This window comes from Nonomuraea sp. NPDC049625 (assembly GCF_040675285.1).
In the GTDB taxonomy this organism is placed as follows: Bacteria; Actinomycetota; Actinomycetes; order Streptosporangiales; family Streptosporangiaceae; genus Nonomuraea; species Nonomuraea angiospora_A.
In genome coordinates, this window is sequence record NZ_JBFAOQ010000025.1 from 57672 (window position 1) to 114351 (window position 56680).

57 protein-coding genes and 1 pseudogene (2 of these 58 only partly in view) are annotated in these 56680 nt (G+C 69.2%); 26 read left to right on the forward strand and 32 right to left on the reverse strand.

Annotated features, from left to right (window positions below; all coding sequences use genetic code 11):
- On the reverse strand, positions 1–123 hold the start of the coding sequence (locus AB0J87_RS57480) for an XRE family transcriptional regulator (RefSeq protein ID WP_363983387.1). 453 nt of this gene lie to the left of the window's left edge; the window shows 123 of its 576 coding nt (coding positions 1–123); it begins with the start codon at positions 121–123; its stop codon lies beyond the left edge, outside the window.
- 114 nt (positions 124–237) lie between these two features.
- On the opposite strand from AB0J87_RS57480, the gene AB0J87_RS57485 reads away from it, so the two are divergent.
- Positions 238–903 (forward strand): class I SAM-dependent methyltransferase, encoded by a 666-nt coding sequence (locus AB0J87_RS57485; protein ID WP_363983390.1) that lies wholly within the window; start codon positions 238–240, stop codon positions 901–903.
- A 47-nt stretch (positions 904–950) separates the two neighbouring features.
- Complete coding sequence (locus AB0J87_RS57490) at positions 951–1448, forward strand: DinB family protein (protein ID WP_363983393.1); 498 nt, start codon at positions 951–953, stop codon at positions 1446–1448.
- Between the two features lie 45 nt (positions 1449–1493).
- Here the strand turns inward: AB0J87_RS57490 and AB0J87_RS57495 are convergent, their stop codons facing one another.
- The 3 genes from AB0J87_RS57495 to AB0J87_RS57505 form a co-directional block, all read right to left on the reverse strand.
- Positions 1494–2339 carry a hypothetical protein gene (locus AB0J87_RS57495; RefSeq protein WP_363983396.1) on the reverse strand — a complete coding sequence of 282 codons (846 nt, stop codon included), beginning with the start codon at positions 2337–2339 and terminating at the stop codon, positions 1494–1496.
- A 71-nt stretch (positions 2340–2410) separates the two neighbouring features.
- Positions 2411–2860, reverse strand: a complete 450-nt coding sequence (locus AB0J87_RS57500) for a cupin domain-containing protein (protein ID WP_363983399.1) — start codon at positions 2858–2860, stop codon at positions 2411–2413.
- The gene (locus AB0J87_RS57505; RefSeq protein WP_363983402.1) at positions 2857–3249 is read right to left on the reverse strand and encodes a VOC family protein; all 393 of its coding nucleotides are present in this window, start codon (positions 3247–3249) and stop codon (positions 2857–2859) included. The genes AB0J87_RS57500 and AB0J87_RS57505 overlap by 4 nt, the downstream gene beginning before the upstream one ends.
- A gap of 59 nt (positions 3250–3308) precedes the next feature.
- Between AB0J87_RS57505 and AB0J87_RS57510 the strand changes: the two genes are divergently transcribed.
- Complete coding sequence (locus tag AB0J87_RS57510) at positions 3309–3932, forward strand: TetR/AcrR family transcriptional regulator (protein ID WP_363983405.1); 624 nt, start codon at positions 3309–3311, stop codon at positions 3930–3932.
- 32 nt (positions 3933–3964) lie between these two features.
- On the opposite strand, the gene AB0J87_RS57515 is transcribed toward AB0J87_RS57510, so the two are convergent.
- Positions 3965–5749: a DUF87 domain-containing protein gene (locus AB0J87_RS57515; RefSeq protein ID WP_363983408.1), complete on the reverse strand. Its 1785-nt coding sequence runs from the start codon at positions 5747–5749 to the stop codon at positions 3965–3967.
- Here AB0J87_RS57515 and AB0J87_RS57520 point away from each other — a divergent pair.
- From AB0J87_RS57520 to AB0J87_RS57535, 4 genes are all read left to right on the forward strand, one after another.
- A complete protein-coding gene (locus AB0J87_RS57520) occupies positions 5709–5858 on the forward strand; it encodes a hypothetical protein (RefSeq protein WP_363983411.1) in 150 nt (49 codons plus the stop codon). The genes AB0J87_RS57515 and AB0J87_RS57520 overlap by 41 nt on opposite strands.
- Positions 5859–6203: 345 nt before the next feature.
- Positions 6204–6773: a hypothetical protein gene (locus tag AB0J87_RS57525; RefSeq protein ID WP_363983414.1), complete on the forward strand. Its 570-nt coding sequence runs from the start codon at positions 6204–6206 to the stop codon at positions 6771–6773.
- Positions 6774–7076: 303 nt separating this feature from the next.
- Positions 7077–8555, forward strand: coding sequence for a protein kinase (locus AB0J87_RS57530; RefSeq protein ID WP_363983417.1), 1479 nt, complete (start codon positions 7077–7079; stop codon positions 8553–8555).
- Positions 8556–8674: 119 nt separating this feature from the next.
- Complete coding sequence (locus AB0J87_RS57535) at positions 8675–9571, forward strand: CAP domain-containing protein (RefSeq protein WP_363983420.1); 897 nt, start codon at positions 8675–8677, stop codon at positions 9569–9571.
- A gap of 11 nt (positions 9572–9582) precedes the next feature.
- On the opposite strand, the gene AB0J87_RS57540 is transcribed toward AB0J87_RS57535, so the two are convergent.
- The 10 genes from AB0J87_RS57540 to AB0J87_RS57585 are packed head-to-tail and all read right to left on the reverse strand — an operon-like array spanning position 9583 to position 21280.
- Positions 9583–9849 (reverse strand): hypothetical protein, encoded by a 267-nt coding sequence (locus tag AB0J87_RS57540; RefSeq protein ID WP_363983423.1) that lies wholly within the window; start codon positions 9847–9849, stop codon positions 9583–9585.
- A gap of 44 nt (positions 9850–9893) precedes the next feature.
- Positions 9894–11429, reverse strand: coding sequence for a glycogen debranching protein (locus AB0J87_RS57545; protein WP_363983426.1), 1536 nt, complete (start codon positions 11427–11429; stop codon positions 9894–9896).
- On the reverse strand, positions 11429–12250 hold the full coding sequence (locus tag AB0J87_RS57550) for a carbohydrate ABC transporter permease (RefSeq protein ID WP_363983429.1): 822 nt from the start codon (positions 12248–12250) through the stop codon (positions 11429–11431). Before AB0J87_RS57550 ends, AB0J87_RS57545 begins: the two co-directional genes overlap by 1 nt.
- Before the next feature lie 10 nt (positions 12251–12260).
- Positions 12261–13187 (reverse strand): sugar ABC transporter permease, encoded by a 927-nt coding sequence (locus tag AB0J87_RS57555; RefSeq protein WP_363983432.1) that lies wholly within the window; start codon positions 13185–13187, stop codon positions 12261–12263.
- A 2-nt stretch (positions 13188–13189) separates the two neighbouring features.
- On the reverse strand, positions 13190–14476 hold the full coding sequence (locus AB0J87_RS57560; protein WP_363983435.1) for a sugar ABC transporter substrate-binding protein: 1287 nt from the start codon (positions 14474–14476) through the stop codon (positions 13190–13192).
- Between the two features lie 37 nt (positions 14477–14513).
- Positions 14514–15269 (reverse strand): SDR family NAD(P)-dependent oxidoreductase, encoded by a 756-nt coding sequence (locus tag AB0J87_RS57565; protein ID WP_363983438.1) that lies wholly within the window; start codon positions 15267–15269, stop codon positions 14514–14516.
- Positions 15266–16438, reverse strand: a complete 1173-nt coding sequence (locus tag AB0J87_RS57570) for an NAD(+)/NADH kinase (protein ID WP_363983441.1) — start codon at positions 16436–16438, stop codon at positions 15266–15268. The genes AB0J87_RS57565 and AB0J87_RS57570 overlap by 4 nt, the downstream gene beginning before the upstream one ends.
- Positions 16435–17976, reverse strand: coding sequence for an aminomethyl-transferring glycine dehydrogenase subunit GcvPB (gene gcvPB / locus AB0J87_RS57575; RefSeq protein ID WP_363983444.1), 1542 nt, complete (start codon positions 17974–17976; stop codon positions 16435–16437). The genes AB0J87_RS57570 and gcvPB overlap by 4 nt, the downstream gene beginning before the upstream one ends.
- Positions 17973–19298, reverse strand: a complete 1326-nt coding sequence (gene gcvPA, locus AB0J87_RS57580) for an aminomethyl-transferring glycine dehydrogenase subunit GcvPA (RefSeq protein WP_363983447.1) — start codon at positions 19296–19298, stop codon at positions 17973–17975. Before gcvPA ends, gcvPB begins: the two co-directional genes overlap by 4 nt.
- A complete protein-coding gene (locus AB0J87_RS57585) occupies positions 19295–21280 on the reverse strand; it encodes a beta-galactosidase (RefSeq protein ID WP_363983449.1) in 1986 nt (661 codons plus the stop codon). Before AB0J87_RS57585 ends, gcvPA begins: the two co-directional genes overlap by 4 nt.
- Before the next feature lie 103 nt (positions 21281–21383).
- On the opposite strand from AB0J87_RS57585, the gene AB0J87_RS57590 reads away from it, so the two are divergent.
- From AB0J87_RS57590 to AB0J87_RS57600, 3 genes are all read left to right on the forward strand, one after another.
- On the forward strand, positions 21384–22031 hold the full coding sequence (locus tag AB0J87_RS57590; RefSeq protein WP_363983452.1) for a GntR family transcriptional regulator: 648 nt from the start codon (positions 21384–21386) through the stop codon (positions 22029–22031).
- A gap of 466 nt (positions 22032–22497) precedes the next feature.
- Positions 22498–22761, forward strand: coding sequence for a DUF2809 domain-containing protein (locus AB0J87_RS57595; RefSeq protein WP_363983455.1), 264 nt, complete (start codon positions 22498–22500; stop codon positions 22759–22761).
- Between the two features lie 20 nt (positions 22762–22781).
- Entirely contained in the window at positions 22782–23372 is a 591-nt protein-coding gene (locus AB0J87_RS57600; protein ID WP_363983458.1) for a Pr6Pr family membrane protein, read from the forward strand.
- A gap of 254 nt (positions 23373–23626) precedes the next feature.
- Here the strand turns inward: AB0J87_RS57600 and AB0J87_RS57605 are convergent, their stop codons facing one another.
- The 4 genes from AB0J87_RS57605 to AB0J87_RS57620 form a co-directional block, all read right to left on the reverse strand.
- Positions 23627–24142: an SMI1/KNR4 family protein gene (locus tag AB0J87_RS57605; protein ID WP_363983461.1), complete on the reverse strand. Its 516-nt coding sequence runs from the start codon at positions 24140–24142 to the stop codon at positions 23627–23629.
- A 683-nt stretch (positions 24143–24825) separates the two neighbouring features.
- A complete protein-coding gene (locus AB0J87_RS57610; protein WP_363983464.1) occupies positions 24826–25851 on the reverse strand; it encodes a hypothetical protein in 1026 nt (341 codons plus the stop codon).
- Positions 25852–25864: 13 nt separating this feature from the next.
- Positions 25865–26215, reverse strand: a complete 351-nt coding sequence (locus AB0J87_RS57615) for a hypothetical protein (protein WP_363983467.1) — start codon at positions 26213–26215, stop codon at positions 25865–25867.
- 13 nt (positions 26216–26228) lie between these two features.
- A complete protein-coding gene (locus AB0J87_RS57620) occupies positions 26229–26729 on the reverse strand; it encodes a helix-turn-helix domain-containing protein (protein WP_363983470.1) in 501 nt (166 codons plus the stop codon).
- A 179-nt stretch (positions 26730–26908) separates the two neighbouring features.
- On the opposite strand from AB0J87_RS57620, the gene AB0J87_RS57625 reads away from it, so the two are divergent.
- Both AB0J87_RS57625 and AB0J87_RS57630 read left to right on the forward strand, forming a co-directional pair.
- Positions 26909–27475, forward strand: coding sequence for a helix-turn-helix domain-containing protein (locus AB0J87_RS57625; protein ID WP_363983473.1), 567 nt, complete (start codon positions 26909–26911; stop codon positions 27473–27475).
- Positions 27476–27717: 242 nt separating this feature from the next.
- A complete protein-coding gene (locus AB0J87_RS57630) occupies positions 27718–28011 on the forward strand; it encodes a hypothetical protein (RefSeq protein ID WP_363983476.1) in 294 nt (97 codons plus the stop codon).
- Between the two features lie 284 nt (positions 28012–28295).
- Here the strand turns inward: AB0J87_RS57630 and AB0J87_RS57635 are convergent, their stop codons facing one another.
- From AB0J87_RS57635 to AB0J87_RS57650, 4 genes are read right to left on the reverse strand one after another with little or no spacing between them, the layout of a single operon-like run.
- On the reverse strand, positions 28296–30407 hold the full coding sequence (locus AB0J87_RS57635; protein WP_363983479.1) for an FtsX-like permease family protein: 2112 nt from the start codon (positions 30405–30407) through the stop codon (positions 28296–28298).
- Positions 30404–33574, reverse strand: coding sequence for an FtsX-like permease family protein (locus tag AB0J87_RS57640; protein WP_363983482.1), 3171 nt, complete (start codon positions 33572–33574; stop codon positions 30404–30406). Before AB0J87_RS57640 ends, AB0J87_RS57635 begins: the two co-directional genes overlap by 4 nt.
- Positions 33575–33590: 16 nt before the next feature.
- Positions 33591–34331, reverse strand: a complete 741-nt coding sequence (locus tag AB0J87_RS57645; RefSeq protein ID WP_363983485.1) for an ABC transporter ATP-binding protein — start codon at positions 34329–34331, stop codon at positions 33591–33593.
- The gene (locus tag AB0J87_RS57650; protein WP_319709680.1) at positions 34328–35260 is read right to left on the reverse strand and encodes an ABC transporter ATP-binding protein; all 933 of its coding nucleotides are present in this window, start codon (positions 35258–35260) and stop codon (positions 34328–34330) included. The genes AB0J87_RS57645 and AB0J87_RS57650 overlap by 4 nt, the downstream gene beginning before the upstream one ends.
- A 236-nt stretch (positions 35261–35496) precedes the next feature.
- Between AB0J87_RS57650 and AB0J87_RS57655 the strand changes: the two genes are divergently transcribed.
- Both AB0J87_RS57655 and AB0J87_RS57660 read left to right on the forward strand, forming a co-directional pair.
- A complete protein-coding gene (locus tag AB0J87_RS57655; RefSeq protein ID WP_363983488.1) occupies positions 35497–35655 on the forward strand; it encodes a hypothetical protein in 159 nt (52 codons plus the stop codon).
- A 101-nt stretch (positions 35656–35756) separates the two neighbouring features.
- The gene (locus AB0J87_RS57660; protein ID WP_363983491.1) at positions 35757–35924 is read left to right on the forward strand and encodes a hypothetical protein; all 168 of its coding nucleotides are present in this window, start codon (positions 35757–35759) and stop codon (positions 35922–35924) included.
- Between the two features lie 543 nt (positions 35925–36467).
- On the opposite strand, the gene AB0J87_RS57665 is transcribed toward AB0J87_RS57660, so the two are convergent.
- A complete protein-coding gene (locus AB0J87_RS57665; RefSeq protein ID WP_349449740.1) occupies positions 36468–36938 on the reverse strand; it encodes a MarR family transcriptional regulator in 471 nt (156 codons plus the stop codon).
- A 245-nt stretch (positions 36939–37183) separates the two neighbouring features.
- On the opposite strand from AB0J87_RS57665, the gene AB0J87_RS57670 reads away from it, so the two are divergent.
- Entirely contained in the window at positions 37184–39037 is a 1854-nt protein-coding gene (locus AB0J87_RS57670) for a PHB depolymerase family esterase (protein WP_363983495.1), read from the forward strand.
- Positions 39038–39040: 3 nt separating this feature from the next.
- Here the strand turns inward: AB0J87_RS57670 and AB0J87_RS57675 are convergent, their stop codons facing one another.
- Positions 39041–40018: a hypothetical protein gene (locus tag AB0J87_RS57675; protein ID WP_363983498.1), complete on the reverse strand. Its 978-nt coding sequence runs from the start codon at positions 40016–40018 to the stop codon at positions 39041–39043.
- Positions 40019–40261: 243 nt separating this feature from the next.
- Here AB0J87_RS57675 and AB0J87_RS57680 point away from each other — a divergent pair, with 243 nt between their 5' ends.
- Together AB0J87_RS57680 and AB0J87_RS57685 are read left to right on the forward strand one after the other, a co-directional pair.
- Positions 40262–42337 carry a LamG domain-containing protein gene (locus AB0J87_RS57680; RefSeq protein WP_363983501.1) on the forward strand — a complete coding sequence of 692 codons (2076 nt, stop codon included), beginning with the start codon at positions 40262–40264 and terminating at the stop codon, positions 42335–42337.
- A 25-nt stretch (positions 42338–42362) separates the two neighbouring features.
- Entirely contained in the window at positions 42363–43013 is a 651-nt protein-coding gene (locus AB0J87_RS57685; RefSeq protein WP_363983504.1) for a hypothetical protein, read from the forward strand.
- A gap of 171 nt (positions 43014–43184) precedes the next feature.
- Here AB0J87_RS57685 and AB0J87_RS57690 read toward each other — a convergent pair whose 3' ends face one another.
- Complete coding sequence (locus AB0J87_RS57690) at positions 43185–43433, reverse strand: hypothetical protein (RefSeq protein ID WP_363983507.1); 249 nt, start codon at positions 43431–43433, stop codon at positions 43185–43187.
- A 199-nt stretch (positions 43434–43632) separates the two neighbouring features.
- Here AB0J87_RS57690 and AB0J87_RS57695 point away from each other — a divergent pair, with 199 nt between their 5' ends.
- The 4 genes from AB0J87_RS57695 to AB0J87_RS57710 all read left to right on the forward strand — a co-directional run bounded on the left by AB0J87_RS57695 (position 43633) and on the right by AB0J87_RS57710 (position 45578).
- Positions 43633–44022 carry a hypothetical protein gene (locus tag AB0J87_RS57695; RefSeq protein WP_363983510.1) on the forward strand — a complete coding sequence of 130 codons (390 nt, stop codon included), beginning with the start codon at positions 43633–43635 and terminating at the stop codon, positions 44020–44022.
- Positions 44019–44495, forward strand: coding sequence for a hypothetical protein (locus AB0J87_RS57700; RefSeq protein WP_363983513.1), 477 nt, complete (start codon positions 44019–44021; stop codon positions 44493–44495). The genes AB0J87_RS57695 and AB0J87_RS57700 overlap by 4 nt, the downstream gene beginning before the upstream one ends.
- Positions 44496–44762: 267 nt before the next feature.
- Positions 44763–45023, forward strand: a complete 261-nt coding sequence (locus AB0J87_RS57705) for a hypothetical protein (RefSeq protein WP_363983516.1) — start codon at positions 44763–44765, stop codon at positions 45021–45023.
- A gap of 354 nt (positions 45024–45377) precedes the next feature.
- The gene (locus AB0J87_RS57710; protein WP_363983588.1) at positions 45378–45578 is read left to right on the forward strand and encodes a tetratricopeptide repeat protein; all 201 of its coding nucleotides are present in this window, start codon (positions 45378–45380) and stop codon (positions 45576–45578) included.
- A 17-nt stretch (positions 45579–45595) separates the two neighbouring features.
- Here AB0J87_RS57710 and AB0J87_RS57715 read toward each other — a convergent pair whose 3' ends face one another.
- Together AB0J87_RS57715 and AB0J87_RS57720 are read right to left on the reverse strand one after the other, a co-directional pair.
- Positions 45596–45802, reverse strand: a complete 207-nt coding sequence (locus AB0J87_RS57715) for a hypothetical protein (RefSeq protein ID WP_363983519.1) — start codon at positions 45800–45802, stop codon at positions 45596–45598.
- Positions 45803–45883: 81 nt separating this feature from the next.
- Positions 45884–47869, reverse strand: a complete 1986-nt coding sequence (locus tag AB0J87_RS57720) for a WD40 repeat domain-containing protein (RefSeq protein WP_363983522.1) — start codon at positions 47867–47869, stop codon at positions 45884–45886.
- 1170 nt (positions 47870–49039) lie between these two features.
- Here AB0J87_RS57720 and AB0J87_RS57725 point away from each other — a divergent pair.
- Positions 49040–49876 carry a hypothetical protein gene (locus AB0J87_RS57725; protein WP_363983525.1) on the forward strand — a complete coding sequence of 279 codons (837 nt, stop codon included), beginning with the start codon at positions 49040–49042 and terminating at the stop codon, positions 49874–49876.
- 37 nt (positions 49877–49913) lie between these two features.
- Here AB0J87_RS57725 and AB0J87_RS57730 read toward each other — a convergent pair whose 3' ends face one another.
- Positions 49914–50063 carry a hypothetical protein gene (locus tag AB0J87_RS57730; protein WP_363983528.1) on the reverse strand — a complete coding sequence of 50 codons (150 nt, stop codon included), beginning with the start codon at positions 50061–50063 and terminating at the stop codon, positions 49914–49916.
- A gap of 544 nt (positions 50064–50607) precedes the next feature.
- Between AB0J87_RS57730 and AB0J87_RS57735 the strand changes: the two genes are divergently transcribed.
- Together AB0J87_RS57735 and AB0J87_RS57740 are read left to right on the forward strand one after the other, a co-directional pair.
- Positions 50608–51849: an IS256 family transposase gene (locus AB0J87_RS57735; protein ID WP_363983531.1), complete on the forward strand. Its 1242-nt coding sequence runs from the start codon at positions 50608–50610 to the stop codon at positions 51847–51849.
- Positions 51850–52282: 433 nt separating this feature from the next.
- Positions 52283–53446 carry a cupin domain-containing protein gene (locus AB0J87_RS57740; RefSeq protein WP_363983590.1) on the forward strand — a complete coding sequence of 388 codons (1164 nt, stop codon included), beginning with the start codon at positions 52283–52285 and terminating at the stop codon, positions 53444–53446.
- Here the strand turns inward: AB0J87_RS57740 and AB0J87_RS57745 are convergent.
- Genes AB0J87_RS57745 through AB0J87_RS57755 form a run of 3 tightly spaced genes read right to left on the reverse strand, consistent with a single transcriptional unit; the run spans position 53382 to position 55148 of the window.
- On the reverse strand, positions 53382–54020 hold the full coding sequence (locus tag AB0J87_RS57745; RefSeq protein ID WP_363983534.1) for a class I SAM-dependent methyltransferase: 639 nt from the start codon (positions 54018–54020) through the stop codon (positions 53382–53384). The two genes, AB0J87_RS57740 and AB0J87_RS57745, sit on opposite strands and share 65 nt — an antisense overlap.
- An 8-nt stretch (positions 54021–54028) precedes the next feature.
- On the reverse strand, positions 54029–54691 hold the full coding sequence (locus AB0J87_RS57750) for a hypothetical protein (protein WP_363983537.1): 663 nt from the start codon (positions 54689–54691) through the stop codon (positions 54029–54031).
- 10 nt (positions 54692–54701) lie between these two features.
- Positions 54702–55148, reverse strand: a complete 447-nt coding sequence (locus AB0J87_RS57755) for a hypothetical protein (RefSeq protein WP_363983539.1) — start codon at positions 55146–55148, stop codon at positions 54702–54704.
- 532 nt (positions 55149–55680) lie between these two features.
- Between AB0J87_RS57755 and AB0J87_RS57760 the strand changes: the two are divergent.
- Both AB0J87_RS57760 and AB0J87_RS57765 read left to right on the forward strand, forming a co-directional pair.
- Positions 55681–56073: pseudogene (locus tag AB0J87_RS57760) on the forward strand (hypothetical protein); the annotation flags it as partial.
- 349 nt (positions 56074–56422) lie between these two features.
- Positions 56423–56680, forward strand: partial view of a site-specific integrase gene (locus AB0J87_RS57765; RefSeq protein ID WP_363983592.1) — the beginning only. The gene runs 279 nt beyond the window's last position; only the first 258 of its 537 coding nucleotides appear in the window; the start codon lies at positions 56423–56425; its stop codon lies beyond the right edge, outside the window.

The window sequence follows — 56680 nt, forward strand, 5'->3', positions numbered from 1 at the left end:
GGACAGCGTGCTCGCGGTGAGGCCGGTCTCGTTCGCCAGCGCCGCCAGCGTGGTGCCCCGCGCCCGGCGCAGAGCACGCAGGCGCGGCCCGACTCCGGCCAGAACGTCTTCGGAGGTGTCCATGCCGTCGATGATGCGGATCCGCAACTTTTCTTGCAAGTCCGCGATGACGGCGGCGATGCTGCCGGTACACCACCGGCGCTTCCGGATCACGCCGGCCGACGAAGGGCGACTCACGTGGACACCACCAGACACCGCCACCCCACCACCGACGTCTCGAGCGACCAGGACGCCGAGCTGTTCTGGGAGCGGCACTACCGCGCCCGCCGTACCTGGGACGCGCGCGTCAACCCGCTGCTGGCCGAGACCGCCGCGCCGCTGCGCCCCGGCGCCGCCCTGGATCTGGGCTGCGGCGCCGGCGGCGACGCCATCTGGCTCGCCCGGCAGAGCTGGCACGTCACCGCCGTGGACATCTCCATCACCGCCGTCGAACGGGTCCGGGAACGCGCCCGCGAACTCGGCATCGCCGACCGGGTCGCCACCGAACAGCACGATCTGGCCCGAAGCTTCCCGGCCGGTCGGTTCGACCTCGTCTCCGCCCAGTACTTCCACACCCCGTTCCCGCTGCTCCGAAGCCAGGTCCTGCGCACCGCCGCGCAAGCCCTGCGCACTGGCGGGCTGCTGCTGATCGTCGACCACGGCTCCACCGCGCCCTGGTCGTGGAACCAGGACCCTGACCTCCACCACCCCACACCCACCGAGATCGCCGCCGAACTCGATCTCGACCCCGCGCACTGGACCGTCCTGCGCGCCGACATGCCCCACCGCCGGGCGACCGGACCCGCCGGCCAGACGGCCACCGTCATCGACCACATCCTGCTCATCCAGCGAACCGCCGGATGACCGCCCGAACCACACCACACGACGTCACGTCGGAACGGAGCGACTCGATGCCGGCAAACCGCGCGCAGCGATCCAAGGACACCACGCCTCCGCGGACCGGTGCCGACGAGAAGGCCACCCTGCGGGGCTTCCTCGACTACCTGCGCGACGCGGTCGCGGACAAGGTCGCCGGCGCACCCGAACCGCAGGTCCGAACCGGCGGAGTACCCTCGGGCACCAACCTTCTCGGGCTGCTCAGGCATCTGGCGTTCGTCGAACGGTTCTACTTCCTCGGCGAGGACGTCGGCGACTGGCGCGCCACCATGCGACCGTCCACAGAAGACACCGTCGACGGCGTGCTCGCCGACTACCGCAAGACCGTCGAGCGAGCGAACCAGGTCATCGACGCCTGCCCGGACCTGGCCCTTCCCGCCCCGCGAGCCCCACGTCCGGGGCCGGCGCCATCGATGCGATGGGTCCTGGTGCACCTGATCGAGGAGACCGGCCGGCACGCCGGCCACGCCGACATCCTCCGCGAGCAGATCGACGGATCCACCGGCCGCTGACGGATGCGTGGCAGGTGCCTCGGTTCGGGGGTCGAAACCCGCGTGTCACTTGGTCCAGATGGCGGCGTAGCGGCCCAGCTCGGCGTTGATGTTGATCGGGTAGAAGCCCTTGGCCTTGAGTTCTTCGAACCGGCTCTGGTAGCCGGCGGCGGTCATACCGGTGTAGGAGTACCAGGCGCCGGGCTTGTCGTTGCGCCAGACGGTGGTGTAGTGGCCGGTGGCGCTCACCGCGATGGCGGTGGGGCGGTAGCCCTTCGCCACATGGCGCTTGAACTCGAAATCGTGGTCTTCCTGGGTCAGGTCGGTTCTGACCAGCCAGCGCACGTGGCCCGGGTTGGCCACCCAGACCGCGACATAGCGCGGGGCGTCGGCGGTGCCGTACACGTCGACCGAGGCAAGCAGCAGGCCGTCCTCGCGGGCGGTGCCGGTCATTTGGAGAAGCTGGGCGGGGCTGATGTCGTGCTTGGCGACGAACCGGGAGCCGGGGTTCTTGACGAAGATAGCGGCGAAGCGCGCGCGGGCGCCGGAGCCGGTGGCGCTGACCGCGGCGGGCTGGTAGCCCTGGGCGGCGAGTTGGTCGAAACGCTTCTGGTAACCGTCTGCGGACATGTCCTGGTACATGGCCCAGGGAAGGTCACCGCCCATGGCACGGCCGGAGGTCGACCACATCCCGGCGTACCGGATGCGGCCCGAGAAGTCGGTGGAGATGCTGACCGTGATGGGCCGGTAGCCCTGGGCGCGCAGGGTGTTGAAGCGCTCGGTCTGCTGGGCGGAGGTGAGGTCGTGGTAGGCGACGAACGGCGGCGCCGCCTGCGCGTGCGCCGCGGGCGCGATGGCGGTGGTCAGCGTGAGTGCGCCCATGGCCGCTAAGATCTTGCGGTTCTTCTGCATGGAACGTTCCCTTCGGTGGAAAGCCGAGGTCGGGTCAGCGCGGCTCCGCGCGAGCCGGGGCCGCGGGCAGATCACGGGGTGGTGTCCGGTGGTGGACCGATGATCTGGTAGCCATGGCGGGCGGCCACCTCGGCCAGCAGGCCAGGGTCGGTGTCACGGGCGGCGATGTCGGCGGCGAAGTGTTCGAAGCCGGCCGGCCAGGTCAGTTGGAGCAGGCGTAGCGGAGAGTCCTGGCGGTTGGCGAAGGCGTGGGGCAGGTGGCGCGGCAGCAGGACGAAGGCGCCGGCGCCGGCCTGCCAGGTCTGGTCGCCGCAGTACAGCTGGACGGTTCCCGACAGCACGTAGAACGCCTCGTCGTCGCGCTGGTGCACATGCCAGGGAGTGGCGAAGTACGGCGGGCACTCCTGCTCGATCAGGGTCAGGGCCTTGCCGGTCTCCGGCTCCCCCGCCTTCACGGTCATCGTGGTGCCGAGGAACCGATGCGTGGCACCGGCCCCGGCGGGCAGGTGGAGCGCGCTCATGGCCGCCTCTGCCGGGTGTAGAGCCGGATCTCGATGCCGTCAGGGTCGATGATGCCGCCGATCAGCCATCCCACGCTGCCTTCGGCGATGCCGGAGTGCTCCACGCCGAGCGCGTCCAGGTGATCGGACCAGGCGTGGAGCGCCTGCAGGGTCGGCACGGCCAACGCGACCGGATCGAACCCGCTCAACCCGGCGGCCCGCTCGGGCTCCTCACGCAGCGCGATCATGAGCGTCTGGTCCGTATCGGCCAGCGCCACGCCGCGCAGCACGCCGTCCTCGACGAACTCGATCGCCACCTCGAGTCCGAGCACGCGCCGGTACCACTCCAGGCTCTTGTGCACGCTGGAGACGGGCAGCTTGACGTGGTGGAACCCGCCTAAGAGCACCATGCCCCACCTCTTTTGTAGTGCCACTCTAAGGTCATACTCTAAAGTGGTACTCTAAATCGGTGGAAGACGTCAAGAGTCCGAAGCGGCGCTCGGCACAGACCAGAAGCCGGATCGTGAACGCCGCCCAAGGGCTGTTCGTCGTGCGGGGCTACGCCGGAACGACCTTCCAGCTGGTCGCCGACGCGGCCGAGGTGTCGGTGCAAACGGTGTACTTCCATTACGGGACCAAGAGCCAGCTGCTCAAGCACGTGGTCGACGTCGCCTCCGCCGGGGACGACGAGCCCGTTCCGCTCCTCCAACGACCCTGGTTCGCCGCGTTGCAAGCGGCACGGGACCCGAGGGAGGTCGTACAAGGATGGGTGCACCAGAGCGGGGTCATCCTCGACCGGGTCGCCCCCGTCCTGGCGGTGGTCCGCGACGCGGCGGCCGGCGATCCTGACATGGCCGCCCAATGGGCTGCCAACAGCGAGCAGCGGCACACCGCCCACGGGCAGGTCGTCGCCATCCTGGGCCGCCTGCAGGCTCTGCGGCCCGACCTCACCGAGCACCGAGCCACCGACGTCACCGTCGGGATCCTGTCGCCGGATCTGTTCCTGGTGATGAGGCGGGAATGCGGGTGGACCACGGCGCAGTGGGAGGACTGGGCCGCCGACCAGCTCTCCCACGGCCTGCTGTCCGTCTGACGACCGGCACCGCGCCATGCGCCGGTCCGGCGTCAGCCGGATGCCCGCTCGATGATCTCCTGCTCGGTGAGTGGATCCGAGGGATGATGGCTCAGGCACTGGCGTCCTCGGATGAGCACCTCGGATATGCCGTCGCTCGCGGCGTAGAACTGCCCGGTATCCAGCCGTCCGACCCGGTCGGCGTGGCCTCCGCGGGCCCGCGCCAGCCCCTTGACCACGTCGATCTGCGTGGGGCTGTTGATCCTCCCGATGAACTGGGTCGTGGCGTTCCCCGCGATGTGGTTGTGCAGACCGCGGGGTGTCTGGGTGGCGAAGACGAGGCCGAGGCCGTACTTGCGGGCCTGTGAGGCCAAGGTCAGCGTGCTGGCCAGCGCTTCGGTCTTCGGTGTCGCCGGTACGAGGGCCTGCGCCTCGTCCATCACGTACAGGCCGTTGAGAGGACGGCCGCGCGCCGGATTCCGTTTGATCCAGGAGAACAGGGCCATCTGGAGCTGATTGACGAATCCTGGTCTCGCCTGGTCACTGAGACCGATGAAGCTGATGACGGAGACGCGGGCCCGCTTGCCCCCGGACGGGCTGAGCAACTGCTCAGGGTCGGCCGGCTCACCGCTGCCCGCGAAGAGCGGATCGTTGATCGTCGCGGCGGTGAGGAGCTGCCCCAGTTCGGCGGCGATCTGGTCCGCGCGGTCGATCTGGCTGACCTCCAGCGGCAGGGCGGCGAGAAGGCCGAGGAACGCGGTGAAGTCGCCGCCGCCCGAGCGGGCGAAGTGACCCAACGCCTGGCGGAGGATGGCCTTCCCCTTGCGGGCCTTGGCGCTTGCCCCGTCCACGTTCGCCCGGGAGGCGAGCGCTTCGACGGCCAGGCCGAGGGCGGAGTCCAGCTCATCACGATCATCGAGCACGGGCGCGAAATCGGGGAGCGGCTGGAAAGTCAGCGGGCGTCCACGGGAACGGCCCGGGGTCCAGATCACGACCTCGGTCTCGGCGAAGTAGCGCGCTGCTTTGTCCGCGTCCTCGTCGCTCCAACCAGGAGGCGGGCTGGGCCAGGGATCGCCCAGCCGGGCGAGGTCGTTGTTGGAGTCGAGCACTATCGACGACACGCCGTGCAGCGCGCACTCCTCGATGAGCCGCCGCAGGAACACGGTCTTGCCGGAGCCGGATCCGGCGAACACGGCCGTGTGGCGGGTGAGGAGGCTCAGCTTCAGTTCCAGATCGGCGCCGGTGTCCAGACGCCTGCCGACCGGGATGACCGCGGTGCGGTCGCCCGTGACCTCCGGAACGGTCCTCGCCGGGCGTTCGAATCCCGCCGTCGACGGCTGAGGCGGTGCTGGAACAGGAAATGTCAGCGCGCCGAACAGGCTGCTGAGCAACTCGGTGCCGCCGGCCGGACGGCGCGCACGCAGCCAGGTCTCGAACTCCGGGTCCTCATCGGCCGCCATCTGCCGCAACGCCTCGAAGACGCGCAGGTCGTCACCCCGTACGGCAAGTGACAGCCCGCCCCATTCCTTGAGCTGTGTCAGGCAGGCTTGCGTGGCCGGCCCGTCCGACCATGCGAGATTCCGCAGCACGACGAAACACCGGTCGGGCATCTCCGGCCCCAGGCCGGACGCCGCGATGCCGTCGTTCAGCCGTTTGAGTGCTGCGATGTGGTGCGACGCGCCGATCATCCGGAACGTCCAGTGGCGCCACTCCCGTGGACGCAACCGACGGAGAAGGCCTCGCCCGCTTTGTCCTGCTCGGTGATCCAGGAGTTGAGACCTGCGGGTCACCCTGAATATGGCAATTACTTGCAGCCATTTCGGGCCGGCTGCGCACATCCTGCCTGGATGCCCCTATCCGGGCCTGGCTCCGTTCACCCGAGAACACGCTCGATGGTTCTTCGGCCGCGACCGCCTCACCGCCGACCTGATCGATCGCCTCGATTGACGTCAGCGAACGGGCGGAGATCCTCTTCACCTCCACCGCCAGACCCGTACACGCTCCAACTCGCTGGGACGGCTGCCTTGCACGAGCCCTCGTTGATGGGACGCGGGCGGCCGGACGAGATTGAGGCATTTGTCGGATCTGTCATCACCCGCGACCGGGAAGTGCCTTGTGACATGGGCTTTTGAAGCGAATTCCTTGGCCAACTAATAGATGAACGGCCGCCCGTTACGGAATCCTTGAGCAGGCGAGAACGCCGCAGCCCGCCATACCGGCTGCTCCCCTGAAGCGATCAACGAGTGCGATGGCGGATCCGTGGAACAGCAGGCATACCGAAGGCTCATCAAGGTGCTCGAGCAAGTGGCCGGTGCTCGGGAGGGGGAGCTCTATCCGGTGCTGGCCGAGGCTGTGGCCGTACATCTCGGGTGGATCGACGCGTTCGTGGCCGAGAACCCCGCGTATCTGGCGCTGGGACGCGATGGCGAGGAGCAGTACCTCACCATGTTCCGGCCGGACTTCGTGGAGGAATACGTCGAGCGCTGGCGCTGGAACAATCCGTTCGCCTCGCGCGACGGGATCGCCTGCCTGAGCCGCCACGGTGTGGCGACCCTCGGACGGCTCCGCCTGCGGGCGACCGAGCCGGAGCGGGACTTCGCCGACACCTTCCTGCGCCGCAACGGCATCGACGACATGCTGAAGATCGTCGTCAGGTCCCCGGCCACGGGCGCGGTCAGCACGCTGGGGGTGCCGTTCGACGGTGATCGGCGCGCCATCGAGCCGAGCGACCTGCTGATGGCGGCCACGCTGGGCCCGTTGCTGATCCCGTACTTCGACGCGAACCTCGCACCGGCCTCCCTGCGGGACCTCACCTCGGGTGAGCGTGACGTGGCCGAGTGGAATCGCCGTCCGATGAGCTGACCGAACGCGAATGAGCCTCCCGTTTGACGAACATCCGGGATCGGGGGTTCGTCAAACGGGAGGATGTCCAGGACGGAAGGCATGCGGAAGGAGAAGCCGCGTCGCGCATGCTACGTTGTGCCCTTCCCACCACGGGCTTCGCCGCAGGCCCGGCTCCTGGACACAGCGGTCGGCTCGTACGGCCGGCCCATGCGACACCTCATCTCTGGAGGAACAGCCAGTGGAGAAACACGCGCCCACCGGGTCCAGACCGCGGAAGGCCCACTTATGCGACGATGACGCGTCCTGCCGCATGGCGACGGCATGACGATGATGCTGGCAGGCCGCTATTCGCTGATGTCGCAGCTCGGCCAGGGCGGCATGGGCACGGTGTGGCTGGCCGTCGACGAACTGCTGCGGCAGCAGGTCGCCGTCAAGGAAGTACGGCTGCCCGCCGATCTGGACGAGGCGTCCCGGGCCGAGCTGACCGAGCGGACCCTGCGTGAGGCGCGGGCCGCGGCGCGGCTGCGTTCGCATCCGTCGATCGTCACGGTGCACGACGTCGTCATGGACAGCGGCCGGCCGTGGATCGTGATGGAGCTGGTCAACGGCCGTTCCCTCGACCGGATCGTACGCGAGGACGGGCCGCTGCCGCCCGCCCAGGCCGCCTGGGTCGGGCGGCACGTGCTCGACGCGCTGGCCGCCGCGCACGCGATGGGAGTCCTGCACCGCGACGTCAAGCCGGGCAATGTTCTGCTCACCCAGGACGGGCGGGTGCTGCTGACCGACTTCGGCATCGCCACCGTGGCGGGGGACGCCGCGCTGACCCAGACCGGCCTGCTGAACGGCTCGCCCGGCTACATCGCGCCGGAGCGGTTGCGCGGCGAGGCCGACGGCCCGGAGGCCGACCTGTGGTCGCTGGGAGCCACCCTGTACACGGCGGTGGAGGGCAGAACCGCCTACACCGGCCCCAATTCGGCGGCCGTGATGGCGGCCGTGCTGCTGCACGAGCCCGCTCCCCCGCAACGGGCCGGTTCGCTCACGCCCGTCCTCGCCGCGCTGCTGGCGAAGGATCCCCGGCAACGCTGCGGCCCCGCGCAGGCGGCCGCGTGGTTGCAGGCGGTGGCCCAGGGCGAGGTTCCCGCGGACACCCGCCCCACGTCCCGGCGGCGGCCCGCACCCACGTGGCGCCGGTTCGCCGTCGTGGGCGGCGCGCTGGTTCTCGCGCTCTCCCTGACGGCGGGTGCGGTGATCTGGGGGATGACCCGTCCCGGAGAGGGTACGGGCGCCGAGCCGACGCCGGCCGGCGGCACCACAACACAGTCCAAACCCGTGTCGTCCTCACCGGCCGGGAAACCGCTCTTCGGCACCGGCCTGCACTCCTGCAAGGTGCTGACCGCCGCGCAGGTCCGCACGCTGCTCGGCAGCAAGCTTCAGAGCGACAATCTCGACCGGAAGATCTGCCAGTACTTCGGCGCCAACGGCTCCTACGCGACCGTCTCCCTCTACCGGGTCGACACCCTCAAGGGGGCCAAGGCCAACTTCGTCGGCATCAAGCAGACCTTTCAGGATCTGCGGGACGAGCATCCGGACATCGCGTTCTCCCGGGCTCCGGTGGTCGGCGAGGAGTCGTTCGCGTCCGTCCACCGGGCGAACGGCACGTACGTGGCCAACATGGTGTTCCGCATGTCCAACGTCACCGCCACGCTCAGCTACAGCGGTCCGCGGCCCGGGACGAAGGCCATCGGGCGTGCGGCCGCGTCCGTGGCCGCGGCGATGGAGGCGGCCCGCCCGGCACGCTGATCGGCGCCGGTGGTTGAGATTACTCACAGGGCGAAATGTCCGAATTGTCATGACAAGTCGGTAATGGATCAGGCAGAATGCGGGACCACCAGCGTCTCCCTCCACCGGAGGAAATCCTCATGCGTCGACCCCTAGGGGTAATCGCCGTCGTCGCCGGCCTCGCCTCTTGCGCCCCGTCCACCGGCGGGGCGGCCGGAGCGGCGCCCGAGATGACCGCGCCGACCACCCCGCCGACGCAGACCGAGGAGGCGACTCCCGAGCCGACCTCCGAATCGGACAAGTGCCGCGTGAGCGTGGCCAGGCCGGGCATCTCCGCGCTCAGGATCCAGACCTCCGCCGTCCGGCGCGGCTGTGTGCGCCCGGCGCTGCTGCGCATCCGAGTCATGCGCGCCGTCCCCGGCGACGATCCGGTCGTCAAGAGCGGCGCCACCAGGAAGGACCGCATCACCCTGAAGCTGCCCTGCAAGCCGGGCACGTACTACGCGGTCGCCACCGACTACCGGGGCGGCACCGCCAAGTCCAAGGCCGTACAGCTGACCTGCGCCACCCCCACTCCCACTCCCACCCCCACGACGCGGGATACGGGGTCACCGCCGGTTTCCGAGACGAAGAAGACCGCCACCTCCGTCGGCACGGCACTGGAGAAGGAGGTCGTCCGGCTGACCAACGCCGAGCGGGTCAAGGGCGGCTGCGACCCCCTCAAGCACGACGCGCGGCTGCGCAGGGCGGCGTTCGGGCACTCGGCCGACATGGCGAAGAACGACTACTTCGACCACGACTCCCGGGACGGCCGCGACATGGTCGACCGCATTCGTGCGACCGGCTTCACCGGCTCGACCCTGGCCGAGAACATCGCCATGGGGCAGCGGTCGGCGGCCGAGGTGGTCAAGGGCTGGATGAACAGCGACGGCCACCGGAAGAACATCATGAACTGCTCGTACACCCTCATCGGGGTCGGCGCGGCCAAGGACGCGCAGGGGCAGATCTACTGGACGCAGGACTTCGCCGCCGGCTGATTCCCAGCCTGTCACGAGAGATCTCTGTCCTCACCGTGCAGGTGATCCTCGAAGGTGGGGCGTCGATCCGCCGTACGCGACCACACGATCAAGGCCACCAGCCGGAAGGGAGCCAGTACGAGCCTGAGCACCCGACGGCCCAGTCTACGGATCAACCCGAAGAGTTCCTTGAGCGTCTCCCAGGGGCGTCCCAAGGCCACGACGGCCAGGACGGCGGCCATGCGGCCGAAACCGATCCCGCCGAAGTCGTCGGAGTCGTCTCGCTCCTTCTTGCTCACCGCGGATCCTCCCGAGCTGGCCTGGTGAACAAAGATCCATCAAATCAGCCCTCCTGGGCGAGGTCCAGGAAGAGAGCGGCGGACCAGCCGAAGGCGGTCGTCGCGCGGCCCGCGCGACGGCCGGTCAGCGGGTTCCAGTACTCGTGGAGGCCGCCACCGTCGCGGACCATGGCCAGCGTGCGCTCGCGCAGCTCGGCGGCCGTCTCCTGATGCCCCGAGCGGCGCAGACCGTCGATGAGCAGATAGTTGACGTTCAGCCAGACAGGTCCGCGCCACATGGCCTCGGGGTCGAATCTCGGGTCGTCGAAGGCGACGGTCGGCACCGGACGCTCGGCCCAGAAGCTCGGCGAGCGCAGGCCGGCGACGAGCCGGTCCGCGATCCCCGCGGGGAGCCTCCCGGTGAAGAGCGGCATCAGCTCCAGCGGGGTGCGCACGTCCGCCTCGCGACCGCCGACCAGGGTGGCGAACCTCGTGCCGTTCCACCGGCGCGCGATCATGCGGTCCACCAGGGCCTGCGCCCTGGCCCGCCACGGCGCGGCGTCCTTGCCGAGCGCCTGGGCGATGTCGCCCAGGCGGTCGTACTGGAGGGCGAGGTAGGCGTTCAGGTCGGGCGGCTCGGCGCGGGGGCCGCCGTCCCAGATGGGGCTGTCGTCCAGGCCGGACGAGTACGGGTGCAGGTACTCGGCCAACCCGTCGCCGTCGGGATCGGAGCGGGTGAACCACCACTCCTGGGAGCGGGCCAGCGGCTCGTACACCTCGGCGAGGAAGGCGGGGTCGGGGTCCACCTCGTGGATCTTCCACACCGCCCAGGCGGTGAGCGGCGGCTTGGTGACGGGGACGGCGTCCCCGATCGGCCCGCCCCCGACGTGCTCGGCCAGCCGGGCCAGATCGGAGCGGGGCAGGTCCGTGGTCTCGGCCAGCGCGCCGTGGTCGTGTACGACGTCGGGGATCAGGCCGTCGGGGCGCTGGTGGTCGAGCAGGATGCGGATCTGCTCCCTGGCCAGGGCGGGGTCGGCGTGCCTGAGCGCGATGGCGTGGAAGTAGGAGTCCCAGTTCCACAGGCCGACGTAGCCGTTCTTGGAGGGGACGAGTGACTCTCGGCCCTGGATCCGTACCAGGTTCACCGCCAGCGTCCACCACGCGTCCTCCGCGCGTTCGCGCAGGTCCGCACGCACGGCGGGCATGCGGGCGAACCAGTCGCGCCACCGTGCGGCGGCCGCGTAGAGCACCGCCGCCGCGTCGTGCCTCGCGCGATCCGGGCCGACGAGGGTGACGCAGCCGTCGATGTCGGCCTCGCCGCCGTCCCACACGGCCCGCGCGCCCGCACCGGTCAGGACGAGGGTGTCCGGGTCCGCGAAGGCCATGGCCACGCCGCCCGCGAACTCCACGCGGTCCGGCAGTACCCGCAGCACCGGCAGTTCGCCGCTCCCCGAAAGGATCCGCAGGCCGGTGAGCACCTTCGTGTCGGCGAGCCTGGTCTCGTACAGGGCTCTGGCGATCCAGAGCGAGCCGTCGTCCGCCGCCATCACCAGCAGCCGCGAGCCGCGGTCGGTGAACGGGCGTTCGCGCAGGTCCGGCATCAGCGACCTCCCAGGCCGGAAGCGGCCATCGAGTTGATGATCTTCCGCTGGCCGATGAGGAACGCGATGAGCGTCGGCACGACGGCGACCGCGGAGGCGGCCAGGATGAGCCCGTAGTCCACGGCCGTACGCTGGCCGGAGAACTGGCTGAGCAGCAGCGGCACCGTGGCCAGCTCGGGCGAGTTCAGGAAGATCAGGGGGAAGAAGAAGGAGTTCCAGGACGCGAGGAAGGCGATGATGCCGAGCGCGCCGAGGCCGGGGCGGATGTTCGGCAGCACGACGTTCCAGAAGCAGCGCCAGCGGCCCGCCCCGTCGATCCTGGCGGCCTCCTCCAGCTCCACGGGCACGGCCCTGATGAACTGGCGCAACAGGAACACCGCGAACGGGTTCGCGATGCTCGGCACGATGAGCGACAGGTGCGAGTCGATCCAGCCGAACCTGGCCAGCATCAGGTAGAGCGGCACGACCGTCACCTGCGCGGGCACCATCTGGGTGGCCAGGAACACCACGAACAGCACGCCGGAGCCGCGGAACCTGATCCGGGCGAAGGCGTAGGCGGCCATGGCCGAGGTCAGCAGCGTGAGCGTGACGTTCAGCGCGGCGATGTAGAAGCTGTTCCAGTACGCGGTGCCGAACGGCACCGCGCCGAGCGCGTCGGGGTAGTTCTCCCAGCGCCACGGGTCGGGCAGCCAGTCGAGCGGGTTGTTCAGCATCTGCCGCACGCCCTTGAACGACGTCAGCAGCATCCAGACGAACGGGAACAGCATCGCCAGCCCGCCGAGGGTGAGCCCGGCGTGCAGGGCTACCTGCCTGGGTCGCATCCCGGCCCCCTCACGAGTCGTAGTGGACGAGGCGCTTCTGCGCCGCGAACTGGACGAGCGTCACGAGCAGCGTCAGGACCAGGAGGATCAGCGCGGCGGCGCTGCTCATGCCGAACTGGAAGTCCTTGAAGCCCAGCTCGTAGACCTGGTAGACGATCGTCCTCGCACCCTCGTTGTCCTCCGGGTCCACCAGCACGTAGATCTGGTCGAAGGCCTGGAACGAGCTGATCACCGCGACGACGGTGGAGAAGAAGATCGTCGGCGAGAGCAGCGGCAGCGTGACCGAGCGGAAGATGCGCAGGCTGCCCGCGCCGTCCATGCGGGCGGCCTCGACGATCTGCGGCGGGATCGTCTGGAGCCCGGCCAGGAAGATCACCACGTTCAGGCCGAGCGACGACCAGATCGTCACGACGGCGATGGCCACGATCACCCAGCCGGGGTCGCCGAGCCAGTCGGGGGCGCTGATGCCGAACCAGCGCTCGAGCGACGAGTTCAGCACGCCGTAGTCGTTGCCGGCCAGGATGATCTGCCACATCAGCGCGACGGCCACCGAGCTGGTGACCACCGGGAGGAAGTACAGCACCCGATAGAAGCCGCCGCCTTTGACGTTGTTCAGCGCGACCGCGATGAGCAGCGCGAAGACGAGCCCGAACGGCACGGTCAGCAGCGCCAGCTTGACCGTGTTCCACACCGCCAGCCCGAACTCGGGATCGGAGAGCTGGGCGGCGAAGTTGTCGAAGCCGACCCATTCCTTCTGCCCGAGCCCGTCCCAGCGCATGAACGCCAGCACGACGGCGAAGCCGAGCGGGAAGACGAGGAACACCAGCAGCGCGGCGACCTGCGGCGCGAGGAAGAACGCGGCCCACCAGCCGTCGCGGTTGCGGACGGGCCGCGCCCGGTGGAGCGTGCGGGGCCGGGCCCGTGCGAGGACGGTCACGGCTAGCCCAGCTTGCCGTCGACGAGCTTCTGGAGCTGGGTCATGCCCTCGTCGAAGCCGACCTTGCCGGTCCACACCTTCATCAGGTGCTCGTTGATGTTGGCGGTGAGGCCGGGCACGGCGACCTCCTCGGGGTAGTTCGCGAAGCCCGTGTCACGCACGTCGAGGAAGGTCCGGGCGTGGGCGGGGTAGCCGTCGGCGAGGACGATCTGCTCGGCGCCCTTCACGGACGGCACGGCGCCGCCGTCCTTGAGCCTGATGAGCTGGCCCTCCTTGCCGACGAACTCGGTGAGGAAGGTGAACGCCTGCTCGGGCAGCTTGGTGTCCTTGTTGAGCGCCAGGTAGGAGGCGGCCACCGCGCCGGGCATGGGCTGGCCGGTCTGCGAGGGGAACGGCACGATGTCGTAGTCGTCCAGCTCGCCGCCCTTCTTCAGGGAGTCGATCATCCACCGGCCTCCGGCGTAGAAGCCGGCGCTGTGCTTGAGGAACTGCGTGCTCGGGCCGTTGCTGTCGGGCAGCAGGTCGGCGCTGAGGAAGGTCTTGTCCTGGTAGCCCTTGGCCAGAGTCTGGAGGGCCTGGCGTGCCTTGGGGTCGGTGGTGGCGACGAACTTGCCGCCGTCCCAGACCTTCCCGCCGAAGCCGTTGATCATGGAGTACGTGGAGCCGTACCAGTTCCAGAAGATCGACCCGGCCTTGCCCGCCGCCTTGAGCTTGGCGTTCATGTCGAGGTACGTGGCCATGGTCCACCGCCCGGCCTCGTTGAGCGCGGCGGGGTCCTCGGTGATCCCGGCGTCCTTGAGCGCCTTCTTGTCGAACCAGAGCACCTCGGGATTGGTGTCGTTGGGGACACCGTAGATCTGGCCGTCCTTCCTGGCGCCGCCGTAGATGCCCTCGAAGAACTCCTCGGGCTTGCTCTTGGAGAAAGGGCCGGCCAGCTTGTCGTTGAGCGGGGTCAGCACCCCGGCGGAGACGAACTTGCCGATGTTGTCGTCGCCCACGAAGAACACGTCGGGGGCGGTCTTGCTGGTGAGCTGGGCCAGCAGCTTGGGGTGGTAGTCCTCGTACTTGGCGACCGGCTCCAGTTTGAGCTTGATGTCGGGGTGGCGCTTCTCGAAGTCCTCGGTGAACTTCTCGTAGAGCTTGATGTCCTCGGCCGATCCCCAGGTGGACCAGCGGACGGTGACCGGGCCGGATCCGCTGCTCATGCCTGGGACGTTCCCGCCGCCGCTGCCGCTGCACGCGGTCGTCGCGACGGCGAGGATGCCCAGGACTGCCAGGGCACGGTTCATGGTCGGCTCCTTATGGGGGTTGCGTGGGGGGTGTGGGTCAGGCGAGCCCGCCGCCGTCGACGACGAGGGCGGAGCCGGTGATGTAACTGGCCGCGTCGCCGGCCAGGAAGAGCACGGCCTGGGCGATCTCGTCCGGGGTGCCCGCGCGGCCCATCGGCCGGTCCGCCGCGTCGGACCGGAAGGCGGCCCAGTCCTCGCCGAGCTGGCGGGCCTCGTCGCGCAGCATGGGCGTGTCGGTGTCGCCGGGGTTGACGGAGTTGACCCGGATGCCGGCCTTGGCGTGGTCGATGGCGAGCGCGCGGGTCATGTTGACCACGGCGGCCTTGGAGGCGCAGTACGAGATGGCGTTGCCGCCGCCCTTGAGGCCCCACCCCGACCCCGTGTTCACGATCGAGCCACCCTCGGTCATCGCCGGGATGGCGTGCTTGCACATGAGGAACACCGAGCGGACGTTGACCGCCATGACGCGGTCCCACTCCTCGACGTCGAGGTCGAGCGCGGTGGTGCGGCGGATGATGCCCGCGTTGTTGAACAGGACGTGCAGGCCGCCGAAGGTCTCGACGGCGGCGCCGACGACGCGCCGGCAGTCCTCGGGGTCGGAGACGTCGGCCCGCACCGCGATCGCGTCTCCCGCCTCCTCGGCGATCCGCGCCACGGTGGCGTCCGCGCCGGCCGCGTCGATGTCGGCGACCACCACCCGGGCACCCTCTCTGGCGAAGAGCAGGGCGGTGGCCCGCCCGATGCCCGAGGCGCCGCCAGTGACGATCGCGACCTTTCCGTCGAGCGTCTTCATCCGTCGAACTCCTCACTTGCCGCACAAATGCGATAAATCGTGCTTTCGCGGTATCCAGTGATCACCTGGACGTGCCCGCCGAGCTTCTTGTCGAGGTCCTCGTCACCGCTGTCGGCCAGCAGCGGCCGTCCTTTCAGCGACGCGAGCTTCTGCTGGGTGGCCAGGACGAGGAGCCGTCCGGAGTCGCCCCCATCGAGCACCGCGTCGAGCACCCGGGGCGACACCTGCTGGTTCCCGCGTCCCAGCACGAACCCCTGCCCGCCGATGACCGACAGAACCAGCGCCGACTCCCTGCCGCTGACCAGGCCGAACAGCTCGGCCTCCGCGACGTCCGCCGCCACCAGGCGGCCGCCCTCGTGGACGCGTTCGACCACGTCCACGCCGAGCAGCGTGGTGGCGAGGCCCAGCGCGCGGCCGACGGCCCGCGTGGTGGCGCCAGGCCCGAGGACGTATCGGACGCCGGGCCGCATTCTGGCCACGACCTCCCGTGCGACCCCCTCGGCGGTGGCGGGCTCCACGCCTGACGATCCGGACTTGCGCCCCGACAGCGCGGCGCGGGCGGCGGGGACGCGCAGGCTGCCGTACAACCGGGGGCTGACCAGGCCGCGGCGGTAGGCGTCCTCGTCGAGATCCACCACCTCGGCCTCGGCCGTACGCGCCGGGTCGAACTCCGCCGCGACGAATCCGGCGGCGGCCGGGCTGACGGCGAAACAGCCGGAGTACACCTTCACCCCGGCCGGGACGCCCAGCACGGGCGGCGCCTGGTCGCCGAGCGCGCGGACCGCGTCGAGCACGTCGCGCGCCGTCCCGTCACCGCCCGCGAACAGCAGCAGGTCCACCCCCGCCAGGGCGGCCACGGCGCGCCGCGTGTCCTCCGCGCTCGTCCCGGCGGACCCGCCTGACGGCGGCCGGACCAGGTCGTACGGGGCCCCGGAGGCCCGCACGCTGTCCTCGCCCATCCGGCCCGGCACGGTCAGGACCCGTGTCCCGGGACGGCGGGCCACCAGCGTGCGGACGGCCCGCGCCGCCCGCTCGCCGGCCCGGGGCGTCGCGCCCATGGCCAGGGCCGCGCGCTGCACCTCCACGCCGTCGCTGCCTTTGAGCCCGGCCGCGCCGCCGAGCCCGGCGACCGGGTTGACGACCAGCCCGACCACCGCCGCGCCCGTCATGACAGATGCTTGCGGACGTAGGCGCGCCAGGTGGGCGCCCACTCCTTGGGGTCGTCGAGCGACGTCATGTCGATCTTGTGGACGGACTGGTTGTACGGCGCGCCCTTGACGAACTCGGGATCCCGCCGCGCCTCCTCGGCCACGTGCGCCAGGATGAGCGCGTACTCGTCGAGGTCCTCCTTCGAGTACGACTCCGTGGGCTCCAGCGTGAACGGCTCGGGCACCACGTACGGGTGGTGGCTGGTCCAGTAGTGCACCCCGAAGTCGGCCGCTCTGACGCCGATCTCCTCCGAGTGCACCCCGGTCTGCTCCGACAGCTCCTGCCACGAGTAGCGCACCTGCTCGACCCTGCGCCTGTCCCACGGCGCGGACGCGCCCGGGATCTGCAGGATCTTGTGCATCAGGTAGTTGTTGTTGAGTACGGCCGTCTCGGCGACCTGCCGCAGGCCCTCGGCGCCGAGCGCCATGATCCAGGCGTAGGCGCGCACGATGTTCGGGGTGACGCCGAGGAACGGCCGCACCTTGCCGATGGAGGCGGGCGGCGTCTCCAGGCGGTAGGACTCGCCGTCGAAGGCGACGACCGGGCCGGGCAGGAACGGCGCCAGGTCCTCGGAGACGCCGCACGCCCCCGCCGCGGGGCCGCCGCAGGCGTGCGGCGTGGAGAACGTCTTGTGCAGGTTGAAGTGGCACAGGTCGAATCCGGCGTCGCGGGCGCGGGTGATGCCGAGGATGCCGTTGGCGTTGGCCTGGTCGTAGCAGGCCAGGCCGCCCGCCTCGTGCACCAGGTCCACGAACTCCCTGATCCGGGGGTTGAAGATGCCGGTGTCCTCCGGGTTGGTGATCATCAGTGCGGCGGTGCGCGGGCCGACTGCGGCGCGCAGCGCCTCGATGTCGGGCAGGCCGTCGGCGTCCGGCATCAGGGTGATGACCTCGTAGCCCGCGGTCTTGGCGCAGGCCGCGTTCGACGGGTGGGAGAACATCGTGGTGATCACCTGGTCGCGACCCGCCTCGCCGCGGGCCGCGTGGTACGCGCGGATCATGGCGATGTTGGCGTAGATGGCCGCCGATCCGGAGCCCGGCTGGAGCGAGACCCGCGCCATGCCGGAGATCTCCGCCAGTATGCGTTCGAGCCGCCAGTAGATCTCCAGCACGCCCTGCACGGTGTCCTCGTGCTGGAGCGGGTGCAGCTCGGCGATGGCGGCGGCGAACCTGTCATTGACCTTGGGGCTGTACTTCATCGTGCAGGTGCCCTGCCCGACGTCGATGTTGAGGTCGACGCCCAGGTTCTCCTGCGACAGCCGCAGGTAGTGCCGCAGCACGTGCAGCTGGGACATCTCGGGCAGCTTCGGCGGCTGGGCGCGGCCCACGGAGTCCGGCAGCTCGACGCGGGGCGCGCCGGGCTCGGGCACGGCGAGGCCGCGGCGGCCGGGCGCCGACAGCTCGAAGATGATCGGCTCGTCCCAGCGCGCCTGGTGGAAGCGGCGCAGCGGCGGCTTCGGCGCGACGGGGAGCTCGGCGAAGGACTCCGTGGTGTTCACAGCGTCTCCTGTACGGCTGCGGCGAGCCGGTCGATGTCGGCGATGGAGTGGCGTTCGGTCACACAGACCAGGACCGTGCGGTCGTCGAGCGGGACGCCGCCGTAGATGCCGCGCTCGCGCAGCCCGTCGAGCAGGGCCGCGCTGGAGGGCACCTCGATGGCGAACTCGCGGAAGTGGATCGCGTCGCGGTGCGGCACCGTGACCGACGCGGCCAGGGCCTCCATGGCGTAGCGGGTGCGGGCCAGGATCGTCTCGCCCAGGTCGCGCATGCCCTGGGGGCCCATGAGCGCCAGGTAGACCCCGGCCGTGATGCCCCAGAGGGCGGCGGCGGTGCCGACCCACTCCTTGCCCTCCTCGCGGTGCGCGAAGGAGGTGCGGTCGTAGTAGACGTCGCCGAAGCCGTACTCGCCGGGCACCTTCGTCGGCGCGATGCCGAACAGCCGGGACGGGAACTCCGCGACCAGCGGCTCGTGGTCATGGGTGGCGATGTAGCCGGCGTGGCCGCCGCCGTAGCTCTGGTGCATGCCGAGCGACTGGATGTCGCCGCAGACGATGTCCGCGCCGTAGGACGCGGGCGGGGCGAGTACGCCGAGGGAGATCGGGTCGGCGCCGACCACGAGCAGCGCGCCGTGCGCGTGGGCCAGGTCGGCCAGCTCGCGGCCGCGGGTCTCGACGACGCCGTAGACGTTCGGGGTCTCCAGGTAGATCGCGGCGTAGGAGTCGTCGAACGCCTCGACCGCGATCTCGCCGCCCTCCCCCACCTCGGCCAGGACGATCTCGACGTCCGGGGCGAGGAAGTCGCGCAACTTGCTCAGTTTGTCGGCGGTGATGGCGGCGCTGACGCAGACCTTCGAGCGCTCGGTGTAGCGGCACGCCATGCGCAGGGCGGTGCCGGCCGCCTGGAAGCCGTCGTAGGTCGGGACGTTGACGACGTCCATCTCCAGCAGCTCGCCCATCATGCTGACGTACTCGAACAGGGCCTGGAAACGGCCGTGGTCCTCGTACGGCTCCCCCGCGTACGCGGTGAGGAACTCGCTCCTCCCGTTCACCTCGTCGCACACGGCCGGGACGTGGTGCGGGTAGCAGCCGTGGCCGAGGAAGCTCAGCGCCTGCTCCGTGTCGGTGACGCGGTCCAGCAGGCCCTTCATGTGGCGTACCAGGTCGTGCTCCGCCGTGAACGGCGCGGGCAGGTCGAGCGGCCGGGCCAGGCGCAGCTCGGAGGGGATGTCGGCGTAGAAATCCTCGACGCTCGACGCGCCGATCGCGGCGAGCATCTCGGCCCGCACGCCGGGTTCGGCGTTCGGGATGTACGGGTGCGTCACGTGTCTCCTTCGATCCTGAGCACTACGGCGTCGCGCGGGGCGAGCTCGATGTCGCCGCGCAGGCGGGTCTGGGTGAGCAGGTCCGTGCCGGGGTACGGCAGGGTGACCTGCTGCGGGGTGGTCGTGTGGTTGAGCAGGAAGAGGTTGGGCCCGCGGCGGACCGCCTCCACGCCCGCGGGCACCTCGACGGCCGCGACGCCGCCGAGCACCTGGTCGAGCACGGGGGTTACGTCGTCGAGCAGGCAGCTGACGTAGGTGACGTTGCCCTTGCGGGTGATCGCGGGCAGGCCGTCAAGGTCTCCGCCCTCGTACGCGGCCGGCACCGCCGCAGGGTCGTCACCGCGTTGGTCATCGCTGCCGAGGCACACCCACTCCGTCCAGGTCCTGGCCACGCCGCTGGCGCCCCCCGCGTACCGCACCCGCTGGGTCGCGCCATCGGCGAGGGGCCAGAACTCGTCGATCGTGACGCCGAGCAGGTCGCGCAGCGGGCCGGGCGCGCCCCCGTCGTGGACGCGGTCGGCGACGTCCACGACGCCGCTGAACGGGCCGATCACCAGCTCTCCGGTGACCGACGCCAGCCTCCCGGCCTGCTCGGACGTGCACAGGTAGAGGTTCGGGACGATCACCACGCGGTAGCCGGACAGGTCGCGGCCCGGCGGCGCGAGATCGACCGTGATGCCGCGGGCGTGCAACGGCGCGTACCAGGCGAGCAGCAGGTCCTTGAGCTTGAGCCGGTCGGACGGCATCGACTCCGGCGCCTCCAGGCCCCACCAGCTGTCCCAGCCGAGCACGAGTGCCACCTCGGCCCGCGTGTCCGTACCCGCGACCTCCGCGAGTCGCCGCAGGTCGGAGCCGAGGCGGAGGGTGTCCTGCCAGCCGCGCGTGCGCGTGCCGCCGTGCGGGAGGAGGGCCGAGTGGAACTTCTCCGGGCCGTACCTGGCCTGACGCCACTGGAAGAACATCACGCCGTCGGCGCCGTGCGCCAGCGCCTGAAGGCTGTGCAGCCGCATCATGCCGGGCGGTTTGGGGACGTTCACCTCGCGCCACGACACCGCCGACGGCGCCGACTCCAGCAGCAGCCAGGGGCGCCGTTTGAGCGAGCGCATCAGGTCGTAGCTGAGCGCGACCGCCACGTGCGACTCCGGGTCGGCCGGGTCGGGGTAGGCGTCGTCGCTCACCAGGTCCTCGGCCTCGGCCCATGCCCAGTAGTCGAGGCCGTGCAGGATGCTCATGAAGTTCGTGGTGACGGGAACGTCCGGGGTCACCACGCGCAGCACGTCACGCTCGGCCGTGAACAGCTCCAGGAGCGCGTCGCTGCAGAACCGGCGCCAGTCGAGGAGCTGAGCCGGGTTGATCGGCCCTGGCGCCTTGCGCGGCGGCTCGACCTGGCCGAACGCGGTGTAGTGCTGGCCCCAGCAGGACGTGCCCCAGGCGGCGTTCAGCGACTCGATCGTGCCATGGCGGGCCTCCAGCCAGGCGCGGAAGTGCCGGGCCGACTCCGGGCAGAAGCACTCCAGCGTATGGTCGGCGTACTCGTTGCCGACGTGCCACATGGCCAGGGCGGGGTGGCCGCCGTACCGCTCGGCCATGGCGGTGGCCAGCCGCACGGCGTGCTCGCGGAAGACCGGCGAGCTGGGGCAGTAACCCTGGCGCGAGCCGAACTCCAGCCGCACCCCCTGCGCGTCGACCGGCATGACCTCCGGGTGCTCACGGACCAACCACGGCGGCGGGGTCGCGGTCGCGGTGGCGAGGTCGGCCGCGATGCCGTGCTCGTGCAGCAGGTCCAGGACGCGGTCGAGCCAGCCGAAGTCGTACGCGCCGGGCCGCGGCTCCAGCCGCGACCACGAGAAGACCGCGACGGTGACCATGGTCACCCCGGCCTCGGCCATGAGCCGCATGTCCTCGGGCCAGACCTCCTCGGGCCACTGCTCGGGGTTGTAGTCGCCACCGAACAGCAGCCCCGGCACGCGCGTCAGGCTCACTCCCGCTCCTTCCTCGTGATATTTTGTATTCAGAATTCATAGTGCAGTATTTTGTATCGCGTCAAGCGGTAAGCTTGGCCCGGCCGAAACCCGAAGGAGCCTCATGCCCATCGAGCGGCGACCGCTTCGCGAGCAGATCAGGGAAGAGCTGCTGACCAGGCTCGACCGGGGCGACTTCGTCGCGGGCACCGACGTCAACGAGGCCGCGCTGGCCGCGGAGCTGGGCGTCAGCCGCACTCCCCTGCGCGAGGCCCTCATCACCCTCGCGGGCGAGGGCGTGCTGGAGAGCAACCAGGGCCGCGGCTTCAGGTTCGCGCCGGTGAGCCGCAAGGAGTTCCGGGAGCTGTGCGAGATCGTCGCGGCGCTGGAGTCGCTCGCACTCGACTGCTCCGACCCCGACCACCTGCGCCGCATCGCGCCCGAGCTGCTGACGATGGCCCAGGAGTTCCCCGACCGGATCGCGGAGCAGCAGGAGATAGAGCGTCACGACGACGAGTGGCACGACCTGCTGCTGAGCGGCTGCCGCAACGAGCGCCTGCTCGACCTCATCACCAGCGTCAAGGCGGGGATGCGCCGCTACGCCCACCTGCTGGCGGGCGACGACACTCCGCTCGAACGGGAGGCGACCGAGCACCGCCTGGTGGCCGAGCTCCTCATCGCCGGAGACCTCCCCAAGGCCGCACAGGCCCTGCGCGACAACTGGGTCAACGGCATGGAACGCATGATGTCCCGCATCCCCTCAGCCGATTAGCCCCCCCCCGGCCCGCGCCTCCCTCTCTCATCCGCCCACCGCTCATCCCAGCGGCACAATCCCCGCACCCCGTTCCACCAGCCGCACCACCGGGCCGGCCCCATCATGGCCCGCACCAGCCGGTCGACGGGGCGAGGTCTTGGTGGCCGGTCAGCACCACGGCGGCGGGCCTGCCGTTCACGGCCGGCAGCGACACCGCCGCCGGCCGGTCCAGTTCGCTATGTCGGCACCTCGAACAGCCGGCGCATCGGCGCGCGGGGCTTTGGTGGCGGGGTCACGACGGGCAGGGCGGTCAGCGACGCCCGTCAACTTCTGCCAGACCAGCAGATAGCCGGCCTCGAGAAACAGGCGAGGGCAGAGAACGCAGGCGGCCTGCACGTAGCACGCCCACGAACTCGACAGCGACACCCTTCTGAGCAGGCGCGCGGAGGTGTCCCGCAATCGCTCTGAGCGCTAACGTGATCTGATGCCCCGCCTGCCCGCTCTCATCGCATCGAAGTACGCGGGCAACGCTCTCTACGCTGCGCTGATCTACACGCTGGTGAAGCCGCCGCTCCTCCCCGAAGCGAAACCCTGGGTGGCGGCCGGCACCGGCTGGATGATCGAGTTCACCCAGCTCGGCGATATCCCGGCCACCCTGCGACCGCTGCTGCGCAGCACGTTCAACCCGCCCGACCTCTCCTGTTACACGGTGGGCCCCGCAACAACCCGAACCGCGCACACGCTCTGACTACGGAGGACGAAGACGGAATGACAGCGTGGCGGATCCTGCTGCTCACGGCGACCGTGGCGGGCCTGGCATGCCTGGCGACGTCAATCGGTCGCCCCTGGGCGTACTTCACCGTGCAGAGCAACGTCATGCTCGCGCTCTACTACGGCTGGCGGCTGGTCATCTACCGCAGCAGGTCGGCCTCCCCCGACGTCAAAGGCGCGGTGACCTTATACCTGCTGGTCACGTGCCTGGTGAACTACATCTCACGCGACCTCGCGAACCCACTGGCGCTGCTCGACGGCGGCGGCGTGCGCGGGCTGGGCAACTTCCTGCTGCACTACGTGACGCCCGTCATGGCGCTGGTCGACTGGGCCGCCTTCGACCGGTCGCGCCGAGTGCGCTGGGCCGCCCCGTTCGCCTGGCTGGGCTACCCGCTCCTGTACGGCGCCTTCGTGCTGCTCGCCGCCCCCAACCTGCCCCGCCGCTACGTCTACCCGTTCCTGAACGTTGAACGACTGGGCTGGCCGACAGTCGCGTCGCTGGCAGCCGCCGCACTGGCCGCCTTCGTGGTGCTGGGCTACGTCCTGTTCGGCGTCCACCGGCTCACGACCAGACCAGCGGACGCTTGAGCCCGCACCGAATCTGGCATCGTCCGCAGAGGGGATCGACCTTGACGACCCCGGCCGCCACCTCATCCAGCCCTAAGGAATCATCCCTTCGTAGGAGCAAGCGAGCAGGTGGAACCTGGCGGCGATGAGCTTTCGTGACTCGGAGCGCACGACCAGGCGGGCCGCCCCCGCGATCAAAAAGTCCTGACGAACGGGGCAGCGACGTGTCCACCGGCCCTGATCCCTTCTCCGAACCAAGGCCAAGCGAGTCGTACTCAGCGGCACATCGCATCGACGAGTTCCGAGAAATGCGGGAACTCTGCTCGTGCGGCAGCCACGATCTGGGCGGGGGCACGGCGGCGACCGGGTGCGTGTCGTTCAGCGATCGCATGGAAGGCCTCATTCGGCTCCGCAGGCAAGTCGGGATCACTGAATGCCTCCGCGGGACCCAGACCAGCGGCGAACAGCCAGAGGAGATCACCAAGGTCCCGGGCAATCACACCGCGCTCACCCTCGGAACCGATGTAGACAACGGGCTGGTCGGTGATCGCCACATCAGGCCGTACCAGCCAGAAGCCGGTGTAGTCACCCGTCCCGGTCGCGCCGAAGAAGCGGAACTCGCTACCATCGACCTCTTGGTTGCCGGTCCACAGCTGGAACCACCACGCCGTCCGATCGGGCTCCTCGAACTGATCGTATAGCTCGAAGTCACAGCCGCGAGCCTCGTCGGCCTCCTCATCCCACTCCCACTCGAAGCCAACCTGAGCCACCTCGGCCAGGGCAGTGGGCAATACGAGACCTTGAGATATGTCCGCCACCCCAAAAGATTAAACGATCACCAAAGGCTGCTGGAAACGTGGTGCTTCAAGCGTGGGAGCGCACGAGGATCGCCCGATAACAGGTGCTCCGGAGTGCCCGAGGTCGTTGCGGCCATCACCATCGGCCGGGCCAAGGCCGACAGTTCCGTCGCCCGCACCATCGCCAAGCTCTGCCGATCCGACCTCCTCGCGGTCGACGACATCGGCCTGCTCCCGCTCAGCCACAAGACAACCGAAGCCTTGTACCGCCCGGTCGATGCCGCCTACCAACACCACCTCTCGCCATCACCATCAACATCCATCCCTCCGGGTTCAACACGATCATCCCCAAGCCCACCGCCACCGCCTCATGCGCCACGCACACATGGTCAAGGCCAGCGGTGAATGAGATCTCATGGCCGCTTGCCTGGACCGGGGTGGCCGCCCGCCTGGACAAGATCGTGGCCGTCCACATCCAGCGATTACACGGGCAACATCAACAGCTGAGCGGCTGGTACTCGAAGACACCTACCAGGTGTGAGTACCAGCCGCTTTGACTGGTGGCGGCCCCCACTCCGACAGGGCTCTGGTCGTACGGACGGCACCGCCTCGTGATCGCTGCCTGTCGGCCGATTGTCCCGTCTCGCACGGGTTCGGGGTTTGGTCCTCGGTCTACCTCAGCGCCCCGCGAACCGGTGCAAGGCGTCGAGCACAGCCGGGGCGGGGGTATTCGGGTGGTCGGCGTCGTGCAGCAGGTGGTCCACTCCTGGCAGTGGCACCCGGCCCGGTCCGCCGACGTGCGCGCGGTGTAGGGCGGCGGTCAGGGCGTCCGTTGTAGCGCAAGGGACTTGGGCGTCGTTCGTACCGCAGGTCAGCAGTACCGTGGTCCACGGCCGCAGGGCCGCGGCGGAGTCAGGCGGGTAGACGGCGTCGTCGCTGATCACAAACCGGCCGCTCGCCCCTTGGAAGGCCTCGAAGAGCTTGGCGATGGCGGGCGGCAGGTTGGTGGGGTCGACCGGTCGGTGTTCGCGCAGGGCGGTGACGGCGGCGTCGATCGCCGCATCGATCGCGCGCTGCTGCTCCGGGGTGAACTGACCCTGCCGGGTCGCCTCGGCGATCTGGGCGTGCAGTTGCAGCGCGACCAGGTCCAGCATGCGGATCGCCTGCGGTTGCAGCAGCGCCAGGCCGGGCGGGCGCGGGTGGACGGTGCCGCCGAGCAGCAGCGCGGTCATCGCGCCCTCGCTGTGCCCGACGACCATCAGCGCGTGCGGGTCGGTCTCCGGCTGATCGCGCAACGACTCGTAGGCGGCCTTTGCCTGACGGACGAACGCCGGGTAGTCGAGTTTTTCCGGGTGGTCATGATAGGCGCCGAGCCCGGTGCGGCCGGTGCCGTACTTGTCGAACCGCAGCGTGGCGACCCGGTCGCTGTCGAGCACGTCGGCCACCTGCGCCAGGGTGTTCGGGGACGTGCGTGGTTGGTTGCCGTCGCGGTCGGTGGGTCCGCTGCCGGGCAGCAGCAGCGCGGCGCGCAGTCGTTGCCCGGCACGGTGCGCGGGAACGTGCAGGGTGCCGTACGTCGCCGTCCCATCGACGGTGAAGACGACCTCGCGGTCGGCGGCGGGAACGAGACGGGGTGTCGCCTCGGCCGGGGTGGCGATCACGACGGCCAGCGACATCACGATCGCGGCGGCCTGGGGGAACATCGGTCTGCCTCTTTCAGCGCAGGGCGTTCTCGACCAGCGCGACGGTCGCGCGCGGGTTGTCGACTTGGAGGACCAGGCGGGCGTAGCGCTCGTCGGCGAGTTCGATCACGACGGTCTTCGACGGATCCTTGACGTCCCAGAAGACCTTCTCGCCGTCGAGGTGGAACGTGCCCGCCGTGATCACGCCGGGCACGTGGGCACCCGGCGCTCGGATTCCCTTGGGGTCGGCGGCGATGCCGGGATCCGCGGTCGCGCCGCGGACGTTGACCAGCGGGATGGTCAGGCTGCTCTTCAGGGCCCAGAGCTTGTCGAGACCCTCGATCACGACAACGAGGTCGTCGCCGTCGATGTGGACCAGTGCCATGTCTGTTTCCTTGTCAGTTGAGAGGATCGAGGCGTTGGGTCAGCGCGGTGCCGACACCGTCGGGGTTACCGCGCAGGAGGATGCCCAGTGCGGCAGCCGTGAGGGCGGCGGCCAGGGCGGTGGAAATGCCGAGCGCGTCGGCGATCGCCTGGTCGACGGCGGCCAACGCCGCGGCCACCTCGGCGGCCACCTCCTCGTCGACCGGTGCCCGTTCGACCGCCGCGAGCAGCAGCAGACCGAGGTCGGCCGACGCGACGAGCCGCAGCGCGGTCGCGGCATCCGTTGCCGCAGCGAGCGCTTCGACCAAGGGGCGAACGTCGTCGGCGAGGTGGCGACGCAAGGCGACCAGGTAGAGGCCGCGCTTGCTGCCAAACGTCTTGTACAGGCTGTTGCGGTGCACGCCGAGGTGGGCGACGAGGTCGTCGATGGACACCCCATCGTACGCGCGGCCACCGAACAACCCCACGGCGGCGCGCACCACCTCGTCCTCGTCGAACGCCCTTCGTCTGCCCATGCCACGACGATAGCCTTTTGAGGAACGATCAGTCAAGAACAATCGTTCCTCAAAAGTCCTCAGTCGCCGCAGGCTCTCGACGACATACTCGAAGAAGTCGTCGTGCAGGCCCTCGAACAGGAAACGTCACCGGCTGAGGCCGAGCGGAGATTACGAGCGGGCGAGATCGTGTGCCCGTCGTGCGGGGGCGTGCTGGCGGGGTGGAGAGTTCGGGCGTCGACGCCGACTGCGGGGGGGTGGGCGAGGCGCTGATCGAGGTCCGGCCGCGGCGGGTGTGGTGCAGCTCGTGCACGCGAACGCACGTGTTGTTGCCGGTCACGGGGTTGCTGCGGCGGGCTGACGGGGTCGAGGGGGTTGGGGCCGCGTTGGAGGCGAAGGCCCAGGGCATGGGGCATCGACGGATCGCTGCTGGTCTGGGTCGTCCGCCGTCGACGGTTCGGGGCTGGCTGCGACGGTTCGCCGCGTCGGCCGGGCGGGTGCGGACGGCCTTCACCACGGTGCTGGTGCGGGTGGCGGGCGGCACGCAGCTGATCCTCCCTGCGGCGACGGAGACCGCGTTCGCCGACGCGGTGGCCGCCGTCGTCGCCGTGTCCATGGCCGTGGGGCGGCGCTTCGCCAGGAGCTTCGTCGTCGACGCGTTGTCCCCGTGGCTGGTGGCCTGCGCGGTGACCGGCGGTCGTCTGCTGGCGCCGGCCGGGCGAGGCGAGTTGATCAACACAAGTGCGCTCTTGGGAGCGGTGATGTGAGCGCGGCATCATTCCCGGTGATCTGCGTGTTCACCGAGGCCTTTGGTACGAGGCACTCACTCCGCGACCGTGGTATTCGCAGGTTAACCATCAGGGTCACCCTGGGGTGCTGTCACTGTGGCTGGACACGTCCGCTGTACGGCTGGACGCGCCGCCGGCCGGCTGCCGCGGAGCCAAACGAGACGGGCCGGTACCGAATGGGTGTCAGCGTGCGACCCGGTGCGAGCACGGCCACGATCACGGTGAACGACTTCAGCACCGAGGTGTCCCTGGCGCGGGCGTTTCCGGCCAAGACCTGGCTGCATCTGGGCGCGTACATCGACGACGACGCAACCACCACCACCTTCGACAACCTGGCGGCTTCGGCGTATGCGTCCGAAGTACTCCAGACGTGTGCCCCGCGGTCCTGCGTCGTCTACACGGGGCACGAATTCTTCCAGGGTGTGACACCCGCCTGTGGTCTCTACGACAACCATCGCGATCTTCCCGTGGACTCGGCTTGCGCCTTGTTGATCATGTTTGGTGATCGTCCCTGAGCTGCTGGAAGTCTTCCTCCCCCACTTGGCCGGTGTCCGCATCGAGCGAGTCTTCCGTTCCAGTGAGTCGGTACGGATCCAGGCCAGAACGGGCACGTCGCAGGCGGCATGTCCTGCGTGTGGAGGGGTGTCGGAGAGGTTGCACAGCCGATACGAACGGCGGCTGTGCGATCGCGCCATCGGTGACCAGGAAACCTGTCGGAGACGGCCGCCACGGCCGGCGTGCTCGCCTGGTGAGAGCAGGCTCGCGCAGGGGCCGTCATGTTCGCCGGCAGTCGGCCGGCTCAGCTGTCGCCCGCGCGGAGTACCTCGCTCAGCCGTCGTCGGCGGCGTAGCGCCGATTCGACGGGCACCATGACGGCGACCGCCGCCAGGAACACGACCGCCACCAGGCCGAGCCCCCACCACGGCAACGCCAGGTCCGGATCGGCGCCGGTGAGCAGGCGCAGGGCGAGCGAGCCGAACGTCAGGCGGGCGAGCAGCACCCCGAGCAGCGGACCGCCCGCAGCGGCGACCACCACCGGCGGCAGCAGTTCTCCCGCGGCGACCCAGCGAGCCTCCCGGGGCCGCAGCCCGAGGGTGCGCAGCCGGGTCAGGGTCTGCCATCGCTCCGGCGCGCCGGCTGCCGTGCCGAGAACGAGTCCCAGCAGGCCCAGAACCGGCAGGGTTACAGCCGAGACCCACGCCAACCGCAGGAGCCCCGAGGCCAGCGGCCCATCCGCAGTCCCGTGGCCGACAGCGGCGCCAAAGGTGAGCGCGTACGAGGTCAAGGCCACGGAGGTCACGAGTACCAGCAGCGGCAGCACCCGGGCCGAGGTCGCCGCCGCCTTCGCGGCCCCGAACACCGCCAGCGGCCGGCTCGACCGCAGAAGCCGCTTGAGCACGAAGCGCATCACGAGGGGCAGCGCCCGCGCCAGCACGAGCGCGCCTGCGAGCGCGCAGAGGGCAGGCGCGCTCGCGGGCAGCACCCCGCCACCGACTCCACGCTGGTACAGAGCGACGATGGCGCCGGACGCGGCCGCCAGCACCCCGGTCTCAAGGGCGGCCCGCCGCAGTCGTACGGTGTTACGCACCCACCGCCGCGCACTCCGGTTGGCCGGGACGCGGCGATCCCGGGTGGCGCGGGCGGCGGTGAGCGTGCCGAACGCCGGTCCGGCGGCGACGGCGGTGACCACCACGGGAGCCACCCACTCCCAGGAGACCCCCGGCGCGACGGCCCGGGCCAGACCGAGCCCGGCCGCCGCGGCCAGCAGCGCCATCACGGCGGATTCGAGCAGCAGTTCGCCACCGATCACCGGTAGCGACATCCCTCTCTGCCGGGCGGCGGCCAGGGCGGGAGCACGGCGGTGCACCAGCAGGTCGGCGGCGAGCAGCAGTACCAGGACCGCGACGGCGAGCAGGGTGATGAGCAGGATGGACGCTTGCGCGGACGCGGCGTCGACCTGGGAGCTCACGTTCCGCAACACCCCGTCGAGCCGGGTCTCCCACTTCAGCGAGCCGTCCCGGGCGCCAGAGGAGCCGGAGGCCGCCTTGAGCGCGACCACCTTCGCGGCGACCGACGGGACCTCGTCCCAGGTGAGCCGGGTCGGTTCGGGCGTGAACCAGACGGTACGCCGCAACTCGTCCTGGCCGAAGGCGAGCCGGGCGTCGGGCAGCGAGTCGCGTGACAGCAGCCCGGCGAACCGGGTGCTTCCCGTGCCGTCCGCGCCGGCGACGGGACTCAGCAGCGAGGGGAGGAGCCGCCAGGCGGGATCGGCGCTGTCCCGAGGCCGGAAGATGCCGCTGACCTGGACCTTCTTGACATTCCCCTGGTCGTCTGCAAGCGGGAGGCGGGAGCCGGGACGGAGCTGGAGAGCGGCGGCGTCCGCCTCCGACAGGCCCACCTGCACCGGCCACGGCGGCGCGCCGTAGGGAACCTCCGCCGTCGCGGAGGCGGTGGGCCGGGGCGGGCCGCCCGCGATCCAGGTCACGTCGGGCCCACCGTCGCGGGCCACATAGGCGAGCTGGAACGTACGCAGCACGCTGCCATCGGTGATCTTGAGGGTGGGGCTGGTGACGGTGCCGACGGGTGGACGCAGGGCGGCGCGCAGGCCGGGGCCGAGTTCGTCCGTCGCCCTGGCTCGGAAGTCGTCGACGTCCTCGGCGAGGCGGGGGTGCCGGACACGGCTGCCGTTCGGCCCGTCGTCGCCTTCCATGCGGGCGTGGACCTGGAGGTCGCCGCCGGTCCTGCGTACCGCGTCCCGTACGGCGGCGTCGGCGGTCGCGGACAACGTCGGCGGCATCGCGCCGGCGAGCAGCGTGACGACCGTCACCACGACGGCGGCCAGGAGCAGTGGCCCGGCGTCCGCGCGGGCGCGGCCGACGACGCTGGGCCAGTGCGGTGCCGGGATCCTCACGACGCCACCCGCAGATACGCGGCATCGGCAAGCCGGGCCTGGACGACGACCACCGCGCTCACCGCCAGCGCGCACCCGGCCAGCAGCCCGGTGAGCAGGGCGGCCTCGGCGGCCCACGGCCAGACGGGCAGAACCTCGGGGACGGGAGCGGCGCCGGTATCGGAGCGGACGAGCAGAGGCGCGACGACGCGGGTGGCCAGCGCGCCGACGACCGCGCCCGCCGCGAGCAGCGGCAGCAGGATGCCGACGTGCTGGCCGAGCAGCACGGTACGGATCTCGCGCCGGGTCATCCCGAGACCCCGCAGGCGCGCCATCTCGACCGCGCGGGCCCGCAGGTCGAACGTCACGTGCAGGACGATTCCGGCGATCATCAGCAGCACTGCGGCCGGTACGAGCAGCCGGAGCACGGCCGGGAGCCCGGCCCGCAGCGGGCCGCCGGTGAGCCGGGCGGTCTCGGACGCGCGCGTGGTGACGCTGCCGAGGCGGAGATCGGCCGCATCACCTCCGGCAGGATGGCCGACCCACCACGCGTCCACGGGCACGTCGAAGTCGCCGCTGACGGCGAGGGCACGGGAGAGGGCGTCGAAGTCGGCCAGGATGGCCGCGGCACCCGGAGCGGACGGCACGGCCGGCAGCACCTCGGCCACGCTGACCTGTACGGGGGTGAGGCCGACGGTGAGGTCGAGCCGGGAACCGCGCCGGGCGTCCACCTCGTCGGCGAAGCGGGCGGAGACGGCGACGGGCACCGGTCCCGGGGCCGGGAAAGCAGTGGCGACCAGGTTCCTGGCGGCGTCCGGCGGGCCCTTCAGCGCGACGGTCGTGGTCATCCTCAGCTCGGTACCCGCGGGGGTGCTGGTCAGGGCGACGGCCGGATTGCCGAGCTGCCCGGGGGCCGGCCCGGCTGAGGTGGCGGTCCAGGGCGATGCCCCAGAGGCTGTTCCCGGCACGGTGAGAGTCACGGCGACGCGGCTGTCCCCCGTCGGGGGGTCCGCCAGGGCATCGGAGTGGCCGGTGCCCACGTTCCCCGTCGCGATCGCGAACGGAAGGGACACCGCGACCAGCCGGAGCCCTTCGGCCGTCGCGCAGTCCGGCAGCGGATGCGCTTTGCCGTCGAGCGGGATGGGTTCACCAGTGCAAGGAGTACGCAGCCCTGTCGCATCCTGGAACAGCAGCCGGGGCGTCACGGTGAGCGGCGTCGTACCGGTTGCGTTGGCGACCAGGGAGAGCGCGGCTCCGGCCGGGACGGGAACACCGGCGGCGCGCGTCGGCGGCGCGAGACCGGCGCCCACAGCGTTCCAGGTGCGTCCGACGTTCAGCCGTCCGCGCAGCAGCGCCCCGGCACGAGTGGTGTCCACGGCGATCAGCCGCGGCGGGTCACCGGCGCCGCCGAGCCACTGCCCGACCGCGACGCCACGATCGGTGGCCGGGCTCACCTCTCCCCCGCTGGCCGCGCCGACCACCGGGCCCTGCCCGGCGGCGGGCGGGGCGGTGAGGGTGAGCGCGAGATCGGTGCCGACGGACAGATCGGCCTGGTCCTGCTGGGAGCGCTGCCACGTGGCGTCGAACCCGATCCCGTACGTGGCCGCCGCGCAGCCCAGCCCGATGAGCAGCCCCGCCGCGACCGCTTGTGGCCTGCGGGCGGCTTCGAACGCGGCCAGCGGAACCATCAGCCCGCGAGCCCGGCCGGCCAGCCGTTCCACACCGCGCAACGCGGGCCACACCAGGCGCAACGTCACCGCGGATCCGGCGATGAGCAGCAGCGCGGGAGCGAGCACTCGTACGGCGTCGACGGGAGAACCTGAACCGGTCGGCTGATCGCGTAACTGCCACCAGCCGACGGCGGCGAGCGCCACGAGCAGCAGGTCGGCGCCAGATCGGGCAAGCAGATCCCGCCGCCCGCGTACACCTCCGGAAGGGGTCCGCAGCGAGGGCACGACGAGCACCACCGCCAGCGTCAGCGCGCCGCCGGCGACGGACAGCACCTGTACGGCGTTCACGCCGAAAGGCGTGGCGAGCCCGGCCCCGGCCATGGGCGGCAGCCGGGTCAGCCCGGCGTGCAGGGCGGACGACGCCGGGATCGCGACCGCGGTGGCGAGCACGGCGAGCACGCCGGCCTCGACGAGCGCGGCGGTGGCGAGTTGACCGCGGCCGACGCCCAGCGCGGCCAGCAGGGCGGTCTCGTCGCTGCGCACACCGGCGCTGAGCCGACCGGCGAGGGCGAGGGCGGTCGCGGTCAGGACGAGGCCGATGGCGGCGACGGCGAGCACGGCGGCCGTGGTGACCCGCTGCTGATCGTGGGCGGCCAGCAGGGTCGAGGGCAATCGGGAGGCGACTCGCTGGATCCGTACCCGGTCGCCGAGCGTCTGTCCCAGCCGGCGGTCGGCGCCGAGCACGGCCTGGGTGACGGTGTCGAGGTCACGGCCGGCGGGGGCGGACAGGTCGGGGTGGGCGCTGATCTCCAGCCGGTCGAGGGTGGAGCCGCCGCCGAGCAGGTCGGCGAGGTCGACGATGAACGGCCCGTACGCGTGAACCGGCTGTGCGGAGCGGCCGTCGCGGTAGGCCGGATCGTATCCGGTGGCGGCGAGGGGGTCACGGTCCCAGCCGGTGCCCGGCAGCGGGCGTACGACCCCGACCACGCTCACCTCGATCCTCTGGTCGGGATCGTCGGCCAACTCTCTGCCGAGGCGGACCCGGCTGCCGACAGTCAGGCCGAGCTGCCGTGCGGTGCTTTCCAGGACAACGGCCTCCGTCGGCGCGACACCCGCCCGCGGCAGGCGTCCGGCGGCCAGCCGGGTGCGGGCCGGCAGGTCCTCCATCCCCGACAGGTACGCCACAGCCGGAACACCGGCGCTGGGGAGCGAGCGCATCGCGGACGACGCGCGCGCGGCCGTTGTTGTCGCGAACGGAGCGAGGGCCGAGGTCAGCACGCCGAGGGTGTCGTCGGCGACGGATCTCGCGTGCTCGCCGCGAATGGTGACGGTGTAGGCGGTGACGTCGATCTGGTCGGAGGTGGCGCGGGAGGCGGCAGTCTCCAGCGCCTGCTCGGCGGTACGGGTGAGCAGGAGGGCGCAGGTGCCCAGCAGCGTGGGGCCGACCACGGCGACGGCCAGGAGGGCTGCCAGCAATGGCCATTGCGCACGGGCTCGCCGGGCGACCAGCCTCAGCACGGCCAGCTCTTACTGATCACGAATCGCCCTGACCGTTGGAGCGTCCGTCGAGCCGCCCATCAGAGCGCATGCCGGGATGCTCGTCGAGATGCCCATCGTTGATGCGGATCACCCGATCCGCCAGCGCGAGCATCGTCGGATCATGCGTGGCGACCAGCGCCGTCACCCCTTCGGACTCCACCACCCCGCGCAGCAGTGCCATCACCGACAGACCGGTCTCGGCGTCCAACTGCCCGGTCGGCTCGTCCGCGATCAGCAGCCGGGGCGAGGCTGCCAGCGCCCGGGCGATCGCCACCCGCTGCTGCTGCCCGCCGGACAGCTCAGCGGGTAGTTGCTCGGCATGGGCGGCCAGTCCGACCAGTTCCAGCAGCAGCGCGACCCGCCGCTCACGCTCCACCGGCGGTACGCGGGCCAGCCGTAGCGGGGCGCCCACGTTCTCCGCGGCCGACAACACCGGGATCAGGCCGAAGGTCTGGAAGACGTACGAGACCTTCTCCCGCCGTAGCAGGGACAGGCCGTCCTCGTCGAGGGCGGTGATGTCCGTTCCGTCGACGAGGACCGTTCCGGAGTCCGGGCGGTCCAGGCCGCCGATGATGTTGAGCAGCGTGGTCTTGCCGGAGCCGGACCGCCCGACGAGGGCGGTCATGGTGCCGGCCGCGAGCTCGAACGTCACATCCCGCAACGCGTGCACGGCGGTCTCCCCGCTGCCGTACCGGCGATGAACGCCACGCACGCTGACCAGGAGCCCGCCGTTCATCCGGCCCCGCCGCCGTCGGGACGGATCGCGACGTGATCGGCTTCCAGCACCAGCCGGACCCGTCGCGTCAACGCCAGCGCCTCCCGGTAGTCGCGCGGCACCTGAATCCGCCCTGCCCGGTCCATCACCGCGTATTCCTCGGCGATCACCTGCGGGGCGCCGTCATCTCCGGTGGCGGTACGCCGCAACACTTCGCTGCTGGTGCGCCCGTCGCGAATCGCCACCGTCCGCTCCACCTGCCCACTGACCGCGGGATCGTGGGTCACGATGACGACGGTGACGCCCAGCCGCCGGTTGATCTCCCGCAACAGCCCGAACACCGCGGCCGACGTGGCGCTGTCCAGTTCCCCGGTCGGCTCATCGGCCAGCAGCACCCTGGGCTCGTTGGCAAGGGCCACCGCGATGGCCACCCGCATCTGCTGCCCGCCGGACAGCTGCGCGGGCCGCCGCTCGGCGCACTCGGCGACGCCGAGCAGGTCCAGCAACTCGGCAGCGCGCCTGCGGCGTACCCGGCCGGGAGTGCGGGCCGCTGTCATCGGCAGGTCGACCATCTGCCGCGCGGTCAGGTACGGGATGAGGTTGGCGGCCGTCTGCTGGCGTACGAGTCCCACGGTGTGCCGCCGATACCGGACACGATCGGCCCGCGACATGTCCAGCAGATTCCACTGATCGACCCGCACCCGCCCGGCGGTGGGAGCGTCGACCCCGGCCAGGATGGACAACAACGTCGACTTCCCCGACCCGGACGCTCCGACGACGGCCACCATCTCCCCGCTGTCCACGACCAGGTCCAGCCCCTGCAGTGCCTGCACCTCGACCGACCCGGACTGGTAGATCCGCACCAGGCTCTCGCACACGATCAGCGCGTCTCGTCCGAACTCCGGCGCCTTCGCAGGCGGCTGCGGCAGGGATAAGGGCGTGATGGACATCCCCCTCCTCAACCCCGGCCCAGCTCTGCCTCAGGGCCAGACTCTATCGTCCTCGCAAATCGGACCCAAGACTCTTTCACACCGCGGATCTCACCGTGCGCTCGCGTGAAGGGTGTCGATACTCCGTTCACGGTCGTGAGCTGCGGGTTTGCTTGGCTTCCCGGTCGGAGCGGCGCGGGCCGATGCGCCGCGGCGGCTTCGTCACCTAGGACGCCGCCAAGGACGAGCTCGGCCAGGTGCGCGACCTGCTCGCGCCGGCCGATCCGCGCGAGCCCGCCACCCGCACCCAGATCGCCGACCTGATCAAGCGCACCCTGACCGATAGCAAGATCACCCAGGAGATCACCGTCGAACAGTGGCCGGCCGAGTTCCTCAACCGTGAGCGGAAGATCTAGGAGACCACCCGCCGCTCCTACGAGGGCCACATCCGGCTCTACCTCACCCCTGTCTGGGGCGGCTCAGGCTGGATCAGCTCAGGGTCAGCGACATCGCGTTGATGTTCGAGCAGATCGCGGCGTTCAACGACATCATCGCCGAACGCCGCGCCGACCCCGACCCGCAGGTCCGGGCCGCGGTGAAGTACCGGCGGCCGACCAGCATCGCCACCACGCACCGCATCCGCGCGACCCTGCGGCATGCGCTCAACATGGCCATGCGGCACTGATCGACTTCAACCCCGCCGCGGTCCTGGAGATGCCCGCCCACATCCGGCCCAAGCCACTGGTGTGGACTGACGACCCCGTCCTTGCCTGGCAGGCCGACAACCGCGGCTACCGGGAAGGAGAGAAGCAACGCCGGCGGCGGGGTCGTGCTCGGCGGTGCGGCCGGCCCGGTCAGAACGTCGTCTCCGCGGAAATGATCAGCACCGGCACCTACTGCGTCCGCTCACCCCGGAGATCGATTCTGCGACCTACGCGATCCAGGCGACACTCCGCCACGATGACCGGACCATCAGCGCCTACGGGCCGGGAGACGTCTGCGGAAACGACCCCAACGCCGTCACCGTCCGCGTCTGCCAGCAGGAAAGGCCGCAATCGGCAGCCTCGACCTCGCCGTCCGCTGAGGCCAAGCTGGAGGCGGCCCTCGCGGTGATCGGCCCGGTCCCCGCGCGGAGGCGGGGGCCGGGCCACATCCCACAGGACCAGCGCTTGAACTGCCGCGCGGTGCGTCTCCGTCGAATGTGGCTTCTGCGAGCGAAGGACTGGGATCAGGGCCGCATGTCCGGGTGGAGGGCTCGGGCGCACAGCGTGAGCGCTTCCGCGAGTGTCGTGCGGTCCGGGTCGTCGATCTCGGCGAGCATGACGGCTTCGATGCTGTCGAGGGAGCGGTCGCATCGCCGGAGGGTGCTCAGGCCTTTCGGGGTAAGGCGGGTGCGCAGAGCGCGGCCACCACGGGGATGCGGGTCGCGGCGGATCAGGCCGCGTTGTTCGAGATCGCGGATGACCAGGTTCATCGCCTGCGGGGTGACGAAGGCGATGCGGGCCAGGTCGGCCGAGGACGGGGCGTCGCGCAGGCGCAGCTCGCTGAGCGCCATGTATTCGGTGGTCGTCATGCCGTGCCGGGCGAGCGCTTCATCCAGGCAGGCGCGGATGCGGCGTTCCAGCCGGAACACCAGGTAGCTCACACGGGGCGGCGGTGCGTCCGGCGCAGCGGCCGCGGGGACACCCGGATCGGTCACCAGGAGACGATATCGCGCCCCGTCAGAACGGGCTCCAATGTAAGTTTCCCACCCCCATATCAAGGATCTTGATAGCAAGTTACTTGATAACCAGGGAAAACGGCTCTCTGCCAGGTGAACTGGCGGGCATGCGCAACAAGCGTGCATTGACGGTGGATCGTGGCCCTTCTATTTTCCAGCGACCGACGTCAATACGCGGCGGACCGATCCGCGGCGCGCCGCGGATATGGAGAGGAGGAGCGCGAATGAGACGATTGACCACGGTGCTGGCTGGTGCCTGCGCCGCGGCGCTCTTTGCCGTCATGACCGTGGTACTCGGATCGCCGGCCGTCGCCGCCACCCTGGTGGAGGTGACCAGCTTCGGCAACAACCCGGGCAACATGCGGATGCACATCTATGTGCCGGACTCGCACCCGGCCTCGCCGGCGATCGTGGTCGCGATGCATGGCTGCGGCGGCTCCGGTCCCGGCTTCTACCAGGGCAGTGAGTTCGCCTCGCTGGCGGATCGATACGGCTTCGTCGTCATCTACCCGACCGCCACCCAGTCGGCAGGGTTCGGCAACTGCTTCGACACCTGGTCGGACGCGGCCAAGCGGCGCGGCGGCAGCAGCGATCCGGTCTCGATCGCCTCAATGATCGACTATGTCGAGCGGAACTATCAGGGGGACCCGAACCGGGTCTACGCCACCGGAAGCTCGTCCGGCGGCATGATGACCCAGCACATGCTCGCCGTCTACCCGGACGTGTTCAAGGCAGGGGCCTCCTTCATGGGTGTGCCCTTCAACTGCTTCGCCGGCGCCTCCGACTATCCGCCCGGAAGCAGCAGGTGCACCGGCGGGAGCATGGACCGAACACCCCAGCAGTGGGGCGATGCGGTCCGCCAGGCGTACCCGGGATATTCCGGCCCCCGCCCGCGCATGCAACTGTGGCACGGCACCAGCGACACCCTCGTGCCCTACTCGCTGCTGCGAGAGTCGATCGAGCAGTGGACCAATGTGTTCGGGCTGAGCCAGACCCCGACCAGCACCGACACCCCGCAGGCAAACTGGACCCGCAGCCGGTACGCCAATCCGTCCGGCACCGTGCAGGTGGAGGCGTACAGCATCCAGGGCGCCGGGCATGCTCTTCCGCAGAGCGGTATGGCCCTCTACGCCATCGAGTTCTTCGGCTTGACCACCAGTCCGACCGACACCACGCCGCCGAGCACGCCAGGCACCCCGGTCGCGTCCAACGTGACCGCCTCCAGTGCCACGCTGACCTGGACCGCGTCCACCGACCAGGGCGGCTCCGGCTTGGCCGGCTACAACGTCTACCGGGAGCAGGGCGCCACCGACCCGCAGCTTGGCCAGTCCACCACCACCTCGATCACCCTGACCGGGCTGAGTGCCAACACCCAATACCAGGTGTACGTACGGGCGCGTGACGGCGCGGGCAACCTGTCGGGCAACTCCGCGCCGGCCACCTTCACCACGGCCGCCACCGGAGGCGACACCACGCCGCCGACCGCCCCGGCCGGGCTCACCGCCTCGGGCACCACCACAACCGGCACCAGCCTGACCTGGACGGCCTCCACTGACGACACCGGTGTGACCGGCTATGAGATCCTGCGCGCTCCCGGCGCGACGGGCGGCACGTTCACCCAGATCGGCACCTCGGCCACGACCTCGTTCACCGACACGGGCCTGACCGCGAACACCACCTACCGCTACCAGATCCGGGCGCGCGATGCCGCTGGTAACGTCTCACCGGTCTCCAACACCGTCCAGATCACCACGCAGGGAGGCACGACCGGTGCCTGCTCGGCCACCCCGACCGTGCAGTCCCAGTGGGGCAACGGGTATGTGATCCAGCCGCTGACCATCACCAACACCAGCACCTCGACGATCACCAGCTGGACCGTCACCTTCACCCTGCCGGCCGGGCACACCCTGACCGGCTCGTGGAACGCCACCGTCACCACCAGCGGCCAGACCGTCACGGTCAGAAGTGTCAGCCACAACGGCACGCTCGCACCGGGAGCCAGCACCACCAGCTTCGGCTTCCAAGCGAGCAGGCCCAACGGCAACACCGCCCTGCCGTCCGGCTACACCTGCGCCTGACCATCAGCGCGCGTCCCTGATCACGGCCCCGTCATTGACAGGTGGGACCGGGCCGTGATCAAGGAATCCGCGCCGGCGGGAGAACCGCCATCGTGCTGTGGCAGGGCCGGGCGACCGAAATCCCGCGCGAGCCAGCTCGATCGCTCGATCACGAACACTCGCGCGACACAATGGGTTATGGGACGAAAGCCCCCGCGCGTTCACCACTCTTGGGTGCGGCATCCCGCCCCTCCGCCTGTGCCTGACCCAGCGCCAGGACAGCAAGCCCTCACCGTCCGCCCTCGTCGTGCGGCGGCTCATCAGGGACCGGGCAGCTGATGGCGCAGGTGTTGACCACGTCACCGGAGGTGGGGCGGGGGATGGTGGCGCTGCGCGGCGGCTGCCGGCCGTGGTCGGCCGTCCAGCGCTCGAGCGCCTCGAACGCCGTCCGCATGCACGGGAGCAGGGGCCGCATGCGGTCGGGGAGGCGTCCTCGATGCGGTAGTAGCGATGCAGGGCGCCCCTGCCCTGCTTGCACACGGCGTCGGCGTACGCGTTGCCGTGCACCTTGATCGGCAGCAGCGTGTCCAGCGTGCCCTGCACGGTGATCAGCGGCTTGCCGATGCGGCCGGAGTGCGAGGCCCGCCGTACGGCGTCGTGCACGCTCTTCGGGCGAGTGTCGTAGTCGTAGTCGGCATCACAGTTCGGGGTGCCGCTCTGGCAGTACGGGATGCCCGCGTCCAGGTCGCCGTCGAAGCCCGGGCCCACCTCCTCGCGGTAGCGGCGCTGGGTGCCGTCCCACAGGATGCGGTAGTTGAAGTCCCACAGGAACTCCGAGCCGGGGACGAAACCCGCCCGCAGCATCGCGGCGTGCGCCCGCTCGTCGCCGGAGGCCGCGCACTTGGGGTATTCGCGCAGCGCCACCGGCAGGTAGGTCAGCGCGTTCGGCCGGTTGCCCGGCGGCCAGTACGTGCCTTCCGAGTCGACGTCGCCGTCGTACAACTCGGGGTGGTTCTCCAGCGCCCAGCGGACGAGCCGACCGCCGTTGGAGATGCACGCCGCTGCCCAAAGCGACCGTCAAGGGCAGTGTGGCCACCTACACCGACGCCGCCGGCGTGGGCGCCGACCTGGTGGTGACGGCCTTGTCGACCGGGTTCCGGTATGAGGTGGTGCTGCGCCAGCGGCCGTCGAAGCCGCTGGAGCTGCGGATCGGCGTCGATGACGAGGGCCTGACCCTGACCGAAGGTGGTCATAGACGGCCAAACGATCACGAACGTACTGAGCCCGACGCTCAAGGCGACTGTGACCGGGCCCGCCGGGCAAACGGTCCGGGCCGAGTTCGAAGTCGAGCACGACCCGGGCACCACCGGGCAAGGCACTGGGCAGATCTGGGCTGGATCCGTCGACGGCCTCGCATCGGGCACCCAGGCGAGCATCACGGTGCCCCACGGAGAGCTGTCGGACGGATGGACCGTCCGCTGGCGTGCCAGGGCGATCGCCGGAGAGGTGTCGAGCGACTGGGCCGCGTGGCACTACGTCACGCTCGATCTGGCTCAAGCCGGACCAGGACCGATGGCGCGAACGGCGGGGCCGGTGCTGCGCACCGATCAAAGTTTCACCGTCGCGGCATGGGTGAGGTGGGACGACCAGAATGGCGCGTACACCATTGTTGGACAAGATGGCGTAAATGCGGCGCCATTCCGGCTGGGAAACGACCCGGAAGACGGCCTCATCTTCAGCCTGACGTCGTCTGATGCCGCCGACGCGAGATCGGAAGGCGTCGTATCGGGCGTCAAAGCTCCCGCGAACTCCTGGTTCCACATCGCGGCCGTGTACGACAAGGAGAGCAGCACTGCGACTCTCTACCTCAACGGCAACACCATCGGGTTGCCGGTGCTGGACGAGAGCCAAGAAGACACGGAGGTGTCGGCAAGCGCGCCGATCAGTTTCCCGACCTGGAATTCCACCGGGCCGCTCACTCTCGGCACCGGCATGAACGGCAATCTCGACGAGGTGTGGGCCTACGATCGCGCCCTGTCCCACTCGGAGATCGCTGAGCTGGTGGACGGCAGCAGTTCCGAGGAGTTCGCTCCGCTCGCCGGCCAGGGTGACAGACGGTCCACGACAGCCATGGCCGCTCCGCAACCCATGACCTACGATCGCGTCGACCCGGAAGAATGCTGGAAGAAATTCGAGGACAACGACAGATACAAAGCGACCTGGCGGAAGAACCGCTTCAGCGGATGTCAGGTGCACAGCATCAAATTCGCCGGTGACGGCGCGGATACCGGGCAGTTCTACCTGATGCTCGTCGCCAGCACCTTCAACGGTCCGGACGGAGTTCCCTCCGGCGGAACCAGCCGGGACATGTACTTCGACGTCTATGTCAATGAGTTCAGGTTCACTGACTACGATTTCCTGGACGCGAACTATACGCTCGGCCTGAGCCCGGCACGAGGGCAGACGGCGTGCCGTCACATCACCTCATGGAACGGGAGCGCACAGCACAACAACATCACCAAAGAAGGCGACGAGCTGCGGGCCCTCAGCAATCCGATCGACGACAAGTGGCCCAAGCTCGCCACCTGGCGGTTCCGCGCCACTCCCGGAGACACGAGCGGAGCCGATCTCATCTCGAACTGCAACTTCAGCCCATGGATCAAGACCGACAGCGACGAGTGGGCAGATCCCATCAAGTTCGAATGGGGCCATGGCGCCACGCCGCAGCAGTTCACCATCCGGTGCGACTCCGCCACATACATCTCGAAGCAATTTCCGGGAGGGTGTGTGATGCCCGCGGCAGCGTCCATCAAATGGGAGCTCGGGGCTGTTTACGACGAAGCCTACATCCATTACTGGAAGGCCTGTTACGACAAGGGCGACACCTACCCCAAGAGGCCCGACAAAATCATCAAGGGCTGCGCGACCTCGGCCAACGAGAACCCCGGAGCACAGAACTACCTGCATCGGATAGGCCAGCCGGAGATCGATCGGAACCGCGGACGAGCCACCACCAGATGCAGAAGTCTCTGGCCGAACTACGGCACTCCCGTACCTCCCATGGTCCACATGGAGTGCGATGAGTTTCCGCCGGCATCCGCCGTGGAGCGGACACCGGCCGGGGACAGAGCAAGGAACTTGTCGGTGTGCGCCATGCCGGGCACCGCGGCCGGCCCCAACGGTAAAGCCGGCAAGGCCATGACGCGCTTCTACAATCGCGACCGGCTCCTGTACAAGGACGATCCATGGTTCTCGCGGTTTGCCACCAAGCTACTCCCCTATCCGGCCACACCGTTCAATCCGTCGATGGATTCCAACTGACGCGCGTGTCGCAGAATTAGCGTTCATGAGAAGCAGCCTCCGTCGCCGTGCGGCAGCCACCCTGCCGCACGGCGACGAAGGCGCATATAGGAGGGAACCCCGCTTGAATCCTTCAGATTTCCAAGAGTCAGTGCGGCGCTATCGAAGCTTGTTGAAAGAGGTGGCATGGATGGGCGAAGGGATGGCATGGACGGTGATCGTGCCGGAGTCCGGAAGCCTTTCTCTCGACGAGGTGGGGCGCCGTGTCACCGGTGGCGCGACTCCGCAGTTCCAGGAGTACGAGCCCGGTTACGCCGACCTGACGGCCTTCCGGCGGTCCGGAACGTCGGTGATGCTCTTCCAAGCCGAGGGTTTCACGCCTGTCGGGGAGCAGCCGATGCTGGGGCGCGTCAGCTCGGGCGCGCAGGTCTGGCATGTGCAGTGGAACATCACCGGAGCCCGCAGGCTGCTCTATGCCGTCGACGGCGGGGTCGTGGCCGAGGTCCGCGACTTCGATCCGAAAGGGATTCACGGCACGAACGCCGAGGCTCTCCGGGAAGAGGCGGCTCTGCTCGGTGGCACCCGGGACGCGTTCACTGTCCGGGCGAAGGCCATGGCGATCGTGGAGCAACGGACGAACGTCCGGCTGGAGAGGGAGTGGCTTGATCATCCTCAGCCCTCCCTGGAGATCGACTGAGCCTCGCGGGCGCTGGAGCCGCCATGCCCGCCCACGGGTCAGAGAGATGGTGGGGTGGGCGGCCGGCTTGGTACCGGTGAAGATCGCGGTGCGGCGCGGTGACCGGCGGCGATCACTCTTGCTGACACCTGGGTCTGCTGATTTCCCGGCAGAGCCCGGCGACAGCAGTCGCTATCCGTTCCCGGTGACCTGCCGGGCTACGCGCAGTTCGGCGTCGCGGGCACGCCGGAACCGGTCGAAGTCCCGGCGGTGGGCGGCGATGGCGTCGAGTTGAACGGCCTTGTCAGCGGCGGACCGGGCGGCGACCAGCCCGGTTGCCCGCTTGCAGCCGATGTCGGCCGTGGCGACGGCGAGCTCCCGGGGCGAGGCGTGGCCGGGTTTCGCCCACGCCGGATCGGGGGTTGAGGAGTTCCTGCTCAACCCCCGTCCTACCGGCGAGCAGCCGAGCTGTTCGCCGGCATCATCAAATGGACGAACTGGCGGGACGGTCAAGGAACGATCACACTGCCGAACCAGCCGACCTACTACGGCGACGTATCCCTGATCCAGGCGGGATCCGGCCGGGTCACGAGCCCCACCATCTTCAACGGCGGCAGGGACTCATCCGTCAAGGAAGTGGGTGGGCGGGCGGTTCTCGGTCTGCTCTCGGGAAGGCGACCAGTACTGCATCGGCGGCGCCAGCACGAATCCCGAATCCAACGGCCAGATCTGCCGCTTCAAGGTCACCGACATCGGCTGGAAGGTCGAGTACGTAGACCCGAAAACCCGGGAATACATCGGCACGGTGCGGTGGGTTCAGGTCGGCAAGAAAACCGGCAGGTGCCCGGTCGGCGGTGATTCAGGCGCGCCGGTCTACACTTTCCGCCAGAGCGATGGATACGTGGTGGCCAAGGGCATCTTCAGCGGCGGAGTCGGCGATGACGCGCCTGTCCAGTCCACCTGCGTGACTTACTTCACCGACATCCATGACGTGATGAAGGCCGTCGGCAAGGACATCTACAAGAAATGAATCCTCTGGGCGCGTCCTTCCTGTGGCGCATGTGCTGCCTCCTGGTGTTGGCCGTCGCAATTTCCATGGCGGCCTCCATACGGGAGTCTCAGCCGGCTGAACCACCCTTCAATGGGTTGATCGATACGGTCGAGGTGGAAGGACGGGCCCTCATCCTGCACGCGTTCAGCATGAAGCCCACGGAATGCCTCAAGGCCGACGAAGCCGAAGCGTCCGAGCTCGAGACGAGCGTGCGGGTCCGGGTAGTGCTTCGCGACGTCTGCCCGCGACGTGAGCGCACGCTGGTTGAGAAGTGGCGGGACGAATTGTGGCCGCGTTCTTACATCGGTGGTCGCGGCGGGGTCGTTTTTGTGCCCGTCACGCTCGACCGGCCCTTGGGGCGCCGGAAGGTCCTCGACGAGGCGGGCCGCGAAATCCGGGTCTGCCCGATCACGGGCTCGCGATTGAAGACCATGAGGCAGTGCCTGGCGTAGGCGTGGGTGCCGAATGCCATGTCATGTCATGTGACCTGCTGGTATTCGATTCGTGGATGAGCCCGCCGACTCGGTCGCGCAGGAGAATGCGTAACTGTACAAGATGGCGTTCACGATTTCTCGCAGGTCGTGCACAAGCGCTGCCGTACCCGGCCCGCGCCGGACCGGGTACGACAGGCCGTCAAGGTCGGTTCGATCAACGCCCACCGGTGTGCGGTGCCATAACTCATCACGCCATCTGATCTGACCTTCTAATCCTCAGCACTCGTGTTCTCACGCCTCCTGTACCTGCTGATGGTCCGGTTCTTCGGCCGGTTGGCACTCCTCACGCGGAGTGACGCCTCCAAGGAGGTGGAGATCTTGGTGCTGCGTCATGAGGTCGCCGTCCTGCGTCGTCAGGTCACCCGGCCACGACCGGACTGGCCCGACCGGGCGCTGCTGGCCACACTGGCGGCTGCCCCCAGGCACCTTGTTGTCCTGGCACCGTCGGATGGTCACCCAACGCTGGACTCCACCGATCCCGGATGAGCTGCGTGATCTGGTGGTCCGGTTGGCCAGAGAGAATCCCGATGGGGCACCGGCGGATCCGGGGTGAACTGCTCAGCCTCGGCCATCGGATAGGAGAAGGCACCATCCGCCGGATCCTGGCCACGGCCGGTCTGAGCTTCCCCCCGTACTCCTAACACTTGATCTAAGGTCACCCCCGATCGAATGCGAGCCCTTGCTGGCGCGTCTGTCGTCGCACACCGTGGGGGTGGAGGTGGGACCGATGGCAAAGACACGTGTGCAGGTCAGCAGGCGATACGGCTGTGTGGACGCGGAAACGGGACGTCAGCGAGGCATGGCGTGTCCGCGTCTGCCGGTAGATGACGATCACGGGTTCTGGGCAGCGACCACCCCAACACCCTGATCTCCCCTAACAACCTCGCCGGAGCGTACCGGGCGGCTGGTGATCTGAGCCGCGCCATCGCCCTGCACGAGGCGACCCTCGCTGAAAGTGAGCGGCTGCTGGGGGGCGGAGCATCCGACGACAGGCGTAATCCGGAGGAGGCTAGGCGAGACAGTGGTATGGAGGAGGGCTGATCGTTTTCGGGTGTGTTTCATAGGGCGATGCTGATGATGCGGCCGCCGGGCTTGAGTAACGTCCGCGCGGCTTTGATCGGCAGCGTGCCGGCAGTGACGAGGACGAGGTCGAACCGCATTGTGAGCGAGACACTCTGTGGCGTTACATAGGCGAGGGCGGGCACCGACGGTTCGCGGAGTTGACCATCGCGGCAGCCCGGCGCGGGGATCGGCCGTGCGTCCATGTCCGCATCGGCCGAACAGCCGATCTCGGCCGGGCGTGCCGACGGCGTCCACCCGTCGGCACGCCCGGGCCGGGCCGGACGTCAGTCGAGCGGGCCTCCGACCACGACGACGTGGCTGCCCTCCGCGGGCATGTGCGCCAGGCCGCCGCTCCACTTGACGGTGTAGGTGTGTTCACCGCCCGCCTGGGGGGTGTCGGTGAAGCCGAACGTCGACTCGCCGTACACCTGGATCGACGGCAGCTGGACCGTCTCGGTGCCGTCGCGATTGGTGACGGTGCGGAAGACCTCGATCAGCACAGATGACGGGAGCCGGCTTGCGGAGGTCAGCGCGCCGCTGAACTGGAGCTCCTTGCCGGCGGCAGCTCTCTCGGGGCCGGAGAGCGTGAGCTCCGTCTGGGCCTTGGCCACCGTGATGTCAAGCGTGGCGGTGGCCTGCCCGTAGAGGGCGTTGCCCGGCCAGCGCACCTCGTACTTGCCCGTCCCACCGAGCGGCCAGGTGTCGGTGATGGTGAAGGTGCCGTCCGCGGCGGTCGTCACCGCCGGGAGCGTCTCGACCGGACGGGTCGGAAGGTCGCGGGTTACCGTCAGCCGTTGCTCACCGGGGACCGAGCCGTTCGCCAGGGTGAGCTGGCCCATCAGGGTGAACGGCTGGAGCGCGGTAGCCGAGGACGGCGGCGTCAGGCTGATCGAGGACTTGGCCTTGACCACGTTGACGGTCGCCGACGCCCTGCTCAACCGGAACGCCGAGTTGCCTTGCCAGAGCACCTCGTACCCGATCGCCCCCGTGACCGAGGGCGTGTCGGTGATGGTGAAGGCGCCGTCGGCGGTGGTCGTCGCCGCCGGGAGGGTCTCGCGGGTGCCGTCCGGCAGCCGGCGGGTCACCACCAGCGGTTGCGCCCCCGGTGCCGAGCCGTCGGAGAGCGTGAGCCGGCCCGTAAGCGTGAGCGGTTGGAGCACGGTTGCCGACGACGGGGCCGTCAGGGTGAGCTCCGACATCGGAAGGGCGACGTCGGGCACTCTCCACAGATAGAGCCGGCCGGACTCGCCTTCCACCACGCCGAAGACGTCCTTGCCGGTGTGAACGAGGGTCTTGTCAACCAGCCGCACGTCGGGGTTCGCGTATGTGAAGGTCTTCGTGCCCGTGGCCGTGTCGAAGACGCCGACGGACGTGTCGTCCCACCTCCCGCCGACCACGGAGGCGCCGTCGGGACTGAGTGCGACTGCGTTCGACCGGCCGGTGAACGTCGGCTCCACACCGTAGCTGCGGATCAGGGTCAGATCGGTCGTGTCCCAGGCGTCGTACCTGCTGGGAGTGTTGTACGTCGTGAACACCGTCGAACCGTCAGAACTGATGGCGAGGTCGTTCAGGCCGGAGAAGTCGTGATCGTGGCCGTTGATCTCGCCCCGGAGGGTGGCGCCGGAACCGGACACGTCGTAGACGGCGAAGGAGCCGGGATATAGCCCCTGGCTGCCGACCACCAGGGTCGTCCCCGCGGCGCCCACGATGGGGACGCTGTAGGCCCCCGTCACCAGTTGCGTCTGCTCCGGCTGCGGTGCCGCCACGTCGATGCTCACGACGCCGCCGGTGCCGGGCTGGGCGTAACACCCGTGGCCGACGTAGAGCCGGCTGCCGGACAGCGACAGGTACCAGGGCGAGGGGCAGGCGAACGCCTTCAGGTCGATGCGCCGGGTGACGGCGAGGGAGGCGGTGTCGATCTCGGCGACCTGGTTCGCCTCGCTCAGCGCTGCATACAGCCGGGCACCGTCGGGTGCCGCGGCGAGGCCGATCACACCGGGCAGGTCGGTGATGACACCGGTGAGCGAGCCCCGCGAGTCGGCGACAACGATCCGGTCGCTGCCGGAGATGAAGATCTTGTCGTTCGCCGTGGTCACGTCGGAGGCCCAGGAGAGGTGCTCGCCGAGGTCGGTCATGAGATCGGTGGCCATGGCCGCGGGGGCCTGGGCCACGAACAGGCCGGCCGCCAAGGCGACGGCAGCGCCGCGGGTGAGGAGCCGGTGGGTTAATCGGGAGAACGTCGTGCGGGTCGACGACGAGCTTTCTGACATCACAGTCCTTTTGGTTCACAAGTTCGAATAGCAGTAACGATCAACCCATAAAGGATCTTTGGCGTCAAGTTGGACAAGGAGTCAGCCGATCACGAATTGACAACGTGTCGAACTCCCGGCAAGCGCCCTGGCGGGTTGCCCGCCCAGAGCCCCCGAGCAGCCTCCGACCGCGCCGGGGATGGGGTCCATCGTCGTGCTGGCTGAGAGCTTGCCAACCTCTCGCCGCCGGGCGGACCGATGCGCTCCCAGGGCCCTGTCGAGAGAGGGCCCTGGAGCGCGCCCAGGACAAACCTGGAGACACAGCCGGGACCATGGGCCAACCGCGGTCCCGTTTTGCATGTTCAAGACTGTCCTGAAAACGGGTCTTGGGCTCAAGTGATCAGTGCACCACCATAAGTTGATCTTTGCGAACGCACGCTAGGCGTACCAATGCATCACGTCCGGCGCTTCCTGGCGCAGACCGGCGGCATCCGCCGCCGGCCCCAGCGACGCGCCCTGGCACGCCTTTCAGCAGCCGAGCGAGAGGAGATTTCACGCGGGTTGGCGGCCGGGAAGCAAGATCCTTTAGTGTCGCGGAGTGTCATTTGACGGTAGTTCGTACCGCCTCCGCGCACATTGCCTGTCAAGCGGTGCCGGGCCCTGACGACACGTGACGGGGCGTACGAGCACGCACCGAGCACGGCGAACACCCTGTTGATCATTGCATCACAGCTGCGCAAAATGATTCCGCGCTCCAGACCACAGGTAGAGATGACGCCGCTGTGCTCGGCGCGTGCTCGCACGCCCGAACTGTCCCTCCCGCGCCCCACGGACAAGCCGCTGTCCGACCTGCCTTGAGGAGCGACATACCCCTCCGTTCAGACCCGGCACGAGCAATCCGAGCCCTTTCCGACCGCGGATGCCCTATTCCATATTTGCGCTACCACGAGCGAGGACGGCAAGGTGGACGATTGAGAGGGCGAGCCGTTCGGCATCGCGTCAAGTCATGCCTCCGTCCAACCACAACACGGCAGATGCTGCGTTGGGCACTCGTGCCGATGTCCGCCCTGGCCGCTTTGTCCCTGCCGGCTCCTATCAGGCCGGCCCTCGTACGCCGTCCTGCTGAATGACGCTCGAGCAGGCCCTCATCGCCGACGTGCTCCCGTCGGGCCAGCACCTTGCCGTGATGAGATGGAGATCATCATCTGCGACGATCGGCGCATGAAGCGCATGAGCGTCGCGCTGGTCGTGGCCGGCCTGCTGAGCGTGACGATTCCCGGCGGCGCCGTGCACGCGGCTCCCGCATCGGAGTCTCTCGACTCCGTCGTCGAAGCGATCAAGAAGCAGTTCGCGAAGAAGAGCAGCGTGCGCTTCTCCGTCAGGCGACGCGGCGGCCCTCCGCCCTCGGAGGATCTCAAGATCTCCGGCGCGTACCGCTTCAACGCTTCAGGCATGTACGCCGCCGACCTCACGGAGATCTCCTACGAGAAAGCAGCGACGGGGCGATCCCGAGAGATCACCATAGGCCGAGAGTTCTACTCACAGAGCTACGTGCGTTCCGACAAAGGCAAGTACACCTGGAAGTCGCCACCGACGCTGGGGGAATGGGACTACGGGCGGAACTTCGCCGGGGTCGTCTGGGGCAAGGACCTGGTCAACGGGATCAACCTGGGCTTTCTCGAGTTGGTCGCCTCTTACGGTGCGACCAGCGCCGACGGCGGAACCTTCGAGGGAGTGAAGACGACCCTCCACAGCGGTACGGTGACGGTTCTCGACCTGGGTGAAAGGCAGGCCGGGATCTCCTTCGGGACCGAGGACGGCGGCCCTGGGCACACCGGCGGACAGATCACCTGGAAACTCTGGGCGGGCCCGGACCACCTGCCGAGACGCTTCCACGCCATCATGAAGTTCACCCGGCCGGAGGGCGGCAAGGCCGAGACCATGACGATGAACATCATCTATCGAGGATGGGGAACCCCCGTCAAGATCGCGGCCCCGCCCAAGCACCTCATCGCCGACGGCTGGTGACGGACAATCCGCAGAACAACGCGGTACTTCGGAGCTCTCACAGCAAGCCGCTCCTGCGCAGCAGCCGGTGAACAATGAGCACGGCGACGACCATGACGCCCAGGGCGCGGGGACAGCCGAACGGCCTGTCCCGCTCGGAAACACGGTTTCGTGCTCTGAACTGCATGTGCTGCTCTTCATCGAGCACGGCACCCGACGCCTACACCTGGCCGGAATGACTGCACACTGCGCGTGCCGATAATTGCATCCGTCCATGTCATAGCCCTGCAAGGGCTTCGCATGGTGTAAGGCACGAATACTCGATTCATGCGCTGGCCTACAGCCCCTCGGCATGCCTGCAGATCTTGAGCGACCGCTTAAACCACGGAGCTGGAGATCCATTGTGTTCAGCGAACCCTCAGATCGGACGCAGTGGCCGAATATTCGGGCCCCACACGTACAGCGCGGCGACTTGAAGTCCACTGCGCTGATGAAATGCTCGTTGACGGCGTCCTCCGGGCAGATCAGCTCCGCTGCGCCAATACCAGCGCGATCGGTCGGCCGGTTCTGTGTCCGTAATCTGCCAGTAGGTCGGTCAGGGGCCGAACCTCCATCGCGACATGTTTTATGGGTTGCGTCCACGGGAGTGGTGTACGAGTTTGACCTGGTCACAGGCGTGGCGTCGTGAAATGAAGACGGCCATCGCGTGATCCTTCGAGTAGCAAGATCAAGATTCGAAGGAGAACCAGGCGATGGCCGTAGACAACAGTGTGACGCCCACGCAGTGGCTGGCGCGGCAGATCGAGACCGACGACCCGGATCTGTTGCGATCCATGGTGAAGACCATGGCCGAAGCGTTGATGTCGGCCGAGGCAGACAGCCTGTGTGGAGCCGGTTATGGCGAGCGCAGCAGCGAACGGACCAACTCTCGCAACGGCTACCGCGGACGCGAGTGGGATACCCGCGCCGGAACGATCGACCTGGCGATCCCGAAACTCCGGTCGGGCTCTTACTATCCGGACTGGCTGCTGGAGCGGCGCCGTCGGGCCGAGCAGGCACTGATCAGCGTGGTCGCCACCAGCTACCTGCTCGGCGTCTCCACACGCAGAGTCGACAAGCTGGTCGAGCAGCTCGGCATCAAGCACATCTCCAAAAGCCAGGTCTCGCAGATGGCCAAGACGCTGGATGAGCAGGTCGAGGCGTTCCGGACACGAGCTCTGGACGCGGGTCCGTACACGTTCGTGTGGCTGGACGCGTTGACGCAGAAGGTGCGTGAGGGCGGGCGCACGATCAACGTGCACTGCCTGGTGGCGACCGGTGTCAACGCCAACGGCCAGCGCGAGGTCCTCGGCCTGGAGGTCACCAGCGCCGAAGATGGCGCCGGCTGGCTGGCTTTCCTGCGCGGCCTGGTCGCACGTGGCTTGTCCGGCGTTCAGCTGGTCGTCTCCGACGCCCACCGCGGGCTGGTCGAGGCCATCGGCGCCAGCCTGCCGGGCACGGCCTGGCAGCGCTGCCGCACCCACTACCTGCGCAATCTGCTCACCACCGTGCCCAAGAGCGCGCAGCCGTGGGTCGCCACCCTGGTGCGCACCATTTTCGACCAGCCCACCGCCGAGGCCGTCCGGGCTCAGCATGCCTGGGTCATCGACGCTCTGGAGGCCAAGTATCCGGCCGCCTGCGAGCATCTGGACGCCGCCCGCGAGGACCTGCTCGCTTTCGCCGTCTTCCCGCGCGAGACCTGGCGCCAGATCTGGTCGAATAATCCGCAGGAGCGGCTGAACAAGGAGATCCGACGCCGCACCGACGTGGTCGGCATCTTCCCCGACCGGGCCGCGATCATCCGCCTGGTCGGCGCGGTGCTGGCCGAGCAGACCGACGAATGGACCGAAGCCCGCCGCTACATGGGCCTGGACATCCTTGCCAAGGCCCGCGTCCGGCTCATCACAAGCGACACACCGGCCCAGAACCCACTCCCACAGACACTTACCGCTTAACCTGCAGAAACAGGATCACGCGAAGATCGGTTCATACACCACGTCCGTGGACGTGACCGTTTTATGCCATGAACGCCCTGAGCGTGGTGAAGGCAGGATGCTCGTGACCTGTTTGAGCGGGCGCTACAGGGGTGGCGCCGGATGCCGGGCGAGGACCACCCCGACACCTGATCTCGATGGACAACCGCGTGCGAAACGCCCTTGAAGATCGCGAAGCCAAGCGCTCATCTCTGGCCAGCAGGTCGCTGCCATCGTCGATCACGCCCTTCTCTCCCTGACCGCCCCACGCCGCTGACCTCGTGCCACCGGCAGTGCGCGGGACATGAGGGAAGCGCTCATCCCGGCCTGCGACGAGGGCCGCACGTCCAGAATTGGGTCAACTATCGCACTCCGTGCGGGTCGTCATGGACGCCGTGGGTACGGATCGAAGGTGATGATCGACGAGCGGGAAGGCGTGGACGTCACGCCCACAGTGGACTGGCTGTTGCATCCCGTGCCCCGGGACGAGTACCTGCGGGACTTCTGGAAGGAGCGGCATTTCCTGCTTCGTCGAAATGCGCCGGATCACTACGGCGACCTGTTCTCACTCGCCCGCTTCGACGAGCTCCTTTCCGGCTCCGACCTTGACGCGGGCTCGGTGCGCGTGGTCCGGGCCGGACGCGCCGACGCGGCAGGCGATGCCGTCGGGAGCCAGCGGCTGGAGGATCTCTACGACCGTTACCGTCGCGGCTCGACGATGATCATGCCCTCGGTTCACGAGCGATGGCCTCCGCTGCGGGACCTGTGCCGGCGTCTTGCGTACGAGTTCAGCGCGAGATGCCGGGTCAACGCCTATCTCACGCCGCCGATGGCGCAGGGGTTCGGCGTACACCGTGATTCCCACGATGTGTTCGTGCTGCAGGTTGCCGGCGGCAAACGCTGGAAGGTGTACGAGGCCGGACCTGAGCCGGAGCGGACCGGCCCTTGTGAGGAGTTCGACCTGCGGCAAGGTGATCTTCTCTATCTGCCTCGCGGCATCCCACACGAGGCCGCGTCGACGCATACGGCGTCCCTGCACCTGAGCCTCGGCGTCTTTCCCATCACCTGGGCGGACGTGCTGTTGGCCGGGTGCGAGGCGGCCGTGGACGGCGACGCCGCCTTCCGCGATTCGCTGCCTTTCGGCTTCGCCCGCACAGCCAGGGCTCGTGACGAGACACGGGAGCGCATGCAGGAGCTGACCGCCCGGTTGTGGCGGGCCGTCGCGCCGGATGCGCTGGTCGACGACGCGGTCGACCTGGCGCTCCTCACGGAAGGAGACCGGCTGAACGGGCATCTCCTCGACCTCGTGTCATTGGCTGCCCTCGATCACGACACCGTCGTCCGGCGCAGACCCGACCTGCGGTGGGAGATCCGGAGGGACGCGGGAACCATGGTCATCGCGTTTCACGGCAAGCGGCTGAGCATCCCGTCCCGCCACGAGGAAGCCTTCCTCCGCATGGCGACCGGCGAACCCTTCACGACGAGCGGGCTGAAAGGGGAGGCCCGCCACGAGATCAAGCTCTCCCTGGTACGCCGTCTGCTGGAGGAGGGCTTTCTGACCCTTTCACCGCCACTGTGACCGGCTCTTCCGGCTTGCGGAAGATGCAGCGCACCACATGCCAGTGTTTTGGCTCCTCCCTGGCGTCGATTCCGTCGTATCGCTCCTCGCGCAGGACGACCGGCTCCAGCCGCTGGAACACCGCCCCGGCCGCCGCGCCGCGCACGAAGGTCCTCCCTTGCCTCCGCCCCGCCCAGGCGTCCTCGGGGCCGAAGAACGTGCAGCACAGGACGCCGCCCGGGGCGAGGCCGCCAGTCATCGCCTCCGCGAGCCGGACGACGTCGGCCCTGGGCAGAAAGGGCAGGACATGGATCGCGACCATGAAGGAGTAGACCCCGGCCGCGATGTCCAGGTCGCGGACGTCGGCGTGGAGGACCTTGAGTCGCGAGTGCCGCCGCGTGGCCGCCAGCGAGACGGTGCACGGGTCGGTGTCCACAGCGTCGACCGAGAAGCCGGCCGCCAGCAGGAAATAGGTGTCGTTGAGCGGGCCCGCGCCGATGTCCAGGGCACGACCCCGTACGTCGCCGAGGACGCCGAGCCCTTCGACGACGAGAGAGTTGGGCCCTCGCCCAGCCCGGAGGGAGGCGTAGGTCACCCTGTCCGCTAACCGCTCACCTTGAGGACCATCTGCTCGGCCAGCACCTCGATGAGAGCGATCCGTTCTTCGCCGGTCAGGCCGCCGGGGAGCTCCCTGACGTAGAAGGCGCCGGTGCGGGCGATGAACGCCAGGGCGTCGGCGGCGATCGGGTTGGCGCTCATCAGCGGTCTGCCCGAGGGGTCGAGCAGTTCGACCTGGTTCCCGCCGCGACGCGTCGTCAGCAGCCCCGCCTTCTCGTTCACCACCCGCCGACGCAGAGTGACTTTGCGGTGGTCGTACCAAACGTCGGGAAGGGGCGACCCGAAGATCTCCGCATAACGATCGCGGAACATGGCGAAGGAGGCGACCGGGCGCTCCCCCTCGCTCGCGCCGGCCACCCCGGGGTCGTTGCCTGGGCTGTGGTGGATGTAACGCCCGAAGTAGTCGCGGCAGAACTTCGTGTACAAGCCGGTGAAGAGGATGAAGTGGTGCCAGGCGTCGTCGACCCGCATCGAGTGCATCCGCCAGAACTTCGACTCGTCGACCTGAGTGAGCACCAGATACTTCTTCGCCTCGGCGAACAGTTCCTCCGCCTCCTCCTCCGTGTCCGCGATCTGCTCGTTCATGAGCCGTTCGATGAGGAAGGGGGCCTTGTAGTCCAGCGCGGCGAGTGGGCTTTCGGTGATCATGGCAGTTCCCTCACTCCTGCGGTGGTTTCACCCGGCAGCTGGAGATACACACGCTGCTGCAGTCCCTGCAGGTCGCACAGGGGCTATGGCAGTCGGAGCGCTGGGTCTTGACCCGCATGTGGAGCCGGCCCGTGCGTATATCCCGAATGTCCTCCGACGTCACCGCGTCCTCGGCTGTGTCGGCCTGCCGGACGACGACGGTGGCGCTCCGTCGCACCCAGACGACCTTCGCGCCGAAGAGCATGACGCTCTGGGGCACGTTTTCGACATGAAGGATGTCCCCTTTGGGGATCTCAATGGCCGAGCCCAGGTTCTCCAGGCTCGGATACAGCGCGATGGATCCGTCGTGCTCCGAGGGGCCCACGTATCCCCAGAGCGTCATCGTGTCCGGCTTTCCCTCCCGGAGCAGCTTGACCAGGAGAGGGTGCTCTTCAAGCGAATCAGCGTCGATGCTCATACCGTGCTCCCCTTTCTCCCGAAGAGTGACATCGCGCGCCTTTGCCAACAGCGTGGCGCGCCGCCGCTTTACCGAATCCGGTGCCGACGCAGCCGAGCCCGGCCGGTCCTTCGCCGGCCTATCGATACTCCGTGATCGCGTTCCGGCCGATCGCCTGCAGCGGCAGGGGCATAAGGTGCAGAGCTACAACCGCGACATCGTCGGCGTGGCTCCGCCGCACCGGTCGGAACAGGCCCGTACGCTGGCTGGACCTGTGCCGCGGCACGGCCGACCCTCGACGAGGCCGCCCACTACTCGGGACCGGCGCCGAGATCGTCGGCGTGGACCTGGACGCGCGCAGCATCCGCCTACCGATCGACCAGTGGCGCTCAGGCCGTGCGCACCTTCTGCGCTCAGCTCAGCGCGACCTGGTCGGTCGAAGTGCGGCCATGCTGGTGGAACGCCAGCGACCGCTGGGAGATCGACTGTGCGCCTGCCGACAACTGGCTCCCATACCCGCTGTCACGGACGGTGGATGGTGGAGGTGGGGCAAATGGCGAAAGCCCGTGTGCAGGTCAGTAGGCGATGCGGTTGTGTGGACGCGGAAACGGGACGTCAGCGAGGCGTCACGTGTCCGCGTCTGCCGGTAGGTGACAATCACGGCAGCTGGTATTTCGCGGTGCAAATACGCGGCCTGGACGGGCAGCGGCAGCGCGTCCGCCAGTGCGGGTATGCCGACCGCGAGGAAGCCCAGGCCGCTGGCCAGGCTCTGATCACCGCTGACCGCGACGGTGCAGGGGCCGGATGCAACGTCGGACAGTGGCTGGCACGCTGGCTGGCCACCAATGACGCTCTGCGTCCGTCGACCCAGCAGGGCTACGCGACACACATCCGCCTCTACCTCATCCCCCACCTGGGACGGATCCGGCTGCTAAAGCTCACCTCTCGCGACATCAACGGACTACTCGCGTCCCGTCCCTCGCCGCCCGGCCACCAACTGTCGCCCGCTACCGTGACGCGGATCCACGCCACCTTACGGACCGCGCTGAACGCGGCGGTGCGCGCCCGGCTGATCCCGGTCAACCCGGCCAACGGAGCCGAACTCCCCCATCCCCGCCGACCGCATCCGATCGTCTGGACCGCCGGGCGGACGGCCCGTTGGCAGCAAGCGGGAGAGCGCCCGGCGGTGGCGGTCTGGACCGAACAACAACTCGCGGCATTCCTGACCGACATCGCGCAGGACCGCCCCTACACCGCCTGGTGGCCGGCCGCACTACGCGGCCTGCGCCGCGGAGCTGGCCGGGCTACGCTGGACCGACGTCGACCTGCAGGCCGCGAAGCTGACGGTGACGCAGCAGCGGGTGCACGCCGACGGCCACGTCGTGGTCGGCCCGCCGAAAAGCGCCGCCAGCTGCCGGGTGGTAGCCCTGGACGCGGAGACCGTGCGGATACTGACCCGGCACCGCGAGCGGCAAGAGGAGCTGAGCGCGAGGGCGGGCACACGCTGGCGGGAGTCGGGATACGTGTTCACCACCGCGGACGGCGCGCCGCTG

Bases quoted from the DNA above. Each gene is read 5' to 3' on its own strand.
- AB0J87_RS57685 (WP_363983504.1), top strand. From the start codon at position 42,363: ATGAGAAGCAGCCTCCGTCGCCGTGCGGCAGCCACCCTGCCGCACGGC.
- AB0J87_RS57670 (WP_363983495.1), top strand. From the start codon at position 37,184: ATGAGACGATTGACCACGGTGCTGGCTGGTGCCTGCGCCGCGGCGCTC.
- AB0J87_RS57505 (WP_363983402.1), bottom strand. From the start codon at position 3,249: ATGGTGCTCTTAGGCGGGTTCCACCACGTCAAGCTGCCCGTCTCCAGC.
- AB0J87_RS57715 (WP_363983519.1), bottom strand. From the start codon at position 45,802: ATGGACGCACGGCCGATCCCCGCGCCGGGCTGCCGCGATGGTCAACTC.
- AB0J87_RS57515 (WP_363983408.1), bottom strand. From the start codon at position 5,749: ATGTGCGCAGCCGGCCCGAAATGGCTGCAAGTAATTGCCATATTCAGG.
- AB0J87_RS57545 (WP_363983426.1), bottom strand. From the start codon at position 11,429: ATGCCGGACCTGCGCGAACGCCCGTTCACCGACCGCGGCTCGCGGCTG.
- AB0J87_RS57560 (WP_363983435.1), bottom strand. From the start codon at position 14,476: ATGAACCGTGCCCTGGCAGTCCTGGGCATCCTCGCCGTCGCGACGACC.
- AB0J87_RS57735 (WP_363983531.1), top strand. From the start codon at position 50,608: ATGGCCGTAGACAACAGTGTGACGCCCACGCAGTGGCTGGCGCGGCAG.
- AB0J87_RS57570 (WP_363983441.1), bottom strand. From the start codon at position 16,438: ATGACGGGCGCGGCGGTGGTCGGGCTGGTCGTCAACCCGGTCGCCGGG.
- AB0J87_RS57610 (WP_363983464.1), bottom strand. From the start codon at position 25,851: ATGTTCCCCCAGGCCGCCGCGATCGTGATGTCGCTGGCCGTCGTGATC.
- AB0J87_RS57595 (WP_363983455.1), top strand. From the start codon at position 22,498: ATGCCCCGCCTGCCCGCTCTCATCGCATCGAAGTACGCGGGCAACGCT.
- AB0J87_RS57550 (WP_363983429.1), bottom strand. From the start codon at position 12,250: ATGCGACCCAGGCAGGTAGCCCTGCACGCCGGGCTCACCCTCGGCGGG.
- AB0J87_RS57490 (WP_363983393.1), top strand. From the start codon at position 951: ATGCCGGCAAACCGCGCGCAGCGATCCAAGGACACCACGCCTCCGCGG.
- AB0J87_RS57495 (WP_363983396.1), bottom strand. From the start codon at position 2,339: ATGCAGAAGAACCGCAAGATCTTAGCGGCCATGGGCGCACTCACGCTG.
- AB0J87_RS57720 (WP_363983522.1), bottom strand. From the start codon at position 47,869: ATGTCAGAAAGCTCGTCGTCGACCCGCACGACGTTCTCCCGATTAACC.
- AB0J87_RS57530 (WP_363983417.1), top strand. From the start codon at position 7,077: ATGACGATGATGCTGGCAGGCCGCTATTCGCTGATGTCGCAGCTCGGC.
- AB0J87_RS57750 (WP_363983537.1), bottom strand. From the start codon at position 54,691: ATGATCACCGAAAGCCCACTCGCCGCGCTGGACTACAAGGCCCCCTTC.
- AB0J87_RS57645 (WP_363983485.1), bottom strand. From the start codon at position 34,331: ATGAACGGCGGGCTCCTGGTCAGCGTGCGTGGCGTTCATCGCCGGTAC.
- AB0J87_RS57565 (WP_363983438.1), bottom strand. From the start codon at position 15,269: ATGAAGACGCTCGACGGAAAGGTCGCGATCGTCACTGGCGGCGCCTCG.
- AB0J87_RS57755 (WP_363983539.1), bottom strand. From the start codon at position 55,148: ATGAGCATCGACGCTGATTCGCTTGAAGAGCACCCTCTCCTGGTCAAG.
- AB0J87_RS57615 (WP_363983467.1), bottom strand. From the start codon at position 26,215: ATGGCACTGGTCCACATCGACGGCGACGACCTCGTTGTCGTGATCGAG.
- AB0J87_RS57660 (WP_363983491.1), top strand. From the start codon at position 35,757: ATGTTCGAGCAGATCGCGGCGTTCAACGACATCATCGCCGAACGCCGC.
- AB0J87_RS57500 (WP_363983399.1), bottom strand. From the start codon at position 2,860: ATGAGCGCGCTCCACCTGCCCGCCGGGGCCGGTGCCACGCATCGGTTC.
- AB0J87_RS57535 (WP_363983420.1), top strand. From the start codon at position 8,675: ATGCGTCGACCCCTAGGGGTAATCGCCGTCGTCGCCGGCCTCGCCTCT.
- AB0J87_RS57590 (WP_363983452.1), top strand. From the start codon at position 21,384: ATGCCCATCGAGCGGCGACCGCTTCGCGAGCAGATCAGGGAAGAGCTG.
- AB0J87_RS57620 (WP_363983470.1), bottom strand. From the start codon at position 26,729: ATGGGCAGACGAAGGGCGTTCGACGAGGACGAGGTGGTGCGCGCCGCC.
- AB0J87_RS57700 (WP_363983513.1), top strand. From the start codon at position 44,019: ATGAATCCTCTGGGCGCGTCCTTCCTGTGGCGCATGTGCTGCCTCCTG.
- AB0J87_RS57740 (WP_363983590.1), top strand. From the start codon at position 52,283: ATGATCGACGAGCGGGAAGGCGTGGACGTCACGCCCACAGTGGACTGG.
- AB0J87_RS57520 (WP_363983411.1), top strand. From the start codon at position 5,709: ATGGCAATTACTTGCAGCCATTTCGGGCCGGCTGCGCACATCCTGCCT.
- AB0J87_RS57650 (WP_319709680.1), bottom strand. From the start codon at position 35,260: ATGTCCATCACGCCCTTATCCCTGCCGCAGCCGCCTGCGAAGGCGCCG.
- AB0J87_RS57725 (WP_363983525.1), top strand. From the start codon at position 49,040: ATGGAGATCATCATCTGCGACGATCGGCGCATGAAGCGCATGAGCGTC.
- AB0J87_RS57600 (WP_363983458.1), top strand. From the start codon at position 22,782: ATGACAGCGTGGCGGATCCTGCTGCTCACGGCGACCGTGGCGGGCCTG.